The sequence below is a fragment of the Clostridium tyrobutyricum DSM 2637 = ATCC 25755 = JCM 11008 genome (genome assembly GCF_000359585.1).
GTDB lineage: Bacteria > Bacillota > Clostridia > Clostridiales > Clostridiaceae > Clostridium_B > Clostridium_B tyrobutyricum.
In genome coordinates this window covers 1-43,982 of sequence record NZ_APMH01000035.1, presented here as the reverse complement: position 1 = coordinate 43,982, position 43,982 = coordinate 1, and the positions used below count along the sequence as shown (strand labels likewise).

General features: G+C 32.3%; 40 protein-coding genes and 1 CRISPR repeat array. Of the genes, 18 read left to right on the top strand and 22 right to left on the bottom strand.

The genetic code is table 11. From position 1 onward, the window contains the following. Nucleotides 1-1,205 (bottom strand): mannitol-specific PTS transporter subunit IIC (gene mtlA, locus J418_RS0113160; protein WP_017895854.1); only part of this gene is annotated, 1,205 nt, incomplete at its 3' end. 844 nt (nt 1,206-2,049) lie between these two features. On the opposite strand from mtlA, the gene glmS reads away from it, so the two are divergent. Continuing rightward, on the top strand, nt 2,050-3,879 hold the full coding sequence (gene glmS / locus J418_RS0113155) for a glutamine--fructose-6-phosphate transaminase (isomerizing) (RefSeq protein ID WP_017752943.1): 1,830 nt from the start codon (nt 2,050-2,052) through the stop codon (nt 3,877-3,879). A 40-nt stretch (nt 3,880-3,919) separates the two neighbouring features. Here glmS and J418_RS0113150 read toward each other — a convergent pair whose 3' ends face one another. Genes J418_RS0113150 through J418_RS0113140 form a run of 3 tightly spaced genes read right to left on the bottom strand, consistent with a single transcriptional unit; the run spans nt 3,920 to nt 7,724 of the window. Next, nucleotides 3,920-5,026, bottom strand: coding sequence for a GerAB/ArcD/ProY family transporter (locus J418_RS0113150; protein ID WP_017895853.1), 1,107 nt, complete (start codon nt 5,024-5,026; stop codon nt 3,920-3,922). 14 nt (nt 5,027-5,040) lie between these two features. After that, a complete protein-coding gene (locus J418_RS0113145) occupies nt 5,041-6,210 on the bottom strand; it encodes a Ger(x)C family spore germination protein (RefSeq protein WP_017895852.1) in 1,170 nt (389 codons plus the stop codon). 20 nt (nt 6,211-6,230) lie between these two features. Further along, nucleotides 6,231-7,724, bottom strand: coding sequence for a spore germination protein (locus tag J418_RS0113140; RefSeq protein WP_017895851.1), 1,494 nt, complete (start codon nt 7,722-7,724; stop codon nt 6,231-6,233). A 192-nt stretch (nt 7,725-7,916) separates the two neighbouring features. On the opposite strand from J418_RS0113140, the gene J418_RS16715 reads away from it, so the two are divergent. After that, entirely contained in the window at nt 7,917-8,087 is a 171-nt protein-coding gene (locus tag J418_RS16715) for a hypothetical protein (protein ID WP_017895850.1), read from the top strand. Between the two features lie 299 nt (nt 8,088-8,386). Here the strand turns inward: J418_RS16715 and J418_RS16520 are convergent, their stop codons facing one another. Continuing rightward, nucleotides 8,387-8,536, bottom strand: a complete 150-nt coding sequence (locus tag J418_RS16520; protein WP_162481334.1) for a hypothetical protein — start codon at nt 8,534-8,536, stop codon at nt 8,387-8,389. A gap of 218 nt (nt 8,537-8,754) precedes the next feature. On the opposite strand from J418_RS16520, the gene J418_RS0113125 reads away from it, so the two are divergent. The 3 genes from J418_RS0113125 to J418_RS16240 all read left to right on the top strand — a co-directional run bounded on the left by J418_RS0113125 (nt 8,755) and on the right by J418_RS16240 (nt 10,683). Then, the gene (locus J418_RS0113125; protein WP_017752949.1) at nt 8,755-9,201 is read left to right on the top strand and encodes a MarR family winged helix-turn-helix transcriptional regulator; all 447 of its coding nucleotides are present in this window, start codon (nt 8,755-8,757) and stop codon (nt 9,199-9,201) included. Then, the gene (locus J418_RS0113120; RefSeq protein WP_017895849.1) at nt 9,179-10,396 is read left to right on the top strand and encodes an MFS transporter; all 1,218 of its coding nucleotides are present in this window, start codon (nt 9,179-9,181) and stop codon (nt 10,394-10,396) included. Before J418_RS0113125 ends, J418_RS0113120 begins: the two co-directional genes overlap by 23 nt. Before the next feature lie 122 nt (nt 10,397-10,518). Then, on the top strand, nt 10,519-10,683 hold the full coding sequence (locus J418_RS16240) for a YvrJ family protein (protein ID WP_017895848.1): 165 nt from the start codon (nt 10,519-10,521) through the stop codon (nt 10,681-10,683). A 36-nt stretch (nt 10,684-10,719) separates the two neighbouring features. Here the strand turns inward: J418_RS16240 and J418_RS0113110 are convergent, their stop codons facing one another. Together J418_RS0113110 and J418_RS0113105 are read right to left on the bottom strand one after the other, a co-directional pair. Further along, nucleotides 10,720-11,592, bottom strand: a complete 873-nt coding sequence (locus J418_RS0113110; RefSeq protein ID WP_017895847.1) for a zinc ribbon domain-containing protein — start codon at nt 11,590-11,592, stop codon at nt 10,720-10,722. 26 nt (nt 11,593-11,618) lie between these two features. Further along, on the bottom strand, nt 11,619-12,992 hold the full coding sequence (locus tag J418_RS0113105) for a zinc ribbon domain-containing protein (protein WP_017895846.1): 1,374 nt from the start codon (nt 12,990-12,992) through the stop codon (nt 11,619-11,621). 691 nt (nt 12,993-13,683) lie between these two features. Between J418_RS0113105 and J418_RS0113100 the strand changes: the two genes are divergently transcribed. Further along, nucleotides 13,684-15,417, top strand: a complete 1,734-nt coding sequence (locus tag J418_RS0113100) for a ferredoxin hydrogenase (RefSeq protein WP_017895845.1) — start codon at nt 13,684-13,686, stop codon at nt 15,415-15,417. A 57-nt stretch (nt 15,418-15,474) separates the two neighbouring features. Here J418_RS0113100 and hypD read toward each other — a convergent pair whose 3' ends face one another. Both hypD and J418_RS0113090 read right to left on the bottom strand, forming a co-directional pair. Then, entirely contained in the window at nt 15,475-17,877 is a 2,403-nt protein-coding gene (gene hypD / locus J418_RS0113095) for a trans-4-hydroxy-L-proline dehydratase (protein WP_017895844.1), read from the bottom strand. A gap of 38 nt (nt 17,878-17,915) precedes the next feature. After that, a complete protein-coding gene (locus tag J418_RS0113090; protein ID WP_017895843.1) occupies nt 17,916-18,689 on the bottom strand; it encodes a glycyl-radical enzyme activating protein in 774 nt (257 codons plus the stop codon). Between the two features lie 217 nt (nt 18,690-18,906). On the opposite strand from J418_RS0113090, the gene J418_RS0113085 reads away from it, so the two are divergent. Further along, nucleotides 18,907-19,446 carry a helix-turn-helix domain-containing protein gene (locus J418_RS0113085; protein ID WP_017752957.1) on the top strand — a complete coding sequence of 180 codons (540 nt, stop codon included), beginning with the start codon at nt 18,907-18,909 and terminating at the stop codon, nt 19,444-19,446. A gap of 78 nt (nt 19,447-19,524) precedes the next feature. Here J418_RS0113085 and J418_RS0113080 read toward each other — a convergent pair whose 3' ends face one another. Further along, nucleotides 19,525-22,149, bottom strand: coding sequence for a cation-translocating P-type ATPase (locus J418_RS0113080; protein ID WP_017895842.1), 2,625 nt, complete (start codon nt 22,147-22,149; stop codon nt 19,525-19,527). 355 nt (nt 22,150-22,504) lie between these two features. On the opposite strand from J418_RS0113080, the gene J418_RS15715 reads away from it, so the two are divergent. The 3 genes from J418_RS15715 to J418_RS0113065 all read left to right on the top strand — a co-directional run bounded on the left by J418_RS15715 (nt 22,505) and on the right by J418_RS0113065 (nt 25,606). Then, nucleotides 22,505-23,410 (top strand): helix-turn-helix domain-containing protein, encoded by a 906-nt coding sequence (locus J418_RS15715; protein WP_017895841.1) that lies wholly within the window; start codon nt 22,505-22,507, stop codon nt 23,408-23,410. Between the two features lie 143 nt (nt 23,411-23,553). Further along, a complete protein-coding gene (locus J418_RS0113070; RefSeq protein ID WP_017895840.1) occupies nt 23,554-24,120 on the top strand; it encodes a TetR/AcrR family transcriptional regulator in 567 nt (188 codons plus the stop codon). 76 nt (nt 24,121-24,196) lie between these two features. Beyond that, nucleotides 24,197-25,606, top strand: a complete 1,410-nt coding sequence (locus tag J418_RS0113065) for an MDR family MFS transporter (RefSeq protein ID WP_017752251.1) — start codon at nt 24,197-24,199, stop codon at nt 25,604-25,606. A 344-nt stretch (nt 25,607-25,950) separates the two neighbouring features. Here the strand turns inward: J418_RS0113065 and J418_RS0113055 are convergent, their stop codons facing one another. The 6 genes from J418_RS0113055 to J418_RS0113030 all read right to left on the bottom strand — a co-directional run bounded on the left by J418_RS0113055 (nt 25,951) and on the right by J418_RS0113030 (nt 32,240). Next, nucleotides 25,951-26,925, bottom strand: coding sequence for a dipeptidase (locus J418_RS0113055; RefSeq protein WP_017752253.1), 975 nt, complete (start codon nt 26,923-26,925; stop codon nt 25,951-25,953). A gap of 31 nt (nt 26,926-26,956) precedes the next feature. Further along, the gene (locus J418_RS0113050; RefSeq protein WP_017752254.1) at nt 26,957-27,709 is read right to left on the bottom strand and encodes an ABC transporter ATP-binding protein; all 753 of its coding nucleotides are present in this window, start codon (nt 27,707-27,709) and stop codon (nt 26,957-26,959) included. Then, on the bottom strand, nt 27,709-28,668 hold the full coding sequence (locus tag J418_RS0113045; RefSeq protein WP_017895838.1) for an ABC transporter ATP-binding protein: 960 nt from the start codon (nt 28,666-28,668) through the stop codon (nt 27,709-27,711). Before J418_RS0113045 ends, J418_RS0113050 begins: the two co-directional genes overlap by 1 nt. Nucleotides 28,669-28,680: 12 nt before the next feature. Next, complete coding sequence (locus J418_RS0113040) at nt 28,681-29,568, bottom strand: ABC transporter permease (RefSeq protein WP_017752256.1); 888 nt, start codon at nt 29,566-29,568, stop codon at nt 28,681-28,683. A gap of 15 nt (nt 29,569-29,583) precedes the next feature. Then, nucleotides 29,584-30,588, bottom strand: coding sequence for an ABC transporter permease (locus J418_RS0113035; RefSeq protein ID WP_017752257.1), 1,005 nt, complete (start codon nt 30,586-30,588; stop codon nt 29,584-29,586). A gap of 86 nt (nt 30,589-30,674) precedes the next feature. After that, on the bottom strand, nt 30,675-32,240 hold the full coding sequence (locus J418_RS0113030) for an ABC transporter substrate-binding protein (RefSeq protein WP_017895837.1): 1,566 nt from the start codon (nt 32,238-32,240) through the stop codon (nt 30,675-30,677). Between the two features lie 814 nt (nt 32,241-33,054). Between J418_RS0113030 and J418_RS0113025 the strand changes: the two genes are divergently transcribed. The 5 genes from J418_RS0113025 to J418_RS0113005 all read left to right on the top strand — a co-directional run bounded on the left by J418_RS0113025 (nt 33,055) and on the right by J418_RS0113005 (nt 39,143). Then, nucleotides 33,055-34,452, top strand: a complete 1,398-nt coding sequence (locus tag J418_RS0113025) for a sodium:solute symporter family protein (protein WP_017752259.1) — start codon at nt 33,055-33,057, stop codon at nt 34,450-34,452. 210 nt (nt 34,453-34,662) lie between these two features. Then, a CRISPR array of direct repeats spans nt 34,663-35,812; the repeat unit is 30 nt; unit sequence ATTGAACCTTAACATGAGATGTATTTAAAT. A gap of 736 nt (nt 35,813-36,548) precedes the next feature. Beyond that, nucleotides 36,549-36,851, top strand: coding sequence for a hypothetical protein (locus J418_RS15955; RefSeq protein WP_026142663.1), 303 nt, complete (start codon nt 36,549-36,551; stop codon nt 36,849-36,851). Beyond that, the gene (locus J418_RS15950; RefSeq protein ID WP_026142662.1) at nt 36,848-37,561 is read left to right on the top strand and encodes a glycosyltransferase family 2 protein; all 714 of its coding nucleotides are present in this window, start codon (nt 36,848-36,850) and stop codon (nt 37,559-37,561) included. The genes J418_RS15955 and J418_RS15950 overlap by 4 nt, the downstream gene beginning before the upstream one ends. Nucleotides 37,562-37,839: 278 nt before the next feature. After that, nucleotides 37,840-38,679, top strand: coding sequence for a PilZ domain-containing protein (locus J418_RS15945; protein WP_020381132.1), 840 nt, complete (start codon nt 37,840-37,842; stop codon nt 38,677-38,679). Between the two features lie 269 nt (nt 38,680-38,948). Next, nucleotides 38,949-39,143 carry a hypothetical protein gene (locus J418_RS0113005; RefSeq protein ID WP_017752261.1) on the top strand — a complete coding sequence of 65 codons (195 nt, stop codon included), beginning with the start codon at nt 38,949-38,951 and terminating at the stop codon, nt 39,141-39,143. A gap of 71 nt (nt 39,144-39,214) precedes the next feature. Here J418_RS0113005 and J418_RS0113000 read toward each other — a convergent pair whose 3' ends face one another. The 3 genes from J418_RS0113000 to J418_RS15935 all read right to left on the bottom strand — a co-directional run bounded on the left by J418_RS0113000 (nt 39,215) and on the right by J418_RS15935 (nt 41,469). After that, the gene (locus J418_RS0113000; RefSeq protein ID WP_017895836.1) at nt 39,215-40,507 is read right to left on the bottom strand and encodes a lactate racemase domain-containing protein; all 1,293 of its coding nucleotides are present in this window, start codon (nt 40,505-40,507) and stop codon (nt 39,215-39,217) included. A 292-nt stretch (nt 40,508-40,799) separates the two neighbouring features. Beyond that, nucleotides 40,800-41,237, bottom strand: a complete 438-nt coding sequence (locus J418_RS15940) for a hypothetical protein (protein ID WP_017895835.1) — start codon at nt 41,235-41,237, stop codon at nt 40,800-40,802. After that, nucleotides 41,218-41,469 (bottom strand): FlxA-like family protein, encoded by a 252-nt coding sequence (locus J418_RS15935; RefSeq protein ID WP_017895834.1) that lies wholly within the window; start codon nt 41,467-41,469, stop codon nt 41,218-41,220. The genes J418_RS15940 and J418_RS15935 overlap by 20 nt, the downstream gene beginning before the upstream one ends. A 177-nt stretch (nt 41,470-41,646) precedes the next feature. Here J418_RS15935 and J418_RS16660 point away from each other — a divergent pair, with 177 nt between their 5' ends. Genes J418_RS16660 through J418_RS16650 form a run of 3 tightly spaced genes read left to right on the top strand, consistent with a single transcriptional unit; the run spans nt 41,647 to nt 42,191 of the window. After that, complete coding sequence (locus J418_RS16660; RefSeq protein ID WP_017895833.1) at nt 41,647-41,805, top strand: CPC_1213 family protein; 159 nt, start codon at nt 41,647-41,649, stop codon at nt 41,803-41,805. A gap of 36 nt (nt 41,806-41,841) precedes the next feature. After that, nucleotides 41,842-42,000 carry a hypothetical protein gene (locus J418_RS16655; protein WP_017752265.1) on the top strand — a complete coding sequence of 53 codons (159 nt, stop codon included), beginning with the start codon at nt 41,842-41,844 and terminating at the stop codon, nt 41,998-42,000. A 17-nt stretch (nt 42,001-42,017) separates the two neighbouring features. Next, the gene (locus J418_RS16650; RefSeq protein ID WP_017752266.1) at nt 42,018-42,191 is read left to right on the top strand and encodes a hypothetical protein; all 174 of its coding nucleotides are present in this window, start codon (nt 42,018-42,020) and stop codon (nt 42,189-42,191) included. 47 nt (nt 42,192-42,238) lie between these two features. On the opposite strand, the gene J418_RS0112970 is transcribed toward J418_RS16650, so the two are convergent. The 3 genes from J418_RS0112970 to J418_RS15695 form a co-directional block, all read right to left on the bottom strand. Further along, the gene (locus J418_RS0112970) at nt 42,239-42,769 is read right to left on the bottom strand and encodes a transposase (RefSeq protein WP_017895832.1); all 531 of its coding nucleotides are present in this window, start codon (nt 42,767-42,769) and stop codon (nt 42,239-42,241) included. Between the two features lie 262 nt (nt 42,770-43,031). After that, the gene (locus tag J418_RS0112965) at nt 43,032-43,211 is read right to left on the bottom strand and encodes a hypothetical protein (RefSeq protein ID WP_017895831.1); all 180 of its coding nucleotides are present in this window, start codon (nt 43,209-43,211) and stop codon (nt 43,032-43,034) included. 214 nt (nt 43,212-43,425) lie between these two features. Beyond that, on the bottom strand, nt 43,426-43,982 hold a 557-nt coding region (locus J418_RS15695; RefSeq protein ID WP_017895830.1), incomplete at its 5' end, for a UTP--glucose-1-phosphate uridylyltransferase.

Below are 43,982 nucleotides of genomic sequence, written 5' to 3'. Positions count from 1 at the left end.
GATCCCATTCCTGCATCACATGCAAATACTATGGAATTTATATCTGATTTTGCTCTTACTGTACTATTTGAATTACTATTTAAACTGCCCTTACTTTCCTGTTTTATAGCATTTACTTTTGATTGGGCTTTATCAAAATCATCTGAAACGGTTTCTTTTGAGCTGCCCTTTAAGATGATAGATGCTACTAAAAATGAAGCTACTGCTGCTGCTGCAACGCCAAGCAAGACTGCAGGTTGTCCACCCTTTGGTGACATTGCCATAAGTGAAAATATACTTCCTGGTGAAGGAACTGCTACCAATCCAGCATGGAAAAGTACGAAAACCAGGTCTCCACAGAGCCCACCACATATAGCTGCAATTATCAAAATCGGTTTCATAAGAATGTAAGGAAAATATATTTCATGTATTCCACCAAAGAACTGGATTATAATAGCTCCAGGTGCTGATTCCTTCGAAGTTCCCTTTCCATAAAGCCAATATGCAAGAAGTATTCCAAATCCTGGACCTGGGTTCGGTTCAAGCAAGAAAAATATTGATTTACCAAGTTTTTGAACCTGTTCAATTCCAAGAGGAGAAAATATTCCCTGATTTATAGCGTTATTCAAAAACAATACTTTTGCAGGTTCCAATATTATTGCAATAAGTGGAAGAAGTCCCTTGTTTGTAATGTAAAGTGCAATATCACCAAGTCCTGTAGATATTGTTGCAACTATAGGTCCAATGAATGTATATGCCAGTCCTGCAAGAATTGCTGCCAATATACCTGCTGAAAAATTATTTATCAGCATTTCAAAACCAGTAGGAATCTTATCCTGTATAAGCTTATCAATTTTCTTTATAAGGTATCCTCCAAGGGGACCCATTATCATGGCACCTATAAACATTGGAATTGGAGCCCCAATTACCACACCCATTGTAGCTATGGCTCCTACTACTCCGCCTCTGGTATCATATACCAATTTACCTCCCTGATATCCTATTAATAATGGAAGCATGTACTTGACCATCGGATCAACCATTTTTGCCATTTTTTCATTTGGTATCCAACCTGTTTTTATAAACAATGCTGTTATTAAACCCCATGCAATAAATGCTGCAATATTCGGCATTACCATACCACTTAAAAAAGCACCAAAGCTTTGCACTTTTTTCTTAATGGAAGATTTATTATTACTATTATTATTATTGCTAAACGTTTCCATATAATACCTCCTAATACTTAAATATTTTAAAATCATTTATTTCTGATGAATTATTCCTGACACTTATTATAATATAGTATGCTCAGCCAATTTTCAATTTCAACAAGTTCAATTTTGTGATACGTTTTCAATGACATTTTTAAAATTACATGCAATATTATGTATAAATTTGATATCAGGAATATAAGCATGAAAATTTAAGTCAGACTATAGATATTGCACAAATTTCTGTAAATATTCAAATTCATTCAGAAAAGGCTTCAAAATCCTTCAAAAAAAAGGCTTTAAACCACTTCATAAAATCTTTCGAATTCTTTCAAAATATAAAATGTAAATATTAAAATAATAATTATATAATGATATTGACAAAAATAAAACTTAAACTATATAATGTATTGACGGAATATTTAAGGCTTATAATTGTTAATTATTTATAATGAAAGGTGATGAGTTATTAATTTAGAAACAAAAAGCGCCAGGACTCAAGTGATTGATAAAAGATTGTCTTTTAGAAGGAAACTCAGACATGCGTCTGAGTAAGTTCGACTAACCAAATCAAAGATTTGGAGTCTCACTTAAGTTGACGAGGATGGGGAGTATCGAATCTTCGGCGGATGCCCCACGGTACCACACTACCGTTAACAACTGATAAATACAGAAAGTGATTTTTGTAACAACATCAGTTTGGTGTCAAAACCTCAATATTCATTGAGTAGGAATACAATACCTTAGTATTCTTAATTATCAATTTTTTATCCTGTTAAAAAATAAATAATATAGGGCTTATTTCTTATACTGTTTTTTAAGTCAGGAAAATTTTATTATAAGAGAGGAAGAATTAATTATGTGTGGAATAGTAGGATTTGTTGGAAAAAAGAACGCAACACCAATATTGATAGACGGACTAAGCAAATTGGAATACAGAGGATATGATTCAGCAGGTGTTGCTGTATTAGATAAAGAAAATAATATAAATGTTGTAAAAGCAAAGGGAAGACTTGTAAATTTGAAGGGCAAGTTAGATTCCAATCCTATAGAAGGATATATAGGTATCGGCCATACAAGATGGGCAACTCATGGAGAACCTTCTGATATAAATGCACATCCTCATTGTAATGCGGATGGAACAATAAGTGTAGTCCACAATGGAATAATAGAAAATTATATAGAATTAAGGGAATGGCTCATGTCTTTAGGATATAAATTCATATCTGACACAGATACGGAAGTTATTCCACAGATTATAGATCATTTCTACAATGGAGACCTGCTTGATGCAGTTATAAAAGCTACTACAAAGCTTGAAGGAAGTTATGCTCTTGGTGTAATCTCATCCAAGGAACCAAACAAACTTATTGCAGTTAGGAAGGACAGCCCTCTTGTAGTTGGAGTTGGAAAAGGAGAATACTTTGTAGCATCAGATGTTCCTGCAATGCTGAGTCATACAAGGGATATATATTATTTAAACGACAAGGAATTTGTAGAAATTACTGAAGATGGTGTTAAAATATTCAACCAGGAAAAACAGCAGATAAATAGAGAATTAGTTCATGTAACCTGGAATGCAGATGCTGCTGAAAAAGGTGGATATGCACACTTTATGATAAAGGAAATAAATGAACAGCCTAAGGCAATAAAGGATACCCTGAGCTCAAGAGTAGTACCTGGAAAGCCTATAAATCTTGACAATATTACAATTACACCAGAACAAATAAAGAATATAGACAGGATATATGTCATAGCTTGTGGAACTGCCTATCATGCTGGTGTTGTAGGCAAATATGTAATAGAAAAACTTGCAAGAATACCTGTAGAAGTTGATATTGCATCTGAATTCAGATACAGGGATCCTATGATAGACAAAAACACATTGATGATTGTATTAAGCCAGTCAGGTGAAACTGCCGATACCCTTGCAGCTTTAAGAGAAGCAAAATCCATGGGAGCAAGAGTTATAGCAATTACAAATGTAGTGGGAAGTTCAGTATCAAGAGAAGCCGATGATGTACTCTATACATGGGCAGGCCCTGAAATTGCAGTAGCTTCCACAAAGGCCTATACAACTCAGCTGATTACAATGTATATGCTGGCACTTTTCTTTGCAGAAAATAAAAAGACTTTAAGCAATGCAGAAATAGACAAGATAAAGGAAGATATGCTAACTATTCCTGAAAAAGCTCAGGAAGTATTGAAAAACAAGGATACAATCCAAAAATTTGCTTCAAACACCTATATGCACAAAGACATGTTCTTCCTTGGAAGAGGGCTTGATTATGCAGTTGCCATGGAAGGTGCATTGAAGGTAAAGGAAATATCCTATATTCACTCTGAAGCTTATGCAGGTGGAGAATTGAAACATGGAACCATGGCACTTATAGAAGAAGGTACTGTAGTAATTGCACTTGCAGCCCAAAATGACTTGTATGATAAAATGGTAAGCAATATAAAGGAAGTAACCACAAGAGGTGCAAAAGTACTTGGATTTACAGCCAAAGGTAAAACAGGTCTTGAAAAAGTTGTAGATTCCACTGTTTATATACCAGAAATAAGTGATGTACTTTCACCAGTGCTTGTAGTAATCTATCTACAGTTACTTGCATACTATATAGCAGTTGACAAGGGCTGTGATGTAGACAAGCCTAGAAACCTTGCAAAATCAGTTACAGTTGAATAATGTAGATTATTTTATGCCGGCATTTTACTTTGCCGGCATTTTATTTTTTGATTCTTTCTTTAATATAAGTTTTCCTTGTATAGCAAAATATTAAGGTAATAACAGGAATTATTACTTGAATAGGGAAATGTATGTATTTCATTACAAAATGATGACCAATATTTAACTGCTGAGGTATATTGCCTGATACTAAAAATGATACTACCAGCATTATAATACCCAAAACTACAGATACAATATCTGTAGTTTTTAATTTAAATAACTGAAATATGCCAAAAACTGCAACATACATAAAAATAGATATTTTAAAAAATCCATCAACTATAAATGAAAGAACGAATATTATATCCAGCCTGGTTAGAAAATCACCTAAATCTATAATCCTATATGTCTCAAGAAGAGGGAAATTACTGTTGATTGCAAAATTTACTCCAAGGGTACATATAAATAGAATATTATTAAATGCTAAAATTACTCCTTCCAGAATTACAGCTATTATAGCAAACTTCTTTATTTTTTCACTCTCGGCAACTAAAGGATACAGCATGGTAAAAACTATAGTTTCTCCATATGGAGCCATAATAATAAGCCATGAACTTTTTAAAGCTTTTATTATTCCATTATTTAATATAGGTTCAAGATTAGATAAATCAAAGGCATTTGGAGTTAATAATATCAACAAAAAACTAACTACTTTTATCAATATCAAGATTATAATATACATTTGAGCCATACTAACTATAGTTTCTATACCACATCGGGTAGCATAAATTATTATAAACGCAGCCAGGGAGGCATAAATTATTTTTGGTGTGTATCTAAGCGCTGTCACAGATGTCAAATCCATAAATTCTCTAAATATAATGCTGGCTATATAAATAAAATAACATATATAAATTAATCCTAAAACATTTCCTATAAATTTTCCATATATCTTAGGTAAATATGTAATAAGTGTATCATTTGGATATTTTTCATATAAAGTTATATACATAATTTGAATAAGTATTCCTACTAATGAATAAAATAAATAACTTATCCATATATTCTGTCTTGCATCCGAAGATAAAAAATATAATACAACGCTTCCGTATTGAAAAAGAATCATTATTACAAAAAATTGATATATAGACATTCTTTTTTTCATAAGATAATTTCTCCTTAGTAACTTATAGACTTCGACAATAGACCTGTATGCTTTATGGTGGATGATACATCTACATTAATTTGTAAATTGCCAAAATTCTTATTCCAATTTTCTTTTATTTTTTCCCACTCATCAGGATGTTTTTTGTATAATAAATCTCCAAATCCAAAAACATCTACTGAAAGTCTATTTTTAGATGCATTTATAGCTGAAACTGCTTCATTATATATAACTTTATCCTGTTTTTTAGCCAAGAAATCAAGTTTATGAGGACTGGTATTAAAATCTAAACTTTGTACTACATCTTGATTTATTTCGTTAATACTCGATTTTTCTTTTATATTCACATTGATATGTATTCCATTACGTCCAATTGATGCTGTCAATCTACTTTTAGAACTTAAAATATTTAAATTTATTTTTCCTGCATTATCATCCTGAATCAATATACTTCCATGTTTTATTCTTCCATTTATCCAGTTCATTCCTCTTGTTTCTTCTTCATTCATATATCCCACAAGTTTATATTTTTCTAATACTGCACTTCCAGATACAATCAAGTCATATTCGGATTTACCATCCCTTAGATCATTTTTACTTATTACACCGCATACATTTACATCTTCATTTTTATTTTTTTCAAAATCAAGATTTGTACACTCTCCTATTACTCCCATGTCTCTTTGCATCCTCACCATATCACCAATACCATATCCAGAAACTGAGTTTTCCTTAGTACGTGTCTTTATTATATCAACAGCTGTACCTTTAGTTATAAGTATTGGAACTACAGGCCTTACATCATTTACCCTTAAAGAAAAATCTATGACGGACTGTATACCATGTTCTGCAAGTTTTTCTCCTATAACTATACACTTTTCATTTGAAAATTTGATTTTCTTACTTAACTGTCTTGAAATATTACTTATTGCTTCATTGATGGTTTTACCACTGGAAACATAAACCAAAGTTCGTGAATCTTGATTTTGTTCCAATGATATACCTATTCTAATAATTTGCAAGCTTATCATGAAATTATTGTTGTCATCTAAATCAACACCTAATGCTGATACAAAACCGAGAGATTCAACTTCATTTTTATCCTGGCATCCAGTAATTATAAATGGACAAAAACTAAATATCATTATCAAAATAAATAAATTCAATTTTTTAAATTTATTCATAGAACCTCCTAAAATCATATTTAACGATTTTTCCTATTTAAATTGCGTTTAAGATCGAGTATTCTCCGAGTATTTTTTAAACCTTCCATAGGAGCCCTGATAACAACATCTTCCATGGAATTTATATTAAAAGGACAAATTGGGAACATATACGGCACTCCAAAAGATTTAATGGAAACAAGGCGCATGGTAAGTATTAAAATCCCGCAAATCAACCCAAACAACCCTAGGCATCCAGCTAGAGTTAAAAGAAAGAATCTCATATATATGATAGGATGCTCTAATTCAAATGCCGGAACTACAAATTTTGTAATAGCAGTCAAGGATACTATTACCACCGTAGGAGTTCCTACTATACCTGCCCTTACAGCTGAATCTCCAAGTATCAATGCACCAACCACACTTATAGTAGGACCTAAAGTTTTGGATACTCTAATTCCAGCTTCCCTCATAAGTTCAAAAGCAAGCAACATGAAAAAGACCTCCCAAAATTCAGGGAATGGTACATTTGCCCTGGCTTCAATTATACTCAATAAGAGTTTGCTGGGTATAAGCTCTTGATGAAACGTGGTCAAAGCAACATATAATGCCGGAAGTTCAACAGTTATCATTAGAGCTAAATATCTTATAAATCTGTTTAATGTAGCTGAAGAATACTTTATATAATAGTCCTCACTGGACTGTAAAAATTCCACGAATAACCCTGGGATGGAGAGAACAACTGGAGATCCATCTACAATAATTACAATTCTTCCTTCCAATATTTTTGCACATGCTACATCTGGCTTTTCTGTCTTGAACATTACAGGGTATATAGTTTTTGGCTGATCGTATATATACTCTGCTATGTAGTTGGATTCCAGCATCGATTCTATTTTTATTCTTTTTAATTTTTTCCTCAATGTATTTACTATAGTTTCATTTGCCTCGCCTGAAAGATATAACATTGAAACATCTGTATTTGTTTTTTCCCCTATTTTAAATTTTTCAACCTTCAAATTACAATTTCTTATCTTTTTTCTTATTAATGCTATATTGGTCATAATTGATTCGGTAAAGCCTTCTCTAGGTCCCCTGGTTGACACTTCTGTAGGAGGTTCACTTATGCTCCTATTGGGTAGATTTTTTAAATTTACTTCAAATGAACTTGCCAGATCCGGTAAAAAGACAATTGGATTTCCTGATAAAACAGCTTCTATTGAATCCTCAAAATTTTCATGGACTTTCAAGTCACTTATCCCCAGATTATATTTAAGCAAATCAGCATAATTCTTATTTGCCGCTTCTGAATTAATATTACAAGTTAATTTAGATATAAGATTATCTTCTATAAGTTTTTTTTCCACTAGATCCTCTATATAAACTACAATGGCCATTTTATCTCTATAATTAAACAATGAAATTTCTCTTATAATTAAATCAAAGCAATTAGAAAAACATTTCTTTATATAATCTATATTTTTTTGTATATCTGTAAATATCCTTGTTTTATTCTTTTTTGTATTATCAGCCAAACTCTAATCTCCTTATCTATAAGAATCAGACATGTTCATAAATACTCCTACTATATTACTTATTATCCTTTTAATTTACTGTAATTATTCACAAAATAACTAAAATTTTAATATTAAGCTTTGAAAAATATTTCCTATGATGCCATACTTTTTGTACTCATAATCAAACTGAAATATGGGGTATAATATAATATGTTAATAGATTTAAGTTTAAAGCTTATCATGGCATCTAATAGAGGTTATTTATATAATGAAGAAATGGATTTTTCAAATAAGTTAATCGACCAGTTACTTGATAGGAAAGTTTCAATTATTGGCATTGATTGTGCAGGGATAAAGACGTATTTTAGAATATACACCTAAGTATCAATATTGTACTGACGGAGGCGTATTTATTGTTGAAAATCTCTGTAATCTAGACAGGCTTTTAAATGAGAGGGATATACTGAAATTTACGTCAAATACATATCCAACTAATTTTGCAGATATGACGGGATTACCTTGTAGAGTAATAGCTGAGATTGAATAATCAATATGTTGAAAGCATGAAAACTCCAATGAGCATAGATTTGATTTTCACATAAATCCATGCTCGTTTTTTATTATAATGTTGTATATAATTTCGCATTTATATAATTTTCTATCTCATCTACAGCCCTTTTTTATCCTCCGGTACTTTTCATATCTTCACTCATATTTATCATATTTTCCTTATAAGTGTTGTCATAGAGTATTTCATGAGCTGTACTTCTTAAATTTTCAACTGTAATATTATTTCTATCAATTATCTTTTCAAGATAACTTCCAGCCAAAAATATCATTTCATATTGTATAATTGAAATTCTTCCCTAAATTTTACTTTACATGTGTAAGTTATCTTACATATTGTTAAATCTGTAAGATATGTATATCATAAAATTTTATATTAACACCAAATATAACATATTCCTATTGATATTTCTATCACTTTTAGCTATAATAAATACTTGTTATACTAATTATTATTATGACAAGTATTGGAGGTGTTTTCATGTATGAATCTTATGATCAGTCCGTTGGAATTTTAACTAATGTTACCAATAAAAAACTAGTACGATATTTAAATACAAATCTTGAAAGGTTTAATATTACAACTGAACAGTGGATAGTGCTTCTCAAATTATCCGGGAAAAATAAAATAAGTCAAAAATCATTGGCTGAAATCGTCAATAAAGATCAACCCACTTTAACCAGAATATTGGATATTTTAGAAAAAAAGTCTTTGATAGAAAGGCATCCCAATGAAAAGGACAGACGGTGTTTTGTTTTACATATAACAGAAAAAGGTACAGCCCTTAAAGAAAAAATAGAGCCATTTTTAGAAAATGTTTTTGAAGTTATTCTTCAAGGAATACCTTCTGAAAATTTAAACATGTATACAAAAGTTCTATTGCAGCTAAATGAAAACATTGATAATGCATATAGTAAAAATAAATAAAGGAGGAAATATGGTGGAAACGTCAAAAAATTTATGGACAAAAGATTACATATTTATGTTATTATCAAATTTATTTATATATCTAGCCTTTTATATGCTTACTCCCACACTTCCGGCCTATGCAAAATTGTCTGGTGGAAGTAATTTGGAAAGTAGTCTTGTAGTAAGTACTTTTTCAATAACCTCTCTATTGGTCAGGCTTTTTGCAGGAAGTATTATGGACAAGTTCAGTATCAAACCCCTGCTTGCAATTGGTGCAGTAATATTGGCATTAACTACATTATCTTATAACTGGCTTTCTATAGATGCAATTATATTTATGCGTATACTTCAGGGAATAGGTTGGGGGCTTGCCTCTATTGGAGCAGCTGCTCTATTCTCCAATATCATACCGGAAAATAAAAGAGGCGAAGGTATGGGATACTACTCTCTTTCGATGATAATTTCCATGGCATTGTCTCCTGTAATTTCAATTATTATTATGAATGCATATGGTTTTAAAAATATCGTTTTTATTTCAATATTTTTAGTTGCTTTGGGAATTTTATCTTTAAGAATGGTAAAAGTAGAGAGGCTGCAAACTACATCCAACTCAATTAAAAAAATCAATTTAAAAGATGCCTTTGAAAAGAAAGCAGCTCTTCCTTCCCTACTGTGTTTTCTTCTTACGGTTACTTTATGTGGAATCATGAGTTACATAATGCTCTATGGAAAAGAACTAAAGCTAACTAACATCTGGATATATTTTATGGGATTTGTAGCAATGGTTCTTGTAACCAGACCTGTTATAGGAAAAATATTTGATGAAAAAGGACATGTTGTATTGATTATGCCAGGAGCTGTTTCTCTAATCATAGGTCTTGTCATATTATCATATGGACACTCTATTGGTGTAATATTGGTATCTTCTTTGTTCTATGGTCTTGGATATGGTGCTGTACAACCTTCATTGCAAGCTTGGGCGGTAAATCGTTCTCCTTCCAACAGAAAAGGTGCTGCCAATGGAACCTTCCTTTCATCCATGGATCTGGCCTATACACTAGGTTCCATATTTTTAAGTTTCATTGCTGAAAAACAAAGCTATGGATTTATGTACAGATTTTCTGCTATATTTATAGTTTTATTGCTAGTAATATATTCATATAATGTGATTAAGCATAATAATGCTGCTGTATTAAAAGAAAAAGTTTCCTGAATTTAAAAATATACTAAAAAAGTATTGGTTAATTATTTTTAATTTTATAGCAGCCGGTTGGCTGCTTATTTTTTTATAATTGCATATATACTAAGTATAATGCCAAAGGGAAGGTGATATGAATGTATGACCAACTGGTTAATTTAATCAGTACCTTGGGGTTCCCTATAGCAGTTAGCGTATATCTTCTTATAAGTGTAGGTACAAAACTTGATTCATTGATCAATAATGTACAAAAACTTGAAGAAGATATATCTAACCTTATAAAATACCAAAGGGAGAAATAGATATTTTCTATTTCTCCCCTTATCTCTTAATTAAATTTATAAATTCAAAGCTTTTATGTTATACATAATGGATTCTACTATACTTGCTATAAAAGATAGTATAAATTTTTGAAGACATGCTATCTGTACAATAATTACAATTAAAACTGTAAATGAAACTACAAATACAGCATGGTTTTGAGAAATTTTCAATGATTCATTTACACTCATAGTAAAGCATACGAGTGAGATTATAAGTCCAAGCAATGCAAGTATAATTCCCAAATAAACTGATGCATATGAAAAAATAATTGATAAAAATTTAAAGTAGACAACAGGCATTGCAATTATAAGTGCTGTTTTATAAAATTTAAAAACTTCAGGTTTATTTTTGGATAATATTGCATTTGACACACAAAGTATTATAAAAATAACTACTATTGAAATTAAAATAAGTACACAATTTTGAACAAACACTTGTCCATAAGGTATTTTTATAATTGCTTTTATCTGTGCCAGTCCTGCAGTTATCTCATTCATGTCACTATTACTTAATGAATCACCTAAACTAGGATCAATAATTTTTGACATGGCAACTATTTTATTTATAAATTTTATTGCTACATCATTTATATTTGATACAATCTGATTTACTTTCCACATTCCAAGCAGCCCATTTACCACTACAGTAAACACCGTCAAAATAATGGTCGTATTTTTTCTACCACTATTTATAAAATTCTTTGCAGTTGTAACTGGCTTTACAAACATATTTATAAAAATTTTTGCTAGAACTTGCAAATCCATATTTATATTTGGTCTGTTTTTATGCTCAGCATTTGTGTCAATATTCTTCATCCTTGTTCCACAGTTTGGGCAATAAGCATCCCCTTCTTCAAGTTTTTGTCCACATTTAGAACAGTAAGCCATATTTATTACCTCCAGAATAAAATTTCTTATGATATACTTGTAAGTTGATACATTCCCATATCATCGTTGTATTTGAAACCATAAGTATATTTGAAACTCTTTATGGAACTATCCCCGTCTTTTGAGGTTATCCTATAAACTTCCGCTGTAGTTACAGTTCCTGATTTATTGTCGTCTGATAAATTATAGGAAATTACGCTGCACGACACTATCTCTTCATTTACTCCCTTATTGTAAGTATCTGAAACATATTTTACCTGTGCATTATACAAATTACTTCCAGGATAAAGATACGGTGCTGTATTTGAAAAATCTCCTGAATTTATAGCCTGGCAAAAATAAGTGGTATACATGCTCATGAGGTTACCTATCTGTGATTGTACATTACTTAAATTTTCCTCCGCGCCACTAAAATTAAGCTCTACATCACTATCTCCCGAGGCCACCATATACTCATCACTTTTTAATTTCTTGCCACCCTCATCAGCTATTGCATATATTTTCGTACCTGGATTTACAGGGCCAAAATTTCCTGCATCGCTTATTCTCACTTTTGAATTCTTGTTGTTTACAAAAATTTCAGCATTTGGATATTGCCCATTTATCTGAATATATTTCAGGTCTTTAAATACATCTACGTTTACCCTGTCATTTTCCGAATCTACAAGATCTATATCATAAGCTTTATTCAATGATGTATAATTGCCTTTATAATTTGCATATAATTTATATTTCCCAGGCATGAAAGGTCCAAATTCCTTTGTGAAATTATCTGTATCACTTTTTCCAATTTTATTTCCATCAAGGGACAGTTCAACATTTTTTATACCTGTATTTATCTGTATAAAAGTAGGTCTAACATTTACCTTGTATTTTGGGAAAAAGAGCATTGTCCTTCCGGCAATTACCAGACTGAAATTATTTTTTGAAGCAGCACTTGCCTTTTTTATCAAATTGGTATTGGAAATCTGAGTGTTCATATTGTCTACTACTTTGTTCAAATAGGATGGGTTGTCTTTAAAATATGATATCAAAGTTGAACTTCCACTTTCGTCTATTTTCAATCTATTGTCATTAGAGTAAAGTATCTTGCTCAGATCGGATTTGTTCCCGGAGGCAATATCAGCTTGAAACCGGTCTGCTATTTTAGACGGGCCTGCAAGCGATCTGCCCATGAAAATAAAACATACAACTACAATTATTGCTATTACAGCCGACAATATGCCAATCTTTTTTCTCTTTGACAACTTAGGTAAACCAGGTTCCTCATCCAGTTCTTCATCCTCTACCTCTTCATCCTTCAAATTTTCATATTGTTTTAAGGCAAAATTATATCCACAATTATGGCATGTGGTTTCACTTTCTTCCAATTTGCTGCCACATTTTGTGCAGTAATTCATATTATCACTCCAATCATTGTAATATTCTTAAAATATTTATATAAAATTCATACTTTATTTATAATATATTCTACAAAATACATCAAATTCCTTTATGTTCAATATGCTCAGGTTTATAATAGATTTAATGAAATCAAAAATTGGATAGAAATATACTAACCTAGATTCACCAAGGAGTGTTAAATAAAACGTTCCTGAAAGGAAACTAAAGCCTTGAAATTTCCTAAAATCACCTGTCCTATATCACCGGTAAATTTCTCTCGAAAGTAATATCATAAAATATAATCTCCTCTTTAAAATAATCATATTTAAACAGTAATATTGAATTATTTATTCATATCAAACAATTCAATATATGAATTTATATTATAACGTAGCTTGTTTAATATTTAAACAAATGGGTAATTCTTTGTTATATATATAACATCTCTTATCTAAAAATTATATTTCAAGAAGTTTTTATTAGAAAAAAGTCATTATCCATATTGAATTATAGATGAAAATTAGTCTGTTATATCTATAATTAATTTGTGTTATATAACACAAATGGTTATATAATTCATATTATAATATTGTACTATTGATAATATTGCTATTTTGTACTATTATATATATATACTTTACAGCAATCATTATTTTATATTTATATTAAAATTTGAACTTAATTTGATTATTTAAAAGGAGTATTTAAATGATTACAGTTGTTTTAGATGGTAAGCAAATAGAAGCTGAAGAAAACGCCACTATACTTCAGGTAGCAAGGGATAACGATGTATATATACCTACACTTTGTTATCTGAAAGATTGTTATAATTTTGGCAAGTGCGGTATATGTCTTGTAGAGGCAAATGGCAGAACAATAACGGCATGTACTGCCAAAGTCAAAGAAGGCATGATAATTAACACCAAATCAGATACTGTAAAAGAAAGAATTAAAAAGAGAATGTCAAAACTTCTTGATTCTCATGAATTCAAATGTGGGCCATGCCCAAGAAGAGAAAATTGTGAATTTTTGAAGCTTGTTATCCAAACCAAAGCAAGAGCTTCAAAACCATTTTTACCAAAAGACAAATCTGAATATATAGACACAAGAAGCACTGCAATAATGCTTGACAGAACCAAATGCGTATTATGCGGCAGATGTGTTGCAGCATGCAAAACTCATTCCGGTACCTCTGTAATGAAGTTTATAAAAAAAGATGGCAAAAGAGCAGTTGGAATTGAAAACGACCTGTGTTTTGACAAGTCAAATTGTCTGCTGTGCGGTCAATGCGTAATTGCTTGTCCCGTTGCAGCTTTAACTGAAAAACCTCATATAGACAGAGTAAAAAAAGCACTTGCAGACCCTAAAAAACACGTAATTGTAGCTATGGCACCTTCCATTAGAACTGCCATTGGTGAGCTATTCAAAATGGGATTTGGAAAAGATGTAACAGGTAAACTCTATACTGCCTTAAGAATGCTGAATTTCGATAAAATATTTGATATAAACTTCGGAGCAGACATGACTATAATGGAAGAAGCTACTGAACTTTTGGAGAGAATAAAAAATGGCGGTCCTTTTCCAATGTTTACATCCTGCTGTCCAGCCTGGGTAAGACAAGCTCAAAATTATTATCCTGAATTACTTAAAAATCTTTCATCTGCAAAATCACCACAGCAGATATTCGGTACTGCCACTAAAACCTATTATCCTGCTATATCGGGGATAGAAGCGAAAGACGTATACACTGTTACCGTAATGCCCTGCAATGATAAAAAATATGAGGCCGATCTTCCCGAAATGGAAGTCAACGGAATGCGCTGCATAGATGCCGTAATAACTACCCGGGAACTTGCTAAAATGATAAAGGATGCAAAAATCAAATTCACCTCTCTGGAAGATGGAAAAGCTGATCCTGCCATGGGTGAATACAGTGGTGCGGGAGCAATATTCGGTACAACCGGCGGTGTTATGGAAGCTGCTTTGAGAACTGCAAAGGATTTTTCAGAAAATAAGGAACTTAAAAATATAGACTATACTGAAGTAAGAGGATTCAATGGAATAAAAGAAGCCACAGTTGAACTTTCAGGAAAATCATATAATGTTGCGGTAATAAATGGTGCTGCAAATTTATTCAAATTCATGAAATCTGATAAAATGAAAGAGAAACAGTACCACTTTATAGAAGTCATGGCATGTCCCGGGGGATGTATAAATGGAGGAGGCCAGCCACATATAAATGCTATGGACAGGGAGCTTGTAGACTACAAAGTCCTGAGGGCTTCTGTTCTGTATAATCAGGATAAAAACCTTCCAAGAAGAAAGTCCCATGAAAACCCTGCAATATTAAACATGTATGGCAGTTACTTTGGAAACCCAGGTCAAGGTCTTGCCCATAAGCTGCTTCATCATAACTATGCAGCAAAAAAATCATTGGTTTAAGGTAATATGGGGTCAGATCCTATGTATAAATTTTCCATAGGGTCTGACCCCATTCATTCAAGCAAATCCCTGCTCCGTACGGTTGATAATTTCATCCTGCAGGGCTCTATCCAGATTATTAAAATAATCACTGTATCCGGCAACCCTTACTATCAAATTCTCATATTCCTCGGGATGCTTTTGAGCATCAAGCAAAGTTTTTCGATCAACAACATTGAATTGTATATGATGACCATCCATGGCAAAGTATGAACGGATCAAAACTGCCAAATTGGATACTCCGTCTTCACCTTGAACAACTGCCGGTGTAAACTTTTGATTCAACAATGCCCCTCCAGTCTTCAGCTGGTCAATTTTAGAAGCAGACTTAATTACGGCAGTAGGGCCATTTCTATCCGCACCCTTTTCAGGAGAAATACCATCTGGAAGTGGAACACTGGCATGGCGGCCGTTAGGGCTGGCTTCCATTACCTGACCAAAATATACATGACAAGTTGTTGGAAGGAATTCAACTACAGTCCTTGATCCCTTTGGTGTAGTTCTTCCTGCAATAGCATCCTGTAGAGAATTTGAAACATCTCTCAATATATCATCTGCATAATCATCGTCATTTCCATACTTTGGAGTATTGTTATAGACTGTTTCAAAGATTTCATCATAACCTTCAAAGTCAGCTTTACAAGCTTTTAATAACTCATCCATAGAAAATTTCTTATCTTCAAATACATTTTTATTTATAGAGACAAGTGAGTCAGTAATAGTTGCTATGCCTACACATTGAATATAGCTTGTATTATAGCGGGCCCCACCAGCATTGTAGTCAATACCGGATTTGATGCAATCATCAGTTATAACAGATAACAATGGGACTGGCATATACTCCATATACATACGTTCAATCAAATTGTTTCCTGCAATTTTCACGTTTACTACATATTCCAGTTGTTTGTAGAAGGCATTATAAACTTCTTCATAGGACTTGAATTCACGTGGATCTCCAAAATCCAATGCTGCCTGTTTTTTTGTATAACTGTCAAATCCACGATTCAACACTAGTTCAAAGATTTTCGGTATATTCAAATATCCAGTCAGTACATAAGCTTCCTTCCCAGCTGTACCAGTTTCCACACATCCGCTGGCAATTCCGCACTCTCTGGCGTCATCAATGGACTTACCAAGGAACAACAATTCCTGTATAATAGCCTCGGAATTGTAAAAGGCTGGCTGCCCCCATCCTTTACGTGAAATTTTCACTGCCTCACGCAGGAATTTTTCTGGAGTTTTGCGGGATATCTGTACATTTGAACTAGGCTGCAGCAATTTCATCTCATCCATTACTTCCAGAATCAAGTAGCTGACTTCATTTACACCTGTTGTTCCATCAGCACGCAGAGCCCCTGTATTAATGTTGCAGAAATCCGTATAAGTAGCACTTTCCTTTAAAGTTATCCCAACCTTTGGAGGTGCAGGTTGATTGTTAAACTGTATCCATAGATTTTCTAAAATTTCACGGGCTCCTTCACGAGTCAGACGACCTTCTTCGATATCTTTCTCATAGAAAGGTTCAAGATGCTGATCAAATTTACCTGGAGAATAAGCATCCCAGTTATTCATTTCAGTAGTAACTCCTATATGGGTAAACCAGTACATCTGCACTGCCTGACGGAAGGTTTCTGGTGCATGTTTTGGCACTGCATCGCAAACTTCAGCCAGATCCAATAATTCCTGTTTCCATTGTGAATCCTCTTCAATGGATGCCAGTGCACGTGCCTTGGCTGCATAACGCTGTCCAAAGATAATCATGCCTTCGCAAACCAGCTTCATACCTTCCAATTCTTCCTTTTTATTAAGTGCAAGTACATCATTATTGTAATCCAAATGGTCAATTTCATATTGAATATCATCAATAAAATCAGCATACCCTTTACGGTATATCTTGCCGTCAGCTACAGTATGCCCTGGACCACGCTGCATCAAAAATTCAGTATACAGCCCTGCATCAAACAGCTTGTGCCATTCATCCGGCAATAATCTGTTCATCCGTGTCATCAGCGCACGATCCTTCCAGTAAGGAATAATTACTTCTTTCTGAATTCTCATGTCCTCTTCAGAAACTTTAAAAAAGACCTTTTCCCTGTTGTTCATATTATTAAAATCTTCCATAGTATGACAGCATAATTCCGGGAAAGTTGGTGCAGCCCACGGCTTGTGTCCTTTTTCTCCTAATATGATAGCGCCTTTTTCAATGTAAAGTGTACGATTTTCCATAATGTACTTAAAAGCTAATCCACGAAGAACTGGAGTTGAAAATTTTCCTTCATACTTTTTGTAAGCTTCTGTTAATAAAACTGCCCTCTCCATGGAAATACTGGGCTTACTTTTTTTAGTACTAATTTCTCTTAATCTCCTTATACGTTCTGTTGAACCTCTTTTTACTTCTTTTAATACTGATTCTGCCATTTTATTACCCCCTTAAAAATAATTACAATGAGCAAACACTAACCGCCAATTTTTACAGTATACCCGACTTTTTCGAAGTATCCCTTGATTTCCTCTATACGTTCATCATCTGGTTTTTCAAAGTTTTGAGTACATTCCCTGTTCAAGCTACTATACTTGTCCCTGCCAAAATCGTGGTATGGCAGAAGATTAATACTTTCAATGGAAATATTCTGTTCTCTGAGCCAGGATGCAATTCCACAAATTGCTTCATCATCAACATTGACATCATTAATTAGAATAAGACGCAAATTGATTTTTCCTCCATGACTGCTTATCAACTTAAGATTTTCCAACACAAGATTATTGGATGTTCCCGTATATTTTTCATGCATTTCAGAATTGATTAACTTTAAGTCATATAGAAAAAGATCAGTATAAGGTAATATTCGTTCATAATTATGAGATGGAACTACACCACAGGTATCAATGACTACGGATACCCCTAATCTATTAAGTTCTTTTACCAACTCTTCAATATAATCCATATCCTGGGTCATAACTTCTCCTCCGGATAAAGTTACGCCGCCGCCGGATTGATCATAAAATATCTGATCTGCCTGAACTATCTTTACAAGCTCCTTTACAGTATATTGCCTGCCTATCACTTCTTCTTTTCCATCCTTGTTTTTCATCAATTCAGGCTGATACCTTTGGCTTTCTGGATTATGACACCACATGCACTTTAACGGGCAGCCCTTAAAAAAAATTGTAGTGCGTACACCCGGCCCGTCATGAACAGAAAATTTTTGAATGTTGAATATATAAGGCATGTTGATTGAAACCGCCCCCTCTTATTTTTACTTTTGATTATAATTCATAATAATGAAAATTTCAATATTATTTTTCATATTAATGAATTTATGTATTAATAGAAAAAGGCTTTATTACTTGAAAAGTTTTTGAGAATCCACTATACTTTTTGTATTTAAAAGATTATGTAAATTAGTTATTTCTTACTTGAAATTGTGAAAGGAATGGTTATATTCCATGAATATAGGAGAAAAAGTTAAAGAATTGCGCAATAAAAGAGGTTTAACACTGAAAGACATGTCTGAGAAAACCGGATTGTCTACTGGATTTCTTTCGCAATTTGAACGCGGTATAACAACAATTGCAGTAGAACATCTGTACAATATTTCCCGTGTACTTAATGTGAAGATCAATTATTTTTTTGACGATGAAGAAAAAGAACTGGTCATAAGAAGTTATGAACAGTCCTCCATCCACCAATTAAATAAAACCATATATAAAAGTCTAAGTCGTTATCCTGAGGATAAAATGATTTCCCCTGAACTAGTTGAACTTTTACCAAAAGAAGACCATCAATATCCAGAGGTCTATGCCCATAATGGAGAGGAGTTCGTCTATGTTTTAGAGGGAATACTAACATTGATAATTGATGATAAAATATTAAAGATGTATCCCGGTGATTCCGCCCATTATCTATCCACCCAAAAACACAACTGGGACAATAGAACTAATAAAGTGGTAAAATTTATTACTGTTCATTATCCCAAAAATATCTGATTTTTTGTATTGAAAAAGCAGATGAAATTTCTTCACTCTGCTTTTTTAATTTACTTTTTTACCACGGGGCCTGACCCCCTATAAGTTTTTGCCATGGGGTCTGACCCCACCCATAAGTTTTGAAATCTGTATCAATACAAATGTCATAAAAGAGAACAACACTATAGTTCCAACCTGCTTCAAATTCAGATTACTGATTTCAAATACAGCCTTCAGTGGAGGTAGGAACAATACCATACTTAAAAGTGCGACTCCCAATCCAAAAGCAAACCATACATATTTATTTGAGAACAATCCAATTTTAAATATGGACTCTCTGGATCTGCAGTTAAATCCATGAAACAATCTGGACAGGCACAGTGTTGAAAATGCCATGGTACTTGCCAGCATGTGATCTCCCGTTTTCAATCCAGTGTAAAAAGCGAGTATGGTAAATGCAGCGATTATAAGACCTTCAATCAGTATTCCCTTTCCAAAAGCCTTTGTCAAAATAGGTGTATTTATATTTCTAGGCTTTTCCTTCATTACATTGTCCTTGTAAGATTCCAATCCAAGTGCAATTGCTGGAAGACTATCTGTAACAAGGTTTATAAACAAGAGATGAGCTGGAGTAAATGGTATAGGCAATGCAGCCAGTGAAGTATAAAGTACCGCCATTATTCCTGCCGTATTCCCAGATAGTAGAAATTTAATGGAGTTCTTTATGTTGTTGTATATATTTCTTCCGCTGCAAATAGATTTTACTATAGTTGCAAAATTATCATCCATAAGCACCATTGAAGCTGCATCCTTGGAAACTTCCGTACCCGTTATTCCCATTGCTATTCCTATATCTGCCTGTTTTAGGGCAGGAGCATCATTTACACCGTCTCCGGTCATGGCAACTATATTGTCCTTTTCCTGCCATGCTTTTACTATTCTTATCTTGTGTTCCGGAGATACTCTTGCGTAGACAGATACTTTGTCCACTTTTTCCTTAAGCTCCTCATCGCTTAAATTATCAAGTTCATATCCTTCAACAGCTTCATCTTTGTCTTTTAAAATTCCTATTTCCCTTGCAATTGCAGAAGCTGTAATTTTATGGTCACCAGTTATCATCACTGTCCTTATTCCCGCTTTTATACAGCTTGAAATAGCCCTGGCAGATTCTTCTCTCGGAGGGTCCATCATAGCTGTCAGTGCCACAAATACCAGATCATTTTCCTGATTTAAATCCAACTCGGTTTTGTCAATATCTATTTCCTTATATGTTACAGCCAGTACCCTCAATCCAGTTTTTGAAAAATCTTCATTTGCCCTTTCTATTCTACTCTTGCCCTCTTCTGTTATATCCATGATTCCACTGGAAGTCTGTATCTTTGAAATTCTGTCTATGAGTACATCAGGTGCCCCTTTTGTTACCATCAACGTCCTGTCCTTTACTCTGTGGACAGTACTCATGATTTTTCTTTCTGAATCAAAAGGAATTTCACCTATTCTAGAATATTCTTTTCTAAGTGACAGTTCATCCATATTGTAAATTTCGCCAAGATCCACCAGGGCAATCTCAGTTGGATCCCCTATCTTTTCTCCATACGTAGTAGATGCATCATTACACAATATTCCCATAAGCACAGCTTGTTTTTCTACTTCATTTTCTAGATTCAACTCTGTGGAATTCAATACTTTATTGTCTGTATAGAGTTTTTTTACAGTCATCTTGTTCTGCGTAAGAGTCCCGGTTTTATCTGAACATATTACAGATACACTTCCAAGTCCCTCAACGGCTTTAAGCTTTTTCACAATTGCATTTTCCCTGGCCATCTTTTGAGTACCAAGTGCCAGTACTATTGTAACAATGGAACTTAGGGCCTCTGGAATAGCCGCTACCGCAAGTGCTATTGAGAACATTATGGAATCCATAACCGGATATCCTCTAAATACATCCAGAATGAAAATCAGAACACATATTATCAATATTAAAATTGAGAGTTTTTTGCTGAAGTTATCCAGATTCACTTGAAGAGGTGTTTTCTTCTCTTCAGTATTTTTTAAAAGTGAAGCTACCTTTCCAAGTTCTGTTTTCATGCCTGTACCGGTTACAACTATAACTGCCCTGCCGTATGTTACAAGACTTCCTGAGAAGAGCATGTTCTTTCTGTCCCCTATAGCTGCATTGTCACCTTCTATTATGTCCTGGGTTTTTGATACATTTTCCGACTCACCTGTAAGAGAACTTTCATTTACCTGAATGCTGTAATTTTCTATAATTCTGCCATCGGCACTTATATAGTCACCAGCTTCAAGATATAGAATATCACCTACAACAACTTCCCTTGATGGTATTTCCACCTGAATTCCATTTCGCAGTACTTTTGCAGTAGGTGCAGAAAGTGCCTTTAAACTCTTCAAGGATTTTTCAGCTTTCACCTGCTGAACCGTACCTAAAATTGAATTGAGGATTATAACTGCAAATATAACCATGGCACTTTCAAAATTACCTGTAAATATGGACACTGTAGCAGCTACTATCAGTATAACTATGAGTAGATCCTTGAACTGCTCCATGAAAATTTGGAATATACTCTTTTTATGTCCTTCACATAATTCGTTGTATCCATATTGCTGCTGCCTCTTTTCCACTTCAGAATCATTTAAGCCCTTTGAAGAAACTTTTAAAATATCCAGTACTTCCGGAATGGATTTTCCATAAAACTTTTTCAATACAACCACCACCTTATAAAAATAAATAAAGACCTTCAATATAATTCCAGACAGAATCTGAAATTATATTAAAAGTCTTATAACCAATCAATTGGTATACAATGCCAGATTAGAAAACTAATCGTAATGTTGACATTATATTTGCAATTACTCCCTTTTAATATATCACATGTTTTATATGACAATATAATATAGTATTTTATACTGTTTGTCAATATTTATTTATATAGAAATTAACTATCGGTTAATTTTTATGTATAATAATTAACTTCAGCTCCATTGGTACATTGCTAATAATACTATATAATAAAATCTATAGATTTCTATAAATTTTGTATAAAGTGGTGTATAGCAAATGGATAAATTAAAAATAGGTGAAGTAATATTTAAACTAAGAAAGAAAAAAGGCCTTACCCAGGATGAGTTAGGAAATTTTATCGGAGTATCCACTGCAGCTGTATCAAAATGGGAAAGTGGAAGTTCATATCCGGATATAACCCTTCTTCCTGTACTTGCATCATTTTTTAATATTTCAATAGATGAACTTTTATCCTATAATACTGAGCTGTCAGATGATAAAGTTATAGAAATATCCAAAGAATGTGAATCACTATTTACAGGTAAAGACATTTCAAGCGCAATAGAAAAAAGCAGGGAATATATAGAGCAATACAGATCAAGTTATTATTTGAAGTCTGAAATAGGAAGGTTGTTCTATCTATATTGTTGGAAAATAGATGATAATGGTAGAGTCAGGGAAATGATAGACTATTCTATAAAATTATTTGAAGATACAGTAAACAACTGCAGTAAGATTAACTTGGTTGAAAAATCACTGTATCAACTGAGCAGCCTGTATTCTTCAATTGGCCAATATGATAAAGCTATAGACGCTTTAAACAAAATTCACAATAATAAATTAAATATAAATCTCATGCTTTCAATTGTATATATAAAGAAAAATAATATAAAAAAGGCTAGAAAAATCCTACAAGGAGAACTATGGAAAAACATTTTTGAAAACAGTACTATTTGTATGGCACTGGCAAATTCCTATTTGCACTGTGAAAAAGATATTAATATAATAGAAAGATACTTAAATCTCTGTATAAGCAACAAAAAACTGTTCTCTCCCGAATGCGGCAACGTATTGGGACTTCACATAGAATACATGAATTTTGCACAGGTTTATCTGCAATTCGGCGAAAATGAAAAAGCACTGGATATGCTTCATAAGTGGAGGATAGACTTCAGTCAATAATATAAACAAACCAAAGGATTTCAAAAACATATGGTGCTTTAAAATTCATCATACCATATTTGTATTGACATAAAATCTAATTTATAATATTCTATTATATAGACCAGTTGTTATAATATTATTTTATTGAAAGGATACAAACTATGAATTCCAAAAATAACTCAAGGGAAAAAATACTTAATGCTGCCACTAAATTTTTTCAAGCCAACGGCTTCAATGGCACCGGGTTAAATGAAATCTTAAAAGAAAGCAAATCACCCAAAGGTTCACTCTATTATTACTTTCCCGAAGGGAAAGAACAGTTGGCTTTGGAGGCAATTCAGCTGGCTAGCACGTCCATAGTAAAAAAGGTAAAAAATACTCTAAGTAAACATACTGATCCCGTTAAAGCCATAAAATATTTGATAAACAATATAATAAACGACTTGAAACAAGAAAATAAGCTTCAGGATATTTCTATAAGCCTGATAGCTTTAGAAACCTATTCCTCAAATGAACGTTTAAGGAAAGCTTGTAAAGACGCATTTACAGCTTTAAGCAATGTATACACTGACAAATTAATTGAAAGTGGTTTTCCAGAACAAAGAGCTGAAGAATTAGGTATGACTATCGAAATAATGATTGAAGGAGCTATCACCATTTGTGTTACAAGAAACGATACTGCCCCACTTTCCACAATCAGCAATAGTATGGATATTTTGTTGTCCTAAATTAATATCCCTGCTATTGATTTTTAATTCTTATATACAGACTGGTCTAAATATTGAAAGGAGTACAATATATATCATGCAGCAAGGAAATTATATACAAACCAAAAAATACAATACAAAAATTATAATGTTTACACTTCTTCTTGGAAGTTTTATAGCACTTTTTAATGAAACCATATTAAACATAGCTTTTCCAAAATTGATGATGGAAATGAATGTAGGTGCTACAACAGTACAATGGCTTACTACCGGCTATGTACTTGTAATTGCAATTTTAATGCCTGTTACAGCATTCCTCATGAATACTTATACAACCAAAAAATTATTTATGGCAGCCATCACATTGTTCCTGATTGGAACTGTATGTGCATTTTTCTCTGCGTCATTCCCCCTACTGCTCATATCTAGAATTATACAAGCACTTGGTACAAGCATGTTGATACCAATTTTGATGAATACGGCCCTTATAATAAACCCTCCGGAAAAACGTGGTGCGGTAATGGGTGCATGTGTATGCGTAATATCATTGGGACCTGCATTCGGCCCTACTTTTTCAGGCATATTATTGCAATATTTTTCATGGCATATACTGTTTTTAATTTTAATCCCAGTTTTAGTGTTATGCCTGATTTTAGGTAATATATTCCTGGAAAATGTAAATACAATAACCAAACCAAAGATAGATTATCTGTCCGTTTTATTGTCAGCTATAGGCATTGGATGTATTATATACTCCATAAGTTCCATATCCAATACAAATATAGCTGTTATTTTAGCAATATTTATAATCGGTATAATATCGACGGCACTTTTCTGCAGAAGGCAATCATCATTGGAACAGCCTATGCTGCAAATAAAATCATTTAAGCACCCTGTATTTACAAGAAGTGTAATATTGATAGTAATTGTTCAAATGCTGCAGTTCTCAATGAATATAGTGTTACCTATGGTTTTTGAAAATGGATTTAAAGCATCAACTTTGATAACCGGAATTATTCTACTTCCTGCAACCCTTCTATATTCATTTTTATCGCCTGTATCCGGAAAATTATATGACAATATCGGCGGAAAAATAATAATTCCCTGTGGAGTTTTACTGGCATGTATTTCAATTTTTATACTATCCACTATCACAAAATCAAATTCTATTTTGGCAGCAATTATTTTATACTGCTTAATATGTGTAGGAACATCCATGGCTGCATCAAATACACAGACAACCGCGCTTAACCAACTGCCAGGCAAATTCAGGGCAGATGGAATTGCAATCATAAACACCCTTATGCAAATAGCCGGCTGTTTGGGTTCTGCCATATTTTTGGGAATCATGTCGTCTTATGAAAACAAATATTTGGCAGTCTCCCCTAATAAAATAGATGCAGCATTCCACGGGTTTAATTATTCCCTCAAATTTGCAGGCATTATATTCATAATTGGATTCATAATATCATTAACTCTGAAATACAATACTAAAAAAGATAGTTAGAGTTATGATTTTCTAATTTTAAGACGTCACATTTATTATCCATGACATATATATTAACTTTCTTTAGAGCATCGGCATTCAGCATTCCTCTGTGCAGAATGCCAAATTAGCCTCTGCACTGGTATCCCTTATCACTTATGTTTATTCCCCTTTCACCTTCAAGTTTCTTTGTATTGCCTGTCTTTACATAATATTTCACTGCTATTTTCCGGGAAATAATTGAAACTTTGAATCGAATATTGAAAAATATAGTAAAATCTGGCTATTAGGTACAGAACTGAATCATATGCACTACAAATTTGGAAGCATAATATAAATTTATGCTTCCAATTATTTTAGTAAGTTTATAAAATATTCTTAACTATACGTTCCATATTTTTATAAGATATTTTTTCCAGATCCTCTTTACTATATCCTCTTTTACTTAAAATGTTTAATAAGTTAGGTATTTTAGAAGCATATTCAATCCCTGGAGTCCCTATATATTTTTCATTTTGAAATGATGAGAGGGTTTTTGGATCTAGATAATCTCCAAAATCGAATCCAAAACCTACATGGTCTATTCCAATCAAGTTTGCTATATAATCTATGTGATTTGCCAACTTCTCGGCAGATGGACTTTCTTTATCAATAAAATCTCCCCATGAATTAACCCCTATAACACCATCTCTTTCCCCTACAGCCTTAATCTGATCATCTCTTAAATTTCTAGGTGAACTGCATAAATTATATACATTGGAATGTGACGCTATAAAAGGTTTAGTTGTATTTTCATATACATCCCAAAATGTTTTTTCATTTGCATGGGAAACATCAATTATCATTCCCAGCTTTTCCATTCTATTTACAACTTCTACTCCCAATTTTGTGAGGCCTCTATCTTTATGTGCACTCCCCACTCCTGTAGCAAATTCATTTTCCCTATTCCACGTAAGCATAGCATGTCTTGCTCCAAATCTATATAGAGTATCTATTAGGCTTACATCATTTTTAAAACCATCTATGCCTTCTAAACCAATTATTATCGCAAGCTTGTCTTTTTTATTTAATTCAATTAAATCATCATACTTATATACAACTCCGGCATAGTCAGACATATCCCCTATTTCTTCTGAAACGGCCCCCATAATTTCCATCATTCTCCATGTACAATCTTTGTCAAAATATAGAGGTTCAATCCATATACCCAGGATTGAAGCTGATACATGCCCTTCTTTCAGCTGATCCATATGATAATTTTTTATAATATTCTTTTCACCTTCTAATCTTCTTACAGTAACATCTGTGAATATATCAGAATGTGCATCAAAGGCTTTCATTCTATACCTACCTCCATATAAGTGATTATAATTAATCCAATATACTTGAAATTAATTTTTTTGTGTAATTGTGTTTAGGTGCATTAAATACTTCACTTGAATCTCCCATTTCAACGAATTCACCTTTATATAATACCCCGACTCTATTACTTATATATCTAACTACAGCCATATTATGTGAGATAAATAAATAAGTCATATTCCTTTCCTTTTGGATATCTTTTAAAAGGTTCAGGATTTGTGCTTGAACAGATACATCGAGAGCAGAAGTTGGTTCGTCCAAAATCAACACTTCAGGATCAGTAATTATTGCCCTTGCAACTGCTATTCTCTGTCTCTGGCCTCCTGAAAACTCATGGGGATACCTGTCCAAATGTTGTTCCTGCAGCCCAACACTTTTTATAAGTTTAACAAGATTTTCTTTTGAACCTTTTTCATCCCTGACTTTTTTGGGAAATGTTAAAAGAGGCTCCAATATAATCTTCCTTATTGTCATTCTAGGGTCTAAAGAAGAACGAGGATCCTGAAATACAATTTGTATGTTCCCAAATTTTCCACAATCATATTTATTTTTCTTCCACAATTCCCTGTCCTTAAAGGCTACATTTCCAGATGAAGGAGAATGTATTCCTACTATTATATTCGCAATTGTAGATTTACCTGACCCTGATTCTCCAACCAGTCCAAAAGTTTCACCTTTATAAAGATTAAAAGACACCCCTTTAAGTGCAGTAAATTTTCCAAACACTTTTTTCAATTGTTTGATTTCCAATATACTCTCCATTATTTTTCAACCTCCCAGCAATAAACAAAATGATCACTAGAAATTTTCTTTTTAGTTGGAACCTTCTGGCTGCATATCTTTCCTTTCTTCATACACCTTGAATAAAATATACAACCCTTAGGCCTAAATCTAAGATCCGGAACTTCTCCTTTTATCTCCTGAAGTCTCATATTCGAATCAACTTTATCTGGAAGTGCATTTAAAAGTGCAGCTGTGTAAGGATTCTTTGGATTCTTAAGTACTTCATCAGTATTTCCCTTCTCCAAAATTTTACCTCCATACATGACACAGACTTTATCACTTACAGATCTTACAACACTAAAATCATGTGTTATCAATAAAATTGCCGTATTACGCTTGCTGACAAGTTCCTTCATCAGATTTAATATTTCAGCTTGAATAGTAACGTCAAGAGCTGTCGTAGGTTCATCTGCAATAAGAAGTTTGGGCTCATTTGACATGGCAAGAGAAATAACTATTCTCTGCCTCATTCCTCCAGAAAGTTCATAAGGATATTTATTGGCTATTTCATCAGGATTATCAAAGTGAACATCTTTCAAATTATTTATCATTATTTCATGTGCTTTTTCTTTGGATACCCCTGAGTTTTGAATTATTACATTTAAAAGTTGTTTTCCAACCTTCATTGTAGGATGCAGTGCCGTCATAGGTTCTTGAAAAACCATTCCAATTTTTTTACCTCTATATTCACGTATTTCTTTTTTATTTAATTTCAAGAGATCAGTATCTTCAAACAGTATCTTTCCACTTTCCACATTTGAATTTTCATCAAGAATTCCAAGTATTGAATATGCTGATACAGATTTTCCTGATCCCGATTCCCCTACTATGGATAATATCTCACCATTGTCTATAGAAAAGGACACATTATCAAGTACATTAACTTTTCCCTCAAACGTATCAAAAGATATGGATAAATTTTCTACATTTAGCAACAAAACATTTCACTCCTATCTTGAAGATTTAGGATCAAGTATATCCCTCAAACCATCACCTATTAAATTGAATCCTGTGGAAGCCAAAAATACTGCAATTCCAGGAAATGTAGGATACCACCATTGCTCAAGCATATACTTGAATCCTGTACTTATCATTGTGCCCCACTCAGGAGTTGGCGGTTTTGCACCAAGTCCCAAAAACCCAAGAGTAGCAACAAGCAAAATAGTATCTCCTAGATCCAAAGTAAGCTGAATAATTATTGGAGTTATAACATTTGGGATAATATGCCTGAATATGACATATAAATTTGATAATCCAAAAGTCCTGGCAGCCTTTACGTATAGATTGTTCTTTACAACTAATGCTTCACCTCTGGACAGACGGACATATACTGGGATTTTTACAATAGCTATAGCCAACATAACATTAAATAAACTTGCACCTAATGTTGCAGCTAGAACCATTGCCAATATCAGTGTAGGGAATGCTAAAATCATATCCATTATCCTCATAACTACCTGGTCTACATATCCGCCAAAATATCCACAAACAGATCCAATAAACACTCCTATAACACCAGCCATTACAACCACACTTATTCCAGTTGTAAGTGATATCCGTGTTCCATAAATGACTCGTGTTAAAATATCCCTCCCAACTTCATCTGTTCCAAACAAATGTTTTAAACTCGGTTCTTGAAATCTGTCCAATACGTTCATTTCAGTGGGATTATATGAACTTATATATGGTGCAAAAATAGCTAAAAGTGCCATTATTACTATTATAGAAAGTCCTAATATAGTCATTGGGTTTTTTCTTATCTTATATAAGAGCAAACTTTTATTTTTCTTCATATGTTTTTCTTCTATTACATTACCTGATTCCAATTCTAATTTCATAAATTCATACACCTCCTAACCTCTAATTTGTGGATTTAGGATCATATAGAGAATATCTACTATTAGATTTATCACCATATATCCAATTACAATTACAACAGTAAATCCCATTATAGATGGAAAATCTAAAAATGAAATCGAATCAACCACATATTTTCCCATTCCAGGCCAGTTAAAAACAGTTTCCGTTACTACAGCTCCTCCTAAAAGCCCTCCAAGAGAAAGTCCAACAACTGTTATAGTAGGTACCAGGGCATTTCTAAGTGCATAAGATACAATTAGAAATTTTTCTTTAATTCCATTTGCTCTTGCTGTTTTTATATATTCCTGGTTTAATACCTCAATCATACTGGACCTTACCTGCCTGGTAATTGTTGCAAGCTGAGCATAGGATAACACTAAGGCCGGCAGTATAATATGCCTTAAACTATCCTTGAATACTCCTAAGTTTCCTGTAAGCAAACTATCTATGGTTATAAGTCCAGTAATTTTCGTATTAAATGTCATACCCAAAGCCAATCTTCCTGAAGAAGGTAATAAATTTAATTTTGAATAAAATATCAGTATGAGAATGATTCCCCCCCAAAATGCTGGTATAGAAACACCTCCTATGCAAAAAATCCTTCCTAAATAATCTGTTACTGTATTTTGTTTGAGGCTGGTTAATACTCCCAAAGGGATTCCAACTACAAGTGCTATTAGGAATGCATATAAAACCAATTCCAAAGTAGCTGGAAAATAAGCGGCCAAATCTGATACGACCGGCTGCTGCGTTCTTATAGATGTACCCAGATCACCGGATAAAAGATTTTTCATATATATTAAATACTGAACTAATACAGGTTTATCCAATCCAAGCTGTTTTCTCACATTTATAAGTGTTTCATTGGATGCTCTTTGCCCAACCATCATTCTAGCAGGATCCCCTGGAATTATGTGAGATAAAAGAAATACTATTAATGTAACTCCGAAAATAACTAATATCATCATTAAGAGTCTTCTTATTATAATTTTTTTCATATACTCTATTTCCTCCTATATGCCGAATGGAATCCATTCAAATATTTAACAACTTATCCTCCCAGAGGGAAGATAAGTCAATTAAGTTACTGTTTACTCATTTCATCTAAATTATATACACCTTCCAACATTGGATTATACACAAATCCTTTTATGTCCTTATTTATAGGAAGCATGAAATCCTTCTGATACAGATATATATATGGAGCATCCTCTATAACTATCTTTTGTGCCTGTTTGTATAAATTTTCACGTTGAGTCTGATCAGTTATTGAACCGGCTTTTCTGACTAAACTATCTACTTGAGGATTAACATAGAAAGCTCTATTTCCTGCAAGCCCCTGGTTATTTGAATCAAACCAGTAATTCATAAACATATATGGGTCTGCATAGTCAGGGCTCCATACTCCCATTGCCAGATCAAATTTTCCAGAATCAAGCATATCCCTCATAGTTGCATATGCTACTTTACTTAAATTTACTTTCACACCAATATCCTTTAAATTACCCTGTACAACTAAAGCTTCCTGTTCCCAATTAGGGAATCTATCAGAATACAATAAAGTTAGCTGTAGATTATTTACACCCGCTTCTTTTAAAAGCGCCTTTGCTTTCGCTACATTTCTCGTATACTTAAATGCGGATTCATTGTATCCCCATAGTCCCTTTGGTACAGGACTTGCAAGTGGGGTTGCATATCCATGCATTACTTTATCGATTATGGAATTATAATCAATTCCATAGTTTATTGCCTGTCTAACTTTTGGATTCTTAAGTGCAGGATTAGCTTTGGTGCAATTTATATAAACATAATCAACCAAAAGGCTAGGTTTTTTCACAATGGAGATATTGGAATTGCTCTTAAGCTTCTCTATTTGATCCAAGTCTATTCCCTCTGCTATATCTGAATCTCCCTTTTCAAGTTCAAGTCTTGCAGCTGACGGATCTGAAACCAATTTGAAATATACTTCCTTAAGAGACGGTTTTTTAGAATAATTAGGATTCAATGTTAGTTTCAAATAAGCACCTTTTTTCCATTCTGCAAGCTGATAAGGACCACTTCCATCAGTATGATTGGCTAAATAGTTCTGAGCTTTATCACCATCTTTTTCATGGCTCATAACTTTAGGATTTATTATACTTCCATAGTTTGTAGCAAGTGTAGATAAAAATTGTGGAAATTCCCCACTTAAAACAAATTGCACTGTATATTTATCCGGTGTATTAATACTCTTTATAATCTTATAAATATCATAGGGTCCCTTTTTAATATCCAGTATTCTTTGAAAAGAAAATCTAACAGCCTCAGAAGTAACTTCTGTACCATCTACAAATTTGTGACCCTTATCCAGATGAAAAGTCCATGTAAGTCCATCACCGCTTTTCTCCCATTTACTAGCAAGTGAAGGTTTTATATTTGTAGATCCGCCATCAAATTTTACCAATCTTTCATATGCAGGATAAGTAATTTTTACAGCCATATTATCCATTGTACCTCCTGGATCCAAAGTTCCCATATCACCATTGATAGCTACTGTCAATTTACTCTTGTCTGATGAACTGGAACTATTTCCATTACTTGCATTGCCACATCCAACTGCCATCATTGATAAACAAATTCCTAAAAAAATTGCACAAAATTTTTTATACATTTTATTATTGTCCCCCTCTTTATTTAATATTTTAATTCACAATATATTGAAATATCATAATATATGCATATCACTTATTGTTATTTTCTGAATATTTTTGAAATACATCATCATATATTTTTCCATAATGTGTTTTTTGAGTGTTATTTTAATACTTGTTATCTTAAATAGTTGTTTTTATTAATTTAATAATTATATTCGTATATTTTTTATATTTGTGTTATATGTATGCGTATTTTTTATTAATTTTTCAATATAACTAAATATTATATTATCAAATGATCTTTTTCAACATTTTTTTTAAGTTCTGTATAATTTATTTTTTATTATGATTTTTACAAAAATATTTAATTTATTTTATTATATATTCCGAATTTTTTTGCTTTAATAAATTTTTATAATATTACATAAAATACCTTAAGCTTACTATAAACGAATATACTAATCTATATATAATATATAATTCGGTAATTTTGTGATAATACTGAAGTAAAATCAAATCAGTATTTGCAATAGTCAAATGATAATTACATGGAATGTTTAATTTTATACAATTTAAAATTTGAGTGCACATGTTGATAATATTATTACTTATATCCATTATTTATTGATATATTATTAATTTTTACATTGATTATTGATAAAATCATGTTATAATAATAAATAATTATTATAACATTTTATTATTGATTTCCCATAAAATCGCTTTTATAAATAGATTTCAATTTTACAATATTAAATTTAATGTTCGTAATTTAACTTTATAAGGTAAAAATGAATATAAAACATATCAAATAATTAGGAGGTAAGGTTAATGGTAACTATCTGGATAATTTTAGTTGTGTACATGTTAATTAACTTAGCTATAGGTTTCTATAGTGGAAAGAAGATCAAGAACAGCTCGGATTACCTGCTTGCAGGTCGTAATATTGGAGTTCTTCTAACAGCTGGAACTCTAGCTGCCACTGAAGTAGGTGGGGGAAGTACAGTAGGAGTAGCTGCAAAAGCCTATGGAAGCTGGGGGCTTTCTGCAGGTTGGTATGTAACAGCTGCTGGTATCGGAGTTATTCTTGTTTCATTTATAGCCCCAATGTTAAGAAGATCAATGGCAACAACAATGCCTGAAATAATCGAAAGAAGATTTGGAAATTCAAGTCATATTATTACTTTAATACTATCCTTAAGTGCAAATATAGCCCTGGCAGGTGTACAGATTACTGCATCCGCTACAATAATAAGTGTGTTAACTGGTTTGTCTACAAATTGGGGAATACTTTTATCAGGAATAGTTCTTGTTTTTTATACTATGATAGGTGGTATGTGGAGTGTAACGTTGACTGATATTGTCCATGCTATAGTTCTACTGGCTGGATTTACTATTGCCGTTCCATTTGCCATTCATAACGCTGGAGGCTGGAACCATGTAGTTGGTGCATTACCTCAAGGACAGCTTGGTTTTACCAAAGTAGGGTGGAAGACAATTATTGGATTGATAATAATGTATTTCATGACTTTCTCAACAGGTCAGGAATGTGTACAACGTCTCTTTGCAGCAAAAGATGAAAAAACTGCAGTTAAAGGTTCTATGTTATGCGGAATTCTTATGGCATTATATTCTTTTATTCCCGCTATACTAGGACTTGTAGCACTGGCAGTTTTCCCACATATCAACCCAAATAACGCTATAGCAACTGTATCTACCAATCTTATACCTCATCTAATTGCAGGATTGGTAATGGCTGCAGTTATATCAGCTACATTATCTTCTGGTTCAGGAGATCTTTTGGGAGCATCAACTGTTTTTGTAAAAGATATATATCAGCACTACATAAATCCTAAAGTTAGTGATGAACATTTAATGCATTACAGCAAAACCGCCGTTCTTGTTTTTGGTATTATAGCTATCTGTATATCCCTCTTCAGCAAACAGATTATACCTATGCTTGTATTTGCCTTCACCATGAGGTCAGCTGGTCCTTTTGCAGCATTCATCTTTGGTTTGACATGGAAAAATGTTACAAAGCATGCTGGTATACTGTCTATAATTCTTGGAAGTATTGCTGGATTCTGGTGGCAATATCTCAATGAACCTTTTGGAATTATGGCTGTTATTGTGGGATCAGTTGTAAGTGTTATTACTTTTATTATTGTTTTTGAAATAGAAAAGGCCTTAGGCCATCCTTTAATACCATTGCATATTTCACAGAAATAGATATAGTTGAATTTTAATAATATAGATAAATAATTTTTCCAACCTCAATTACTTTTAAATATGCTATAAGACATTGATATAAGTATATTTGTAATCTTTCTTAATTCTAAAGTGAGATAATACAAAATGGTTGGAAAAATTTTATTAGATGGCTTTATTTTCAATGGTTTGGGAGTTATAATGAATTTAGAGAATGACTCTTTTACTGTGATTGAACCTTAACATGAGATGTATTTAAATCATTATGATTTATTGTATAACTATATCCTCTTTGGATTGAACCTTAACATGAGATGTATTTAAATTGGACTTCAGTTGTATACTAGTTATACCCAAGAAATATTGAACCTTAACATGAGATGTATTTAAATTTATTTATATCCATTGCTTAAATTGAGACCTAATCATTGAACCTTAACATGAGATGTATTTAAATGCATTTTTCTGTTTTATCAAGGAACCAGTCTGAGGAATTGAACCTTAACATGAGATGTATTTAAATGATTTAAAACTTAATAGTGATACTGCAAACATACCTATTGAACCTTAACATGAGATGTATTTAAATTATTTAAACGACGATTTAAAAGAAGAATTTAATAAAAATTGAACCTTAACATGAGATGTATTTAAATATTTGCTATTGATGTTTGTGACGGCAAATACAATAAATTGAACCTTAACATGAGATGTATTTAAATAAAGGAAACGCGACGAAAGGCGATATAGTATTTTATTGAACCTTAACATGAGATGTATTTAAATAAACTCCTAATGAATGCAGAGCACTTGAAGAAGAGCATTGAACCTTAACATGAGATGTATTTAAATAGTTCATCAGCTTTCTTCTGTAATTCTAAAAATCTTCCATTGAACCTTAACATGAGATGTATTTAAATGATACCATGATGTCTATTTTGACAATGTATGAGCAGATTGAACCTTAACATGAGATGTATTTAAATCTGTTTAACGGATTTTTGCTATTTATTTTTATTTAAATTGAACCTTAACATGAGATGTATTTAAATTAAGTTCCTCTGCTTCTTTACTATCTATATCATTAGCATTGAACCTTAACATGAGATGTATTTAAATAGTCTCTGTGCAGTATTCCATATAGCAGATGTAAATTGAACCTTAACATGAGATGTATTTAAATTTCATACAAAGATACTGATTGTCTTGATACTCCAATATTGAACCTTAACATGAGATGTATTTAAATTATATCAAATTGTGGTCATATTACAAGTAATGATGAATTGAACCTTAACATGAGATGTATTTAAATTGGTATCACCAACTTTTGTCCAGGATATATGAGGTTATTGAACCTTAACATGAGATGTATTTAAATAACTCTGTAATGCACTCCGTGCATTGCTATTGGCATTGAAACTAGACAAAAATCAATTGAATAAATATAGTCGTATATTTTTTTGAATTGTTTACATAAAATTTATATTTGTACGAAGTAAAGTATTTCAGATATCTTTTCATTTCAAAACACATTCCACCTGATACCTTTATATATCCTATAGATTGAAGTTCATGATCATCAATTATTTTTCGTAGTCTTTATATATATTTTTTTATATTAAAAGTACAAGAAATCTACTTTTCGGGAAATAATTGAAACTTTTAATCGAGTATTGAAAAAGATAGTAAAATTTGAGTATTTCTACCTCAAATCCATTATGCTATAAAAGCTTTTGGCTTCTCCAACTCTCCATGAGGAATAAAGAAAAAATTTATATTTTACAAGTTCTTCATAGCTATTTTCATCTATTATATAAATATCAACTCAATCCCCTCTACAATAATCTTTAATGTGGAATAATATACTATCAAAATTTATATATATGTATATATAATATTATTTCAATAAGAATGGAGAGCTGAGCTGTTATGAAAAAATCAAAATTGATTAACAGTATTACCCTATTAACTATTATCATCTTTTCTGCTGCTTCTATTTATTTCTGCATTAACTATGCCCATACACTTTGGGATAATACCAAATATTTGTTTTATAATCACATAATTTATATATTACTAAATAATAAAATTACTATATTCTTTGTAGAAATGCTATGGCTTTTTATATTATACATGATACTAAAAAAATCTATGAAAGCAAAATAGGCATGATTATCGGAATTATACTTATATCATCAGAATTGCTTGGATTCTTCCAATCCACCATATATGGCATATTGTTTTACAAACCATATAAACTCAAAAAAATGAAAATGGATGATTTAAACAAGCTTCCAACTATTGATGTACTCATAATGACCTACAATGAGCCTTCATATATTTTGAGGAAAACTATTGCAGGATGTTTAAATATTGAATATCCAAATAATCTATTGAATATCCAAATAATCTATTGAATATTTACATATGTGATGATGGACACAGGGAAGAGATTAAAAACCTGGCAGAGTTTTTCGGAATACACTATGTTACGAGAGAAAATAATGATTTTGCAAAGGCAGGCAACATAAATAATGCCCTGTCAAATTACTGCAAGGGAGAATTATTTTCCGTATTAGATGCAGATATGATTCCAAAACCTGTTTATTTGAAAAACATGGTAGGTTATTTCAAGGAAAGCAATGTGGGATTTGTCCAATCTCCTCAAGTATTCTACAATCCTGATCCATTTCAATATAATTTAAATCTAGACAATAAAATTCCAAACGAACAAGACTTTTTCATGAGAGAGGTACAGGCAGGAAGAGCAAGATACAATGCACTGTTTCACGTAGGTACAAATGCACTGTTTAATAGAAATGCAATAGATGAAATAGGAGGCATACCCACTGGCAGTATAACCGAAGATATGGCAACAGGAATGATACTTCAAGCCAGAGGTTATAAGTCAATATTTGTCAATGAAGTATTGGCAGTAGGATTATCCGCCGAATATTATAAAGATTTTGCAAAGCAGCGTAAAAGATGGTGCAGAGGAAATATACAGGTGTCAAAAAAGTGGAATCCACTTACTATGAAGGGATTGTCACCTATCCAGAGATTGTTGTATTTTAGTGGAATTCTATACTGGTATTCAGGCATTTCAAAAATGATTTACATTTTATGACCTATAATATACCTGATTTTCGGCACTCTTATAATAAAAGCCAGTACAATGCAGCTATTGCAGTTTTTCGTTCCTTCGTATATATCTTATATTTTAATGTTTAAATCACATTCTTCCAAATACAGATCCCTAATTTTTACTCATATATATGAATCAGCCACAGCCCCTTTCTGGCTCTTGCATCCCTGTCAGAACTTATATTTGCAAAAGAATTGAAATTTAATGTCACATTAAAAGAACATACAAAGAGAAATGTGTTTGTAAGCTGGGATTTACTCATGCCGCAGCTGGCAATGTTCATAATGACAATACTTGGATTTGGAGTAAGTTTAAATAAAATTGTTCATGCTAATTCAAGTGGACTCAAGGAATCTATAATTATCAATGTGATGTGGGCAAGTTATAATCTTATAGGTATAGTAATGGTAATGCTATTATCACTGGAAAAGCCGCGATATAGACAGGCCGAAAGGAAAATACTCCACTGTCACAGCACCTTTATTCTTTCTAACTCAAATGTACTTAATTGCAGTATTAACAATATAAGTGATTCAGGAGCCTGTATAAGCGTCAATTCCAATAAACTTGCCAATGTGGATGTAGGAGATATAATAAAATTAAAAATAGGTGATGGTGATGCATTTTGCAGAATAATAAGGTGTTACGGAAACAACTTTGGCTGCAGATTTATGAATTTATCCAGAGAACAATATTTAAATATTATAAAATATGAATTTCACAATGAAAATGGATATTACGATGTTGAAAACAAGGTTGCAGTTTACAAGGGTCTGGAACATGAAGGAAATTACAATTCATCACAATATAAAGATAATATATTTACAAGTAATACTGCCGTTAACAGTTTTTCCAAAACAGATATAAAGGAAATAAATTGTCTGGATCATGTTGATGTCAGGCAATGTAAACCTGATAAACCTATGGTAAATACAAAAACAGAACAAAAAACAAGTACTGACAATGATGGATATTATGGAAATCTATCTACAGATATAATCTTAAAAGACATAGCCAAATTAAGTGATACCCAGATTACAATCATAAAAATGCATAAAGAAATTATGGATTTAAAGAAAGAACTAGAAAATACCAAATAAATAGAAGGCACTTCAGGTCTAGAAGACCAGGTTCCCTTTTATTTTCCATATATGTAGTAATACATAGCTATAACTACCCCCTCATTGTCATATGACTTATAGTATAATAATACTAATTATACTATAATATTGTGGCAATATTTTGTTATTTCTAACAATTCATATTAATGATAATATAAAATTGTAGTTAGGTGGTAAGGAGGCGATATAGAATCATGTATAATATAGATATATAACTAACAAATAGGAATTTGCAAAGGAGTTATAATATGCTAGGACATTTAGGATTTTCATATGTAGGTATGATATATTTATTGATGCTATTCATTCCCAATATAATTTGGAGTAAGAATCAGCCTATAGATTATGACATTACTCATGAAAACAAAATATTATTATTGTTTGAACGTATAGGACATATAGGAATACATATCCAGCATTTAAAAGCACTAAAAAAGATATAGCAATTTTACATTTGCAATAGAAAATGAGAATTGTTGCAAATAGAGTAAAATTGCTATTTGTTAATTGTCAATTACATTTGAGCTGATTTTGGAAGAGTATTTGCTCCATTATACATAAGGTTAACTGTAAGGTTTTTATTTTTGGCATATGCAATTCCAACTGCCTCTTCCAGTGTCCTGGTCAAAATAATTTTAGTATTCTTAAGTAAATCAGAATCAATGTCAGAAACCAAAATCAATTTATATTTTTCAGCAGTTTCGCAGAAAAAGTATCCGACATATTTTGAAATAGTATACTTTTCCCTAAGATCTTTTTCCCTGTCAAGCATATTATCATAATTCTGTATCATGTCATTAATATCTTTAATATCTCCAATTCCTCCGCTGCACTGTGCGATAACTATGATTGTACCACCATCAACTACTGCTTCCTTTGCATTCATTAGAGTTTTTATTGATTGATAAAGATTTATATCCTTTGGATATCCACCTGCACTTGCAATAACTAAATCTGTCTTCTTCTTTATATTAACACCATCGATACTGTCTACTAATTTTCTTCCTGCTTCATGAGCTGTTATGTAATTTCCTGAAACTGCATTGGCTATGTTGCCATCTGGTCCCATTATTACATTGAACATGAATGAAGGCTTTACCATGGCAGCTGCCTGCAGCATGTCATCATGTACAGGATTCCCTATAATGTTTCCTGAACATATTTCGTCTCTTACCCCACTTCCAAGACCTTCATTTAAAGAAAGTGAATGGTTTTTCGATATAGTTTCAAAGGAGGCTATACCCGGAAGAATAGACTTTTTTCCACCAGCCCAGCCAACAAGAAAATGATAGATAATGGCTCCTGTAAGTACTATATGATCACATTCCATGGCTTTTTTATTTATTTTAACGGGCGTTCCATGACTTGTATCACCTAAATATACCATGCCTTTTTCATCAAAGCAATCATGGTCATAAACTTTAAATCTTTTTGACAGTTTTTCTCCAAGAATCATATCATGTTCTTCCTTGGTTTGTTCTCTATGAGAACCTACAGCAACAATGAATATAATGTCCTCATCTTTAACTCCACCTGCATTCAGTTCCTCTACAATTTTAGGTAAAAATTTATAAGGCTTCTGCCAATATCTTGTAATATCTGAAACTAATATACAAACCGTTTCACCTTCTTTAACTATATCCTTAAGTCTCTTGCTGTCAATGGGATTGCAAAGTGACTCCGATATAACTTCATCCTCTGTCTTATCCTGTTTTACAGGATTGCTTTTTATTACCTCAATCACATTTTTTTCGTCAATAAGGGCATTCATAGTACCCTGTCCATATTTCATTTTAATTTCTTTCATTAATATAAATCCTCCTGAATAATTTATTTTTTGAATAAGTTCGAGTATCATATCTATGTATTATTTTATTTATTATATCATAAACTCTCTGTATTTTTGACAAACTTAGACAATTGATAATTTTAAATCTACTTAAGCAGAAAAGGGGTCAGACCCTGCGGAATTTTTTTCCACGGGGTCTGACCCCTGATTATTTTACACATTGAAGCTACTTCTTCCATTGAAAATACATAAATTCCAATAAGTTCTAAGTAAATATTAACATAAGTGTACAGTAATTCCTAATATATTATCATGCAAATTCATCTATATTCTTTACCTGATTTTCTGTATTATCAATCTTTAAAGTTTCTTTCTTTTCATTTAAATCATTTAAATCATTTATATTTTTTTCAGATTTTTTTATATCATTATTGACTTTTCCAATTTTAGACTGCATGGCATTGGCTCTGCCTACATCTGACGCAGCTTCCGCTCTTTTTCTTTTAGCTCCATTGTAATTTCGAGTCATCTCATCAAAATCTGCATCTGAATTCAAAATATTTGCCTGGTTGTTGAATCCCTTCCTAATGGAATTCAAACTTCTTGTTTGCTTATAGATGCCAGACATACTTATAAACAACATATTCTTTGAAACTTCAATCTTATTTTCAAGTCCCTCACTGGAAGTGCTGGAAGAAATCTGTCTCTTATTACTTGAATCATAAATGTCATTTTTTACCCATAGCATCCATCTGCACCTGCTGGATTTGTGATTCAATGCTCTGAATTTGTGACTCAAGAGGTTTTATGAGCTCCTGTTTGGTCTTTATATCCATTTTGTCATTCTGCTTTATACTTTCTATCTGTTTTTGAACTGCCATTTCCTGATGCTGAAGAATTTTTACCTGATTATCACTGGATTTTTGATTTTTATTATCTATTATAATATTTGCACCACTAGAAGAAATTGAATTTATCACAATTATACATCTCCCTATAAAATATTCCCAATTATATTATCGTAAATTTCCTTAAAATGTTTAATCCATCAAATTTTATGTTATTTCTTATATTATAGTTATACATGGCTCTAACTTGCCAACATAAAAGTCATCTTTGAGGAAAAACTATATTTAGAAAGAAAGGAGAGATATTTAATGAAACATAAAATAAATCATAATAATATTAAAAAAGAAGATGGGAAATTCAAAAAAAAGCATATAAATCATGATCCTCAAGCTGAGAGTTCAAGAACAGAATCCAATTCTACAACAGATAGAAGTTATACTTCATATAAAAACTACAATATGGAATAAGCTAAAAATAGATATCTTCAAAAGGAGGAAAACACCATGGGAGAACATATGGATAAAGGCTGTCATGAAAAAGCTATGGAGAAGGCTAAAGATTTACTCAATAAAGGTATAGGCATGGGAGAAATAAAAGAAATTACAGGACTTGATGAACACAACATCAATAAAGCTAGAAAGAAAATGGAAGGAAAAATATAACAGGGAGGTCTGTATCCATGGAAGAAAATTTTATAAATCCACAACACAATAAAGATAAGGATGAAGAAGCATTAAATAAGGCCAGGGAAATGCTTATTGATGGTAAAACAGACAAGGAAATCAAGGAAGAAACTGGATTAAGACCTAAGGCAGTTGGGAGAATACAGAAAGAGATTACTAAGCATTTTTAATGTAGGATCAGACCCCGTGACATTTTTTGCCATGTGGTCTGACCCACTCACATCCTCTCAACAAATTTCTGATAAAGTTGTCTAGAACTGTTAAAATAATCAAGTATTCTTTGCGAACTTATAAATTTTTCTCTATGCATTCCTATAATCATATTATAGCTGCTCCATTCATAATCCTCAGGATTTTTTACCATATTGGCCTTTACTGGATTTAAGTGTATATATCTGCTTACTTCAAGCATGTGTTTATCTTCTTTTATCAACTGCGATTTATATCTGTCTTGAAACAAATGTCCTGTTAAATTGTACTTCTTGTTAAAGTAGATTGAATAACACATATTTATTCTTTTCATAATATTTCCTATCCTTATTTCCTCAGTTGCAATAACCATATGAATGTGATTTGTCATAAGACAATAACAATATATTTCGTATATCAACTTTTTCTTTGTCTCTTTTAATATGTTTAAATAGACTTTATAATCCTCATCATCCCTAAATAAGTCATCCCTGTGATTTCCTCTGCAAATTATATGATACTTGGCTCCCGGATACCATTCTCTAATTTTCCTTACCATAGGCTTTTACTCCTTTTGTTTTAGATTATAGCCACATGTGTTTATCTTTAATCACAAAAATAGAGAGAAGATTTCTTCTCTCTATCCATCAAGTTTTTCCTTTTTTTGTAATGGGGTCTGACCCCTATTTTACTATTTTACTGTTTTAACTGTATAATCTTTATATTTTATGATATACTATTAGTAATAAGAGGGTGGATTACGAATTTAGTCTGCTTAATTAAATTACATGATTTAAATAATAGATAGTCTGTCCCAAGGCCTATCTATTATTTTTTTTGGAATTATTTATGTTTACTTTAGTACCAGATGATATTTCATCAGGTCTTAAAGTAATTTTATTATCAATTTTTATATCTGACTTTTTGTTAGATAATGCTACTATAACTATAGCAGTTATTGAAAATAAACCAAAGAACAATAATAAATATTCTTCTGTCATAAATTCACCACCTCTTCTTCATACGCAGACATTATTAACCGTAATCCACCCACAAATAAAGAAGAGGTTCCTATACAATCATCTTATTACGTTTAAATTATATCATATACTTTTATTACTGAAAACGTAATGTGAATCGACCTTGTTAAATTACTGTTTCATTCAAAATCTAAGGGGTCAGACCCCCAGGCATTTTTTGCCATGGGGTCTGACCCTATTTAGCTGCAGTTTCATTAAATATTTTACTCTCATATAAACCTGATAGATAATTCATAAATGGATCTCTTAAATCATCCCTTTTTAATGCCATCCCAACTGTAGCCTGTAAATATCCAAATTTATCTCCTACATCATATCTTCTTCCCTTAAATTCGCAGGCATAAATAACCTGATGTTCAAGAAGATTCTTTAAAGCATCCGTCAACTGTATTTCATCACCTTTTCCAGGCTTGGTTTTTTCAAGTACATTGAATATATCAGGCATCAATATGTATCTTCCGAGAATTGCTATGTTGGAAGGTGCTTCCTGCACACTTGGTTTTTCAATTAAATCCTTAACCTTGTATACACATTTTTCTATGTTTAAATTTTTTATTACTCCGTATTTTGATACCTGACTTTTTTCTACCTGTTGAACACCTAAAATTGATGTATTATACTCTTCATAGCAATTCATAAGCTGTTTCAAACATGGTACTTCGGAATCTACTACATCATCACCGAGCATTACAGCAAAAGGTTCATCACCTATAAAGCTCTTTGCACAGTGTA

What these genes read in the sequence shown, in the direction of transcription:
- glmS (WP_017752943.1), top strand. Translation starts at nt 2,050, where the DNA reads ATGTGTGGAATAGTAGGATTTGTTGGAAAAAAGAACGCAACACCAATA.
- J418_RS0113150 (WP_017895853.1), bottom strand. Translation starts at nt 5,026, where the DNA reads ATGAAAAAAAGAATGTCTATATATCAATTTTTTGTAATAATGATTCTT.
- J418_RS0113145 (WP_017895852.1), bottom strand. Translation starts at nt 6,210, where the DNA reads ATGAATAAATTTAAAAAATTGAATTTATTTATTTTGATAATGATATTT.
- J418_RS16715 (WP_017895850.1), top strand. Translation starts at nt 7,917, where the DNA reads ATGTTAATAGATTTAAGTTTAAAGCTTATCATGGCATCTAATAGAGGT.
- J418_RS0113125 (WP_017752949.1), top strand. Translation starts at nt 8,755, where the DNA reads ATGTATGAATCTTATGATCAGTCCGTTGGAATTTTAACTAATGTTACC.
- J418_RS0113120 (WP_017895849.1), top strand. Translation starts at nt 9,179, where the DNA reads ATGCATATAGTAAAAATAAATAAAGGAGGAAATATGGTGGAAACGTCA.
- J418_RS16240 (WP_017895848.1), top strand. Translation starts at nt 10,519, where the DNA reads ATGTATGACCAACTGGTTAATTTAATCAGTACCTTGGGGTTCCCTATA.
- J418_RS0113110 (WP_017895847.1), bottom strand. Translation starts at nt 11,592, where the DNA reads ATGGCTTACTGTTCTAAATGTGGACAAAAACTTGAAGAAGGGGATGCT.
- J418_RS0113105 (WP_017895846.1), bottom strand. Translation starts at nt 12,992, where the DNA reads ATGAATTACTGCACAAAATGTGGCAGCAAATTGGAAGAAAGTGAAACC.
- J418_RS0113100 (WP_017895845.1), top strand. Translation starts at nt 13,684, where the DNA reads ATGATTACAGTTGTTTTAGATGGTAAGCAAATAGAAGCTGAAGAAAAC.
- hypD (WP_017895844.1), bottom strand. Translation starts at nt 17,877, where the DNA reads ATGGCAGAATCAGTATTAAAAGAAGTAAAAAGAGGTTCAACAGAACGT.
- J418_RS0113090 (WP_017895843.1), bottom strand. Translation starts at nt 18,689, where the DNA reads ATGCCTTATATATTCAACATTCAAAAATTTTCTGTTCATGACGGGCCG.
- J418_RS0113085 (WP_017752957.1), top strand. Translation starts at nt 18,907, where the DNA reads ATGAATATAGGAGAAAAAGTTAAAGAATTGCGCAATAAAAGAGGTTTA.
- J418_RS15715 (WP_017895841.1), top strand. Translation starts at nt 22,505, where the DNA reads ATGGATAAATTAAAAATAGGTGAAGTAATATTTAAACTAAGAAAGAAA.
- J418_RS0113070 (WP_017895840.1), top strand. Translation starts at nt 23,554, where the DNA reads ATGAATTCCAAAAATAACTCAAGGGAAAAAATACTTAATGCTGCCACT.
- J418_RS0113065 (WP_017752251.1), top strand. Translation starts at nt 24,197, where the DNA reads ATGCAGCAAGGAAATTATATACAAACCAAAAAATACAATACAAAAATT.
- J418_RS0113055 (WP_017752253.1), bottom strand. Translation starts at nt 26,925, where the DNA reads ATGAAAGCCTTTGATGCACATTCTGATATATTCACAGATGTTACTGTA.
- J418_RS0113050 (WP_017752254.1), bottom strand. Translation starts at nt 27,709, where the DNA reads ATGGAGAGTATATTGGAAATCAAACAATTGAAAAAAGTGTTTGGAAAA.
- J418_RS0113040 (WP_017752256.1), bottom strand. Translation starts at nt 29,568, where the DNA reads ATGAAATTAGAATTGGAATCAGGTAATGTAATAGAAGAAAAACATATG.
- J418_RS0113035 (WP_017752257.1), bottom strand. Translation starts at nt 30,588, where the DNA reads ATGAAAAAAATTATAATAAGAAGACTCTTAATGATGATATTAGTTATT.
- J418_RS0113030 (WP_017895837.1), bottom strand. Translation starts at nt 32,240, where the DNA reads ATGTATAAAAAATTTTGTGCAATTTTTTTAGGAATTTGTTTATCAATG.
- J418_RS0113025 (WP_017752259.1), top strand. Translation starts at nt 33,055, where the DNA reads ATGGTAACTATCTGGATAATTTTAGTTGTGTACATGTTAATTAACTTA.
- J418_RS15955 (WP_026142663.1), top strand. Translation starts at nt 36,549, where the DNA reads ATGGCTTTTTATATTATACATGATACTAAAAAAATCTATGAAAGCAAA.
- J418_RS15945 (WP_020381132.1), top strand. Translation starts at nt 37,840, where the DNA reads ATGCCGCAGCTGGCAATGTTCATAATGACAATACTTGGATTTGGAGTA.
- J418_RS0113005 (WP_017752261.1), top strand. Translation starts at nt 38,949, where the DNA reads ATGCTAGGACATTTAGGATTTTCATATGTAGGTATGATATATTTATTG.
- J418_RS0113000 (WP_017895836.1), bottom strand. Translation starts at nt 40,507, where the DNA reads ATGAAAGAAATTAAAATGAAATATGGACAGGGTACTATGAATGCCCTT.
- J418_RS15940 (WP_017895835.1), bottom strand. Translation starts at nt 41,237, where the DNA reads ATGCTATGGGTAAAAAATGACATTTATGATTCAAGTAATAAGAGACAG.
- J418_RS16660 (WP_017895833.1), top strand. Translation starts at nt 41,647, where the DNA reads ATGAAACATAAAATAAATCATAATAATATTAAAAAAGAAGATGGGAAA.
- J418_RS16655 (WP_017752265.1), top strand. Translation starts at nt 41,842, where the DNA reads ATGGGAGAACATATGGATAAAGGCTGTCATGAAAAAGCTATGGAGAAG.
- J418_RS16650 (WP_017752266.1), top strand. Translation starts at nt 42,018, where the DNA reads ATGGAAGAAAATTTTATAAATCCACAACACAATAAAGATAAGGATGAA.
- J418_RS0112970 (WP_017895832.1), bottom strand. Translation starts at nt 42,769, where the DNA reads ATGGTAAGGAAAATTAGAGAATGGTATCCGGGAGCCAAGTATCATATA.
- J418_RS0112965 (WP_017895831.1), bottom strand. Translation starts at nt 43,211, where the DNA reads ATGACAGAAGAATATTTATTATTGTTCTTTGGTTTATTTTCAATAACT.